The organism is Pedococcus sp. P2_E5 (genome assembly GCF_056403895.1).
Genome location: NZ_JBFUEP010000032.1, coordinates 1 through 53,091 on the forward strand (window position 1 = coordinate 1; position 53,091 = coordinate 53,091).

The window sequence follows — 53,091 nt, forward strand, 5'->3', positions numbered from 1 at the left end:
ACCTTTGCTAGCAAAGGTTGCTCGAGCGCTCAGGGAAGGCGGTCGCGCACGACGGTGTCGAGTACCGCCAGCGGGACGCTTCCGCCGTCGAGCACGGCGTTGTGGAACGCCTTGATGTCGAACCGGTCGCCCTGTCGCTCCTGCGCCTCCCGACGGATCCGCAGGACCWCCAGCCGCCCGATCATGTAGCCGCACGCCTGACCCGGCAGCACGGCATACCTGTCGATCTCCGCCTTGACCCCACCCACGCTGAGCGGGCAGTTCGCGACCATGTAGTCCACGGCCTGTTGCCTGCTCCAGCCCATCGCGTGCAGGCCGGTGTCGACGACGAGCCGGCAGGCGCGCATGGAGTCCATGGTGAGCATGCCCAGCCGCTCGAGCGGACTGGTGTAGAGGCCCATCTCGTCGGCGAGGCGCTCGGTGTAGAGCCCCCAGCCCTCGGCGTAGGCGTTGAAGATCGTGAACTTGCGGTACTTCGGCACCTCGGTCAGCTCGCCGGCGATGGCCAGCTGGAGGTGGTGACCGGGGATGCCCTCGTGGTACGACAACGCCTCGAGCTCGAAGCGTCCCCAGTGCGCCGGGTCGGCCGTGTTGATGTAGAACGTCCCGCCGCGGCTGCCGTCGTCCGCGGGTGGGAAGTAGTAGGCCGCGGCACCCACGTCGGTGGACTTCACCACGCAGTCCGCGACCGGCAGCCGGTCGAACCACTCCGGCATGACACCTCGCGCCTTGGCGAACGCCGTCTCGCAGGCGGCGACGATCTCGGAGGAGCTGGTATGCCGCAGGGCCGGGTCCTCGCGCAGCGCCCGGTAGATCGACGGCAGGTCGTCGGTGCCGACGACCTCGGGTGCGAGGGTGCGGTACTCGTCCTCGAGCGAGGCGATCTGCTGCAGCCCGATCTCGTGGATCTGTTGGGCGGTGAGGGAGGTCGTGGTGTCGCGGGCCAGCAGGCGGGCATAGGTCTGCTCACCGTCCGGGAGCCAGGACAGGCCGCACTGCTCGTCGGGTCGCATGACCGGGGTGACTTCGTCGCGCAGCACGTCGCGGAAGACCTCGAGGGCCGGCCGGACGTCGGCGGCGATCACGTCGGCAAGGCGGCCGCGCCAGGCCCCGACGTCGTAGCCGGCCGGCGGTTCGGTCGTCGAGGTGAGGAGCACGTCCTCGTCGAGCGGGCTGGCCAGCCACCGCTCGACCTGCTCGATCGCCTGCTCCACCGCGAAGGTGGCGGGAGTGCGCCCGGAGGCGACCCCTTCGCGGTGCCGCTCGGCGAAGTCGCGGATGCTCTGGCCGATACCGCGGTACTTGGAGACCATGGCGTCGGCGACCTCCGCGGTCGGCAGCGACAGCCCGGCGACGGTGACACCGAGGGCGACCTGGACCCCGAAGACGGGGTCGACGCCGAACTCTGCCAGGTGCGACTCGCCCACGTCGGCGGACGTCGTGGCGTCGAAGGCGACGACGTCCCGGGTCACCTTGTCCGGTTCGGCCAGGCCCGCGTCGGGGATGGCCCGCGCGCGTGCGGCGAACTCGCGCAGGGCCGCGACCTCGGCGTCCTCGGCACCCCGCGACCCGTCCTCGTACCGGTCGGAGAACCGGTAGTCACCCAGCATGTGCGCCCAGGTGGGCGAGGTCCGCATGCGGTAGTCGTGGAAGTCGTCCGCCAGCTGCTGCACCGAGTCCGTCATGACCCCGAACGTACCGTTCGCCCCCACCGCGCAAAACGGCGGTTGCGGGGCAATACGGGGGCTACAGCTCCCGTTTCGCCGCGCAACCGCCGTTTTGCAGTCGAGCCGGGGGGAGGGCGGTCAGAGGTACTGGCCCGTGGGGCCACTCTCACCGGGGTGCGGAGGTATGCCGGGTGCTCCGGACATGCCTTCGGCGCCCGGTCCGCCCTCGGCCGAGTGACCGGGCGGAAGGGCGCGCCGGATCTGCTGGAGCTGCTGCTGGGCCGCCATCTGCTGGGCGAACAGGGCCGTCTGGATGCCGTGGAACAGTCCCTCGAGCCACCCCACGAGCTGAGCCTGGGCGATGCGGAGCTCGGCGTCAGTGGGAGGTTCGTTCTCGTTGAAGGGCAAGGCGATCCGCTCGAGCTCGTCGATCAGCTCGGGGGCCAGGCCGTCCTCGAGCTCCTTGATCGAACGACGGTGGATCTCCGCCAGCCGGACCCGGCCGGCCTCATCGAGCGGGGCGTTGCGGACCTCTTCGAGCAGCTGCTTGATCATCGAGCCGATCCGCATGACCTTGGCCGGCTGCTCCACGAGGTCGGCGGGGTTGGTGGGTCCGTCCTCACCGTCACGGTGCGGCGCGACTCCCATGCCGTCCTGGGTCACGACGACGACGCGCTGCTGGTCGCCGTTGCCGGTCGGGTCGGTCTCGTGCTGGTGCGGCGTCTGGCTCATGTCACCCATCCTGCCCCACGCTGTCCACGGGCATCAGAGGCGTCGCTGAGGGCGCCACGCCTGGTTGTCCGCTCGGCGCACCTGGTCGGCACACCTAGTCGGCCCGGCGTGTCATCGCGGGAGCTCGTCGGATCGCCACGGCGGAGAGTAGTCCCGCGAGCAGTGGCACCCCGAGCACGACGAGGAGCAGCGGCGTCCAGGGGATCGACAGGAAGGGTCCGCTCCAGGTCTCCACACCCGTGGTCGGATCCGAGTTGTACTCCGTGGTGAGGGGGTACGTGATCGCGATCCCGGGCACGAGCCCGACCGCGATGCCCAGGATGGCCCCGATGAACCCCACCACCATCGCCTGGGACGCGGCAAAGGCGCGCCTGGTGCGACGGGTCGCGCCGACCGCCGCGAGGGTGCCGGAGTCGGCCTGCTGCTCGGCCATCGACAACGCCGTCGAGATGAGGGTGACGATGAGCAGCAGGAGCGCGGCCACGGCCATCATGATTCGCATGACCTTCTCGTCGTAGCGCTGGAACCCCCGCTCGACGTAGACGCCGCCACCGTCGCCGACCAGCTCGTCCAAGGTCGTCTGCGTCTCGGTGCTGATCGCGCCCCCGGGTTCGCGGAGCAGGGTCGAGTCCTGTTGCATGGGCCAGCCCAGCCGCGTCGCCGTCTCGGTCGCCACCAGGCCACCGGTCTGGCCCGGGAACGAGCCGTCCGTGAGGCGTTCTGCGGCCACGCCGACGACCGGCACCGAGGTGGTCGTGCGCTCGGTGACCTGGGTCGCGGCATACGTCTGGTTGTCGAGGACGAAGGTGCCGGCGACGACGGTCAGGGACGGCTTGGCGGCGAGGTCCTTGGCGGCGACGACCATCGCGCCGCGCTGGACTGCCGTGCGCTGTGCCTCGCTGAGCCCGAACCTGCGCGCGATCTCAGCCGTGGGGAGCGCGCCGATCTGGCCGTGTTCGTACCAGCCCTGGCTGCCGAGGCGCACGCAGCTCTGGTGCTCACCGGTGCTGCTCGGGAGGGTGAACGCCGCCGTGCAGCCCTCAGGCACTACGGACACGAACTCCGCAGGCTTGCTCGCCACCGTGGTGCCCGCGTTCATCATCGGGTCCTCCTTGGCTCGCGCCACGAGGAAGTGGGTCTGGACCAGGGTCGGTAGCTGCTTGAGGGCTGCTGCGGCGGACAGCCTGGTCTCGGGGTCGGCGGTGTGCACGACGCCTTCCCCGCGCTGGGCCTGCGGCTGGTAGGTCTGCATCTGCTGCTTGGTGTCGCTGGCCAGGCCGATGCTGAACGCGGTCAGCGCCACGACGCCGGCCAGGATCGCCGCCACGGTCGGGGTGGACCGGCTGCGATGCCGAGCGGCGTCGCGGATGGCGATCCGCGGGGCCACCGGGAGCCGTGCGGCGAGGGTGCCGAATCCTACGAGGATCGCCGGCACGAGGAGCAGCGTGCCCAGCACCAGCCCGATGGCGCCGACGGCGACCCGCATGTCGCCACCGCCCCGCATCTGCGCGGCCGACAGGACCACCGCACCGCCGATGACGGCGAGGACCAGGCCGACGACCGGCACGACCTTGTTGAGCCGGGGCGACACGGTCTGGCCGCGCATCACGCCGATGATGTCGAGGCGACCAAGTCGCAGCGAAGGCAGCAGCGCCGCGACGACCGCGCTGAGGACGGCGCAGGGCACGAGGATCGAGAACGCCCCCCACGGAAGGTCGGTGCCGAGCGAGGCGAAAGACGTCTCCGGGTGCGTTCGCACCCACCACCGCAGTCCGAGGGTCACGGCGGCGACCCCCAGCACCACGCCGCCGAGAGCCGAGATCACACCGAGAACGAGAGCCTGGGCGAGCACGGTGCGGCGCAGCTGTCGTGTCTCGGCACCGTTGGTCGCGGCGAGGGCCAGCGTGCGCCGCTGTCGGGCCGCGCTCACCGCGAAGGCCGGGCCGACGAGGAGCGTCGTGAGGATGAAGAGCATGACTCCGCCGATCACGGCGATCATCCGGCTGGAGTCCTGGGTGAAGCTGTTCTGGGCGCGCAGCTCGGCGGGCAACGAGCTCTCGGGCGGAGGATTCTCGAGGACCGCACGGCTGTAGACCGTCAGGCCGTACGTGTTGAGTCGCTGGACGTCCTCCCAGCTGACCGGTCCACCGCCCACCAGCACCCACGACCTCGCGGTCGCGATCCCGCTCGGCCCGGTGCCTGCGCCCTCCGGCATCGACGGGACCACGAAGTCAGGCATGCCGCCCCACTCGAGCAAGGCTGTGGCCGTGCCGACGACCTTCACCGAGCGCTCCGTGCCGCCGGCAGACAGCGTGACCGTGCCGGAGCGCGGCAGTCCCTTGCGCTCGCCTGCCGGGGTGATGACGATCTCGTCCGGCCCGGCCCCCCAGGACCCGGAGGCGAGCCGCGACTTGTCGCCGAGGTCCGCCACGCGCGGGTCGGCGACCAGCCCGGAGATGCGCACCCGGCGGTCCCCGACCACGAGTCGCATCTCGGTCTCCCCGACGGCGACGGCGGCGCCTCCACCGACCACCCGGGCGATGGCGGTGGCGTTGTCCGTCGCGGCGCCGTCGGTGGCGAAACCGGGAATCGGGGTGGCCGGGTGCTCGCTGCTCCACCCCATGCCACCTTGGTTCGGGTCAGGGCCTTGCTGGATCTTCCCGATCTCGGGACCTTGGACGAGCGCCTGACCTGATCCCATTCGGGCCGTGATGAGATCGGCCGCGTCGGCCTGCTCGGTGGCCCCCAGGGTCGCGGCGCCGGCCAGCAGCCCGACGGGGATGGCGACCATGAGGAACACCAGGATGGACCGCCCCTTGTGGCGTCGCAGGTCGCGCCTGGCCATCCGTAGGGCGACCCGCCACGAGGCGCGCCACCGGGAGGCCCGCGAGTCCGAGCCGTCGCCGTGGCCGGAACCACGCGGCACACCGACTGCGGCCTCCTTGTCCAGGAGTGTCGTCATGGCCGGCCTCAGGCGGTCGGCTCGAGGAGCGCCTCGGCCGTCTCGGGCGATCCGGTGCTGTCGACGACGACTCCGTCGCGCAGGAACACCACCCGGTCGGCCCAGGCCGCGTGCCTCGCCTCGTGGGTGACGAGGAGCCCGGCCGCGCCGGCGTCGCAGCGTTCGCGCAGGACGCGCAGCACGCCCTCGCCCGTGTGCGAGTCGAGGGCCCCGGTGGGTTCGTCCGCGAGCACCAGTCGGCGGTCGCCGACCAGCGCGCGGGCGATCGCCACCCGCTGCTGCTGGCCGCCGGACATCTTGTCGGGGTAGCGGTCGGCGAGCTCCTGCACCCCCACCATCGTGAGCGCGTCGACGGCCCTGCGGCGTGCCTTGCCGACGCGCTGGCCGTCGAGCTCGAGGGGCAGTGCGACGTTCTCGACCGCGGTGAGGGACGGGATGAGGTTGAAGTCCTGGAAGACGAACCCGACCCGCCTGCGCCGCAGCCGCGCGAGGGCGTCGGCCTTGAGGGTGCCGATGCTCTGGCCCTCGATGATCACCTGCCCACTGGTGGCTGCATCGAGCCCGCCGGCGAGGTTGAGCAGGGTGGACTTGCCGGAGCCGCTCGGGCCCATGACAGCGACCAGCTCTCCCGCGCGGACGTCGAGGCTGACGCCGGCGAGGGCGCGAACCGCGGTGCTGTCGTGGCCGTGGACTCGGGTGACATTGTCCAGGCGCAGGATCACGTCGGAGTGCGGTGGTGTGCTCGGTGCGTTGCTCATCGTCGTGTTTCCCCCTTGAGTGCGGCGCTGCTGGTGTGGGCGGCGCCGTCAGCCGTGGCGTCCGTTGTGTCAGGTGTGTCGTCCACTGCGTCAGGTATGCCGCGCGCGGACCTGTGCGGGCGGGTCGCCTCGCGCACCAGCCGGGCTTCGACGTGGTCCAGCCAGCGGACCTCCGCCTCGCCCGAGTAGAGGAGGTTCTCCAGGACGAGCAACCAGGCGAGGTCGACCTGGCTGTCACCGTCGGCAGCCGACTCGTGGTGCGTGGTGGCCCGCTGCTTGAGTCGGGTGAGGTCCTGCAGGTGGCGCAGGGTGGCGGTCCGCTGGGTCTGGACCACCCGGTTGACGTCGACGCCGTCGACCGTCACGGCCAGGGCGAGCTTGATGACCAGCTCGTCGCGGGGGGTGGTCTCACGGCTGACCGGGGACGTCCACCACTCGGCGACCTCGGCCCGCCCGGTGCGGGTGAGGCGGTAGGAGATCCGCCCCTCGGCGTCCTCCCCGATCGCCTCGACGAGCCCGTCGCGCTCCAGCCTGGCCAGGGTCGTGTAGACCTGCCCGACGTTGAGCGGCCAGGTCCCCCCGGTCCTGGCCTCGAACTCGGCACGCAACTGAGCGCCGTACATCGGCTCGGTGGCGAGCAGGGCCATGAGCCCTTGTCTGACCGACATCCGCGCCACCGTCCCCATTCCTGGTGTCCCCTACCTACCCAGTATCACCACTGGTGTGGAGATGTATACCGAGTATGTAGGGTGGTCGTCAAGCATTCCGGCCCCCGCCGCATCGGGCACTTCTGGCCACGTGTGCCGGGTCCGAGGGGATATCGGCACGCCGGATGCGGCATGGCTGGCCAGAAGTCGGAACGAATCAGTGGGCCAGCAGGACGGCGGCCAGGGCGAGGGCGCCGGGGACCGCCTGAACGACCAGGATCTTGCGACTGGCCGTGGCGGCACCGTAGATCCCGGCGACGATCACGCACAGCAGGAAGAACACCTGGAAGCCGAAGCGCAGGTCGTCGGGTCCGACGATTCCCCAGACCAGCCCGGCGGCCAGGAAGCCGTTGTAGAGCCCCTGGTTTCCCGCGAGCACCTTGGTCTGCTCGGCGAACTCCGGCGTGAGACCGAAGGCGGCCCGCCCACGAGGAGTCGTCCACAGGGCCATCTCGAGCACGACGATGTAGACGTGGATCAGGGCGACGACGGCGACCAGCACCGTGGCGACTGCGTTCATGGCCTCAGGGTGGCAGACGCGGCCGGCGCACGTGTCCGACTCGCTGGTGGGACTCGCGCCTCCAACACGCTGGGTCACGTGGTCGAGCCGGCCTCAGGTGGTCAGCAGGATCTTCCCGATGTGCCCGCTCGCCTCGAGCTCGCGGTGGGCGTCGGCTGCCTGCGCAAGGGGGTGGCGGCTGTGGATGACCGGCTTGATCCGACCGGCCGCGACGAGCGGCCAGACGTGTTCGCGCACGGCCGCGACGATGGCGGCCTTCTCGTCGGCAGGGCGCGCTCGCAGTGACGTGGCGATGACGGCGGCTCGCTTGCGCAGCAGCTGCCCGAGGTCGAGCTCCGCCTTGGTGCCGCCCTGCAGCCCGATCACGACGAGACGTCCGTTGGGGGCCAGCGCGTCGACGTTCCTGGCGAGGTACTTCGCGCCCATGTTGTCGAGGATGACGTCGGCCCCGGCCCCGGCGGTGGCGGCGCGCAGCTCCTCGACGAAGTCCTGCTCGCGGTAGTTGACGAGGATCTCGGCGCCCAGCTCGCGACAGACCTCGAGCTTGTCCGCCGAACCGGCCGTGACGGCGACCCGTGCCCCCACTTCGCGGGCCAGCTGAATCGCCATCGTCCCGATGCCTGACGATCCACCGTGCACCAGAAAGGTCTGTCCCGGAAGGAGATTCGCCGTCATGAACACGTTGGACCACACCGTGCTCACGACCTCCGGCAGGGCTGCCGCGTCGGCGAGTGAGACGCCGGTCGGCACGGGCAGGAGCTGTTCGGCGGGCACGCACACGAGCTCGGCATAGCCGCCTCCCGACAGCAGCGCGCACACCTCGTCGCCGACCCTCCAGCCGTCCACCCCGTCGTCCACACCCTCGCCGACCTCGTCGACGATGCCGCTGACCTCGAGCCCCGGGTACTCCGAAGCCCCCGGAGGCGGCGCGTAGAAGCCCATCCGCTGCATGACGTCCGCGCGGTTGACTCCCGCCGCCACCACCCGGACCCGAACCTCGCCGGGAGCAGGATGTGGGTCGGAGACGTCGGTCGGGACGAGCGCCGAAGCGTCGCCGGGCTGCGGGATGGTGATCGCCTTCACGGGTCGAGCCTATGGCGCGCCGACTCGAGGTCCTCGGTGGTGTCGACGTCCAGTGCCGCGCCCTCCGGCAGGGTGACGACGAGCGTGCGCAAGGCGTCGAGCAGCCGCATCACCGGCGTGCCCGCCGGAGAGTCCGGCAGCGCGTCCCGCAGGGCAGTCGTCCGGTATGCCGCGAGGAGGGGTTGCTGGCGGCCGTCACCGTCGCGGCCGACCACCGCCTCGACGTCGGGGGACTCCGCGAGGCGGGAGGCGAGGCTGGGAGCCGGGCCCGCGGCATACGGCATGTCGCCGCCGAGGATGACGACGACGGGGCTGTCGACCTGGGGGAGGGCGGCCGCGATGGCGGCCACCGGGCCGCCCCCGGGAGGGGACTCGCGGCACCAGGTCGCCGGTCGTCGGGTCGGCCGAGGGTCGCCCACGCACACCACCGGCCAGTCCGGCGGCAGGCCGTCGAGGACGTGGTCGAGCACCGGGCTCCCGGCGAGGTCGGCGCGGGTCTTGTCGCCCCCGAACCGCCGTCCCGCGCCGCCGCAGAGCACCACCGCCGTCACGGGTGCGCTCACCGGTGCGGGTGGGACGAAGGCCGAGGTCACTGGCCCATTGTGGGTGGTCCAGGAGGGTCCTGTGGGGGTTCCGGTGCGCGCGAGTCGGGTCTAGGTTGGCCGGATTCGACGATCTCGAAGGGAAAGATCATGACGCTCGAAAGACGCACATTTCTGAAGGGGAGCGCTGCGGTCGCGGGAGGGGCGGCGCTGGCCGGCCCGTTCGCCGGACTGGTCGCGGGGCCCGCATCGGCCATCGGGGCAGCGCCGTTCCGCGGGTTGCGCGCGACGCCGGACCTGCGTGACGACAAGGTGCGGCTGCACCTGCCCGAGGGCTTCAGCTACCGGTCGTTCCACGACACGCAGTTCCCCGTCGTGCTCGACGACGGCACCGCGCTGCCGGGCCGACACGACGGCATGGGTGCCTTCGAGGGCCCGTCCGGCAGCACGACCCTCATCCGCAACCACGAGGTAGCCGGCACCGGGCGGCGCTTCGGCCCGCTGGGGTCGTGGACCTACGACTCCGGTGCCAGCGGCGGGTGCACCCACATCGACGTCACCGGCGAGGGCGAGGTCCTGGCGTCGTACACCGCCATCAACGGGACCGCGAACAACTGCTCCGGCGGCCAGATGCCCTGGGGCGCCTGGGTGACCTGCGAGGAGACGGTCAACGGCCCGGACGTCGGTCCGGACTTCACGGGCGCCTCCAACCTGGGCTTCACCCAGAGGCACGGCTTCGTCTTCGAGGTGCCGGCTGACGGCCGCTCGGCGGCGATGCCCATCACGAAGGCCGGACGGTTCGCCCACGAGGCGGTGTCGTTCGACCCCCGCGAGGGCCGGCTCTACCTCACCGAGGACAACTTCGCGTTCCCGTCCGGCTTCTACCGCTACACGCCGGCGACCAACCCGATGGAGAGCGGGCACCTCGACAACGACGGCTACCTGCAGATGCTCGCCGTCAAGGGCCAGCCCAAGGCCCACCTCGAGGGTCACCAGGACAAGGGAGCCGTCTACGACGTCGAGTGGGTGGACATCGCCGACCCCGACCCGACGTTCCCGTACACCCCGGGCCAGCCGGCGCCGACGAAGAACGACGACGCACTGGTCTACGTCGGCGACCAGGGTCGTGCCCTGGGCGCGGCCGGGTTCTCGCGCCTCGAGGGCCAGATCTACGACAACGGGGTCGTGTACTTCACCTCGACGCAGGGCGGTGGCGACCCCGAGACCGGGCCGGAGCTCATCGCGGGGTACGGCAACGGGTTCGGACAGGTGTGGGCCTACGACACCCGCTCCGAGAAGCTCCGCCTCGTCTACCAGTCGCCGGGCAAGCAGACGTTCGACTTCCCCGACAACATCACCGTCAGCAACCGCGGCACCCTCGTCGTGTGTGAGGACAGCAACCAGGACAACTACATCCGTGGCCTCAACCAGGGCGGCCAGCTCTGGGACATCGCGCTCAACCGGGCGGCCAACGCCAACGGCACCCCGCGGTTCGACGACGAGTTCGCCGGCTCGACGTTCAGCCCGGACAAGTCGACGTTGTTCGTCAACATCCAGGCCAGCGCTGGGTTGACCTTCGCCATCTGGGGGCCCTGGCACACGATCGGCGTCTGACCTGCGCCGCCCCGTCAGCCGGCTGCGGTGGGCTGGCGGGGCGGGCACGTCGAGGTGGCGAGGTACTCGAAGTGCCACCACTCGTTGTCATAGGTGCGACAGATGCCGTATGCCGGTCCGTGCCGCTGCAGCCAGGTCGCCGCCGCTGGGGGTGGACGTCGATCGCGTAGCCCTTCACGTGCGCCGACCTCGCCGGGGAGAGCACCCACTTGGAGGCCTCCGCGGGTGAGCCGTACCTCGTCACCGCACGGTCGAACAGGATCTGCTGCCACTCGGCGCTGCGCCAGGCCGACCTGATCTCGGGTGCCAGGCCGTCGGCCCGCGCGTCGGCGAAGGCCTGGGTGAAGGCGGCTGCCGCTGCGGCCTGCATGTTCGTGGTGCCGGGGATCGGCGCCGACAGCGGCAGGCTGGTCGTCGGCGCGGGGATCCGGTCGGTGATGACGGATGCAAAGCCTTTGCCACCAACGGTCTTGGTGCCGCTGCTACTTCCACCACCCGTCCCCGAGGTCGAGCGCGCGGACGGCTCACCTGAGGTCTTCGGCTTGTCCTTCCTGGGTTTCCCCTTCGACGCGGCGAGTGGAATCGCCGGGTCTGCCGAGGCCTGCGCGGCCACGCGCGAACCTCCGGCAGGCGAGGAGTCGTCGTGCCACGCGGCATACCCGGCCGCTCCGCCGGTCACGACCACGAGGGTGGTCACGACCAGGGTGCGGCGCAGCCGTTGGCGCCGTCGTCGACCAGCCGACACGTGCGTCGTGGTCATGGACTCACCCCCTCTGCTGCGGCCCTGACGAGTCTGGCAGGCAGGGGGTGGATGTCAGCGGACCCCGCCGATCCGGGCTGACAGCGTGGCGGCGGCGCGCGACACCGCAGCGACGAGTCGACTGCGTTCCGTGTCGTCCACGCCGTCGCGCGGGAACGTCAGCGCCACACCGGCCACCGGGTGTCCGGTGTGGTCGAGCACGGCCTGCGCCACCGACGACAGCCCGACGCTGACCGAGTCGTCCTCGAGGGCGTAGCCGCGCGTGCGGACCTCCGTGAGCTCGCGCCGCAGCTCACTGACTGTGGTGGGTCCGTGCCCGTCGCGCTGCACCAGGGTGTCGCGGTGCGGGAACAGGGCGCGCACCTGGGCCGCCGGCAGCTGGGCGAGCATCGCGAGGCCGCTGGCGGTGAGCGTCGCCGGCAGCCGCACGCCGACATCGGTCACGAGCAGCGGGCGACCCGGGGCTCGTTCCTCGATGACATAGAGGACGTCCCGCCCGTGCAGCACCGCGAGGTGGGCGTTGTGCGTCGTCTGGTCGACGAGGCGACCGAGCAGCGGCCGGGCGATCCGCTGCAGCGGGGCCTGGCGCTGGTAGGCCGAGCCCAGCTCGAACGCCGCGACGCCCAGGCCGTAGCGCCGCTCCTCCTCGAGGTGGGTGACGAAACCGTGGTCGCGCAGCACCGCGAGCAGGTGGTACGTCGTGGAGCGCGGCAGGCCGAGCTCGCGCGCGATCGACCCCGCCGGGAGCGGTTCGGTGTGCCGGGCGAGGAGGGTCAGCAGCTGGAGGGTGTGCCGGGCTGCGGGTGCGTTGGCCACCGCGCCAGTGTCTCAGGTGCGAGACGACCTGGCTCCTCCCCTCGACCAACACCAGCAGGTATGCCGCGGGCGCACGGTGCGCCCGCGGCATACCTGCTGCGGTGGTGAGGACAGAAGCCCCGCGCGGTCAGGCGCGGGTGACGAGGATGCCGTCCTCGTCGGCGAACAGTCGTTGACCGGGGGCGAAGTCGACCCCGCCGAAGCTGACGACCACGTCGCGCTCGCCGACCCCGTCCTTGGCGCTCTTGCGCGGGTTGGACCCGAGGGCGAGGACGCCGAGGGGGAGGTCGCGCAGCGCCGCCACGTCGCGGACGGCGCCGTGGATGACGACACCCGACCAACCGCCCGCGACCGCGCTCGCCGCGATGAGGTCCCCCATCAGCGCCGACTCCAGCGACCCGCCACCGTCGACCACGAGGACCCGGCCGGAGCCGTCCTCCGTGAGCGTGGACTTCACGATCGCGTTGTCGCGGTGGCAGCGGATCGTCGTGATGACGCCCTCGAAGGAGGACCGGGCGCCGTAGTGACGGAACTGCACCGAGCAGGACTGGAGGTCGTCGCCGTGCTCGTCGTAGAGGTCGGCCGTGGACGGTGAGGCCATCAGTCCCTGGCCGCCTTGACCGCGAGCACCGGGGCGTCGGCCTCGAGCAGCACGGTCTGGGCGGCACTGCCCATGATGAGCTTGCCGACCGGGGTGCGACGCCGAAGCCCGATGACGATGAGCTCGGCGTTCGTCTCCTCGGCCACGCGCAGCAGCTGGTCTGCGGGATCGCGGGCCTCGACGGTTTGCGCGACCTCGTGCTCCACCCCGGACTCCTCGAGCTGCCTCTTGACGGCATCCCAGTCGGACGACGACGCAAACCTCGAGTCGACGAGGGCGTCTCCTCGGCTCACGTTGAGGACGACCAGCCGAGCTCCGCGGAGCTTGGCTTCCTCGATCGCCCGGTCGAGGGCCGCGTGACCCTCCGGACGGGGGACGAACCCCACGACGATGGCCATGGTCACTGCCCTTCCTGGTTGGCGTGCTGGTGGCCGAGCGGGGACACGTCCTGGATGTCATCGTCGCCGCCGCGCCGTGACCGCACGCGATCGATGACCACGGGGACCACGAGCAGGAGGACGACGATTCCGTAGACGATCTTGGAGAACGGCGTGTTGATCAGGCCGGACAACTCGCCGTCGCTGATCTGCAGCGCCCGTCGCAGCTGCTCCTCGGCCACCGGGCCCAGGATGATCGCGATGATGGCCGGCACGACCGGCAGGCCGAAGCGGCGCATGAAGAAACCGAGACCGCCGATGATGAGCAGCAGCCACAGGTCGAAGGTCGAGGTGTTGGCCGCGTAGGCCCCGATGCTGGCGAAGAAGAGGATGCCGGCGTAGAGGTAGGGGCGCGGGATGTTGAGCAGCCGCGCCCAGATCGTCGCGAGGGGCAGGTTCAGGGCGAGCAGGATCACGTTGCCGATGAACAGCGAGGCGATCAGGCCCCACACCAGCTCCGACTGGTCGTCGAGCAGGCGCGGTCCGGGTTGGATGCCGTAGGACTGGAACGCTCCGAGCATGACCGCCGCGGTCGCGGTGGTGGGAATGCCGAGGGTCAGCAGTGGCACCAGGCCACCGGCGGCCGAGGCGTTGTTGGTGGCCTCGGGCCCGGCCACGCCCTCGATGGCTCCGTGACCGAACTCCTCGGGGTGCTTGGTGAGCTTCTTCTCCATGGCGTACGACAGGAACGTGGGGATCTCTGCTCCACCTGCCGGGATGGCGCCGAAGGGAAAACCGATCAGGGTGCCGCGCAGCCAGGGCTTCCAGGAGCGGCGCCAGTCCTCGCGGTTCATCCGGGCACCGTCGACCTGGATGATCTCGGCGGGGTTGCGACGCAGGTGGGCGGCGATCCAGAGCGCCTCGCCGACCGCGAACAGGCCGACCGCGACCACGACGACGTCGATGCCGTCGGCAAGCTGGGGGATGCCGAGGGTCAGCCGCTGCTGGCCGGAGGTCGGGTCGATGCCGACGGTGCCGATGAGCAGCCCGATGCCGAGCGACGCGAGGCCACGGATCTTCGACGACCCCAGCACCGTGGTCACGGCGATGAAGGCCAACATCATGATGGCGAAGTAGTCGGGTGAACCGAGCTGGATCGCGAGCTTGACGATCTGGGGGGCGACGAGGGCGAGGGCCAGGGTGCCGATGGTGCCCGCGATGAACGACCCGATCGCTGCGGTGGCGAGGGCGGCTGCACCCCTGCCCTTCTTGGCCATCAGGTTGCCCTCGATGGCTGTGATGACCGACGCGCTCTCGCCTGGTGTGTTGAGCAGGATCGAGGTCGTCGAGCCGCCGTACATGCCGCCGTAGTAGATCCCCGCGAACATGATGAACGCCTGGGTGGGCTCGAGCGTGAAGGTCAGCGGCAGCAGCAGGGCGATGGTCATGGCCGGGCCGATGCCGGGAAGCACGCCGATGGCGGTGCCGAGCACCACGCCGATGACGGCGTAGAGGAGGTTCGTCGGCGTCAGCGCGGTGCCGAAGCCGTCGATGAGGGCGTTGATTCCGTCCATCAGAGGATTCCCTTGAGCAGCCCGACCGGGAGCTTGATGCCCAGGCCGAGGAAGAAGAGGTACCAGGACCCCACCGAGAGCACGATCGAGATCAGGGCCATGCGGAGGTAGTGCCGCGCACCGAGGGCGTAGGTGGTCCCGAAGAACAGGATCGCCCCTGAGATCGGCCAGCCGAGCGGGTCGATGAGCAGGGCGTTGGCGGCGAACGAGCCGACGAGCAGGCCGATCGTGCGCCAGTCGCTGCCGTGAGTGAGGTCGACGTCCTCGCCACCCTCTGCCTCACCCCGCCCACCGCGGACCAGGTCCACGGTGAGCAGGACTGCCATGAGGATGAGCAGCAGCCCGACCACGATCGGGACGGTGCGGGCATTGACGGGACCACGGGACGCGGTGTCGGTCACGCCGAGCGCGTCGACGATCGCCCAGGCGCCGAGGCCCAGCAGGAGGAGGGCCACCCCGTACTCGGAGCGGCCCCCCTTCTCTGCCGCAGTCGGGCTGCTGGACATCAGGCCAGTCCCAGTTCCTTGAGAACGCCGGCGACGCTGTCGTTCTGCGCGGTCAGGAAGGTCTTGAACTCGTCGCCGGTCTGGAAGGAGTCCGTCCAACCCTGGTCGGCCAAGGTCTTCTTCCACTGGTCGGTGGCGTGCATCTTGGTCAGCAGGTCGACATACTCCTTGGCCTTGGCGTCGGACAGTCCGGGAGGACCGACGATGCCGCGCCAGTTGGTGAACTCCATGTCGACACCGAGGCTCTTGAGGGTCGGAGCGTCCACGCCTTCCACGGGCTTGGCGCTGGTGACGGCAAGGATCTTCACGTCGCCGGACTTGGCCTGCTCGGCGACCTCGCCGATGCCGGTCGCCGCGAAGGCGACCTTCTTGCCGAGGACTCCGGTGAGCAGCTCACCGCCGCCGTCGTACGCGACGTAGTTGACGTCCTTCGGGGTGATGCCCACGGCCTTGGCGAGGAGCATCGGGGTCAGGTGGTCGGGGCCACCGGCGTTGGAGGCGCCACCCACGGGGACCTTGCCCGGGTTGGCCTTCCACGCCGCCACGAGCTTGTCGAGGGTGTCGTAGGGGGAGCCCTTCGGCACGACGATCGCCTCGGACTCCTCGATCAGCTTCGCGATCGGGACGGTGTCGTTGAGCGTGGCCTTCGACTTGTTCGTGTAGACGGCGCCCACGACCCCGAGCCCCATCTGCATGAGGATGTCGTCATGGCCCTTCTCGTTGACGAGGCGCTGCAGGCCGACGGTGCCGCCGGCACCGGCTGAGTTGAAGACCTCGATCGTCTCGCTGAGCTTGGCGTCCTGCATCGCCTTGGCCGCGAGACGAGCGGTGGTGTCGTAGCCGCTGCCGGGTGAGTTGGGCACGAGGATCCGCAGACCCTTCACGGGGCCCGAGGAGCTGCTCGTCTCGGTTGACGAGTCGTCGCCGCTCACGCCACAGGCGCTGAGGGCGAGACCGGCGACCGTGGCGGCCGCCACGACCTTGAGGGGGGTCCGTACTTGCACGGGAGACTCCTTTGTCTGAGGGGGTTCGAAGCACACCGTGCCGGGCCGCGACCTCGGTGTCACGGTTAGGTGCGCAAACTCTGTTTTGTCCTTTGTGCTCACGCGGTGCTGGTCGGACGGGGGCGCCCCAGACACAATCGACCCGTGGACGTTCGATGGCGCGCGTGGGTGGCACGTCGGCGGTGGCCCTGGCGGCGCCGCTGGACTCTCGCCAGCCGGATGCTGGCGATGCAGCTGGCCATCGTGTGCGTCGTCCTCGTCGGAGTGGCGGCAGTCTCCCTGGCCCAGTCCGACGCCCGCGCCCGCGAGACCGAGGGAAGCCGGGCCCTTGCCGTGGCGGAACGTCTCGCGGTCACCGCTGGAGTGCGGGAGGCGGCGGCATCGGGCGGCGAGGACTTCCTGGGCCAGGCCCAGTCGGTGGTGGAGTCGGGGCGCACGTTCTCGAGCTCGACGACGGTGCTGCTCGCCCTGAGGGATGGCCGGGTCATCGCCTCGAGCGACGCCCTGCCGCGAAAAGCCTCGTACCTGCAGCAGACCGACGCCTTCGGAGGGCGCTCGTGGGTCGGTGCGCAGGAGGGCACGGGAGCGGCCATGGCCATGGCCCCGATCATCAACGTCGACACCCGTGAGACCGACGGTGTGGTGGCGGTCGTGCGCGCCTATCCGTCGATCCTCGACAACTTCGAGACCGCCCTGCCCAACCTGCTGACCTACCTCGGGATCGCGAGCCTGCTCGGGGTGGTGGGCTCGCTGCTCCTCGCCGGGCGCGTCAAACGCCAGACCCTGGGGCTCGAACCACGGGAGATCGCCGGGCTGGTGGAGCAGCGCGAAGCCCTCCTGCACGGCATCAAGGAAGGCGTGCTCGCGGTCGACCTCGACCACCGCATCACCATGGTCAACGACGAAGCGGCGCACCTGCTCGGCATACCCCTCACGTCTGGTGGTCGGACGCTCTCGGAGGTGGACGACACGGGACGGGCGGACCTGATCTTCGACGAGGGGACGGAGCTGACCGACCACGTCATGCCGGTCCGCGGCCGGGTGCTCACGGTGAACCGGATGCCGGTCACCAGCCGGGGCAGGCACATCGGCTGGGTGGCCACCATGCGCGACCGCACCGAGATGCTCGAGCTCCAGCGTGAGCTCGACCTGACCAAGAGCACCACCGACACGTTGCGGGCCCAGGCCCACGAGTTCAGCAACCGGATGCACGTCGTCAGCGGTCTGATCGCGTTGGAGGAGTTCGACGGGGTGCGAAGCTACATCAGGCAGATCACCGACGACTCCACCACGCTGACGACGAATGTCGCTGCGCACGTGCAGGATCCAGCAGTTGCTGCCCTGCTCATCGCCAAGGCGAGCCAGGCCGCGGAGCGAGGGGTGGAGCTGGTGGTCGACCCCACCAGCAGCGTGCCCACGCTCGACGATGCGCTCGCGGCGGACGTCAACACCGTCATGGGAAACCTCATCGACAACGCGTTCGATGCAGCCGCCGGTGGCGCCGATCCCGTGGTGCGGGTTGCCCTGTCGCACACCGGCGAGGCCATGACGGTCACCGTGCGCGACAGCGGCCCAGGGGTCGACTCCACGATCGGCGAGATGGTCTTCACCCGGGGTTTCAGCACCAAGTCCACGACGACGGCGCAGGAGCGTGGCATCGGGCTCGCGATCGTCCGGGTGATCTGTCGCAACAGGGGCGGCGACATCGTGGTGGGCAACGACGAGGGCGCGGTCTTCGTCGCCACCCTGCCGGTCCTGATGCACCAGCGGGCGTCGTGATCAAGGTGCTGGTCGTCGATGACGACTTCATGGTGGCGCGACTGCACTCCAGCGTCGTGGCACGGCAGCCGGGTTTCGAGGTCGCGGGCATTGCCAGCACGGGCACCGACGCGCTGCGGGCGGTCGAGGTGACCCGGCCCGACCTGGTTCTGCTCGACATCTACCTCCCCGACATGACCGGGCTCGAGGTGCTGGCGCGCCTGCGCGAGGGAAGCGGCGAGGACGTCGACGTCATCGTGATCAGCGCCGCGCGCGACCTCGACACGTTGCGAACCGCCCTACGGGGCGGGGTGTTCCAGTACCTCGTCAAACCCTTCGAGATCGAGTCCCTCCAGCAACGACTCGGTGAGTATGCCGTGCACCGGGCTGAGCTCGCCGAGCTCACCGAGGCGGGTCAGGACGACGTCGACCGGGTGTTCCGCGCGAGCGGGGCGCGCGTGGTCGGGGTGTCACCCAAGGGCATCAGCCCGGAGACGACGGACCTGGTGCTCCACGCACTCGAGGCGGCCGACGAGGACGGGTTGTCGGCGACCGAGTGTGCCGAGTCGACCGGACTGTCACGCAGCAGCACCCGGCGCTACCTCGAGCACCTCGTGTCGGTCGGGACGGCGGAGATGCGTCCGAGGTACGGCGCGGCCGGGAGGCCAGAGCGTCGCTACCGGATTCGCTGACCGGATTCGCTGACCGGATTCGCCGGCCGGGTTCGCCCGGCCGGCAGCTCAGCCGGACTGGGCGAGGCGGTCGGAGATGGCGCTGAGCGCGGTGTCACGGGCCGCCAGTACGTGCGCCTGCGCCACGGCGTGGGCGCGGGCGGGGTCGCGGGCCACCAGGGCTTCGAGGATGTCCTGGTGCTCCCGCAGGGCGGCGGTCCGACGTTCCTGGGACTGGTTGGTGAAAGCGCGGTAGCGCGCCATCTGCCCGTCGACCTGGGAGTGCAGCCGGGTTGCCCACTCGTGCCCGGCGATCTCGGCGATGGCCAGGTGGAAGTCGTGCCCGGCGTTCATGGCGTCGGTCGGCAGGTCGACGAGCTTCTCGTTGCGGTCCACCAGCCGACGCAACGTGGCTGCGCCCTCGTCGTCGAGACGGGTCGCGGCCTCGGCGGCCATCAAGCCCTCCAGGGCGCCGCGCACCGAGTAGAGCTCCTCGATCTCGCGCGCGCTCAGCTGGCGCACCACCATCCCACCGGTCGGCAGCTGGTCGAGAAGGTCCTCGGCGAGCAGCAGCCGCAGCGCCTCGCGCAGGGGGGTCCGGCTCACCTGCATCCGGGTGGCCAGCTCGGGCTCATAGAGGCGCTGCCCGGGTTTCAGCTCGAGGTCGAGGATCTGACGGCGCAGCTCGGTGTAGACGAGCTGTCCGCCTGATGCCCGGCGTGGACGATCCACCATCTGGTCTCCCATCTTGCACACTTGTATACAAGTATGCTTTCCTTCACCCAGTCTTGCACAGTCCGAACCGAGGAGCGCCACGTGACACCGTCAGAGGCCGCCGTAGGCCCCGCCCCTCGTGGGGCCATCTTCGCGGCCCCGGACCTTGCCGACTTCGCGACCCGCCTCCTGCTGGCCGAGGGAGTGCCCGAACGAGACGCCGCGCTGCTGGCCGACTCCCTGGTCACTGCGGAGCTGTGGGGCCACGCCTCGCACGGCATGCTCCGCCTGCCGTGGTACCTCGCCCGACTGCGCTCCGGTGCGATGGAGAGGCTCACCGCCCCCCACGTGGCGCGCGAAAGCGGCGCCATGGTCGTCCTGGACGGGCGGCACGGCATCGGTCAGGTGATCACGCAGCGGGCGGTCGAGCTGGGGATCGAGCGCGCCCGGACCCACGGCATCAGCGGGGTCGCGGTGCGCAACTCCGGCCACTTCGGAACGGCGGCCTACTTCACCCGGCAGGCGGCCGAGGCGGGCTGCGTCGCGCTGCTCGCCACGAACGCCAGCCCCGCGATGGCCCCCTGGGGCGGGACCGCGAAGAGCATCGGCACGAACCCCTGGTCCATCGCGGCCCCGGCAGGTCGCCACGGCGTGGTCGTCATGGACCTGGCCAACACGGCGGTGGCCCGCGGCAAGGTCTACCTCGCCGCCGAGCGGGGCGACGAGATCCCGGACGGCTGGGCGGCCAGTGCCGATGGCACCCCCACGACCGACCCGGCAGCGGCGATCGCAGGGTTGATCCTGCCGATGGCCGGACCCAAGGGCTATGTCATCTCGTTCATGATGGACGTGCTGGCAGGGGTGCTCACGGGCAGCGCGTTCGGTGACGGCGTCGCGGGTCCCTACGATCCGGAGCGTCGCAGCGGCGCCGGGCACCTCCTCATCACCATCGACGTGGCCGCCGTGTCCGACCCGACCGAGTTCTCGGCCCGTATCGAGGCGTTGGTCGACCAGACGCGTGGTGGCGCGCTCGCGACCTGGGCCGACGAGATCCTGGTCCCCGGCGAGCTCGAGGACCGCAACCGGCGCCGGCTGTCCGCCGACGGCATACCCCTGGCCGACACCACGACCGAAGCCCTCGCCGCCCTGGGCCGGGAGGCGCACGTCGCCCTCCCTGTTCCCCTTGCCGCGAACCCGCTCGCCACGAACGGACCGGAGGTCCCCGCATGATCGCCCTCGTCGTCTCCCTGGACGTCGTCCCCGGCAGGCTCGACGAGTTCGTCGCGGCCATCGGCGAGAACGCCCAGCGCTCCTTCACCGACGAGCCGGGGTGCCTCTACTTCGACGTCGCCCAGGACGTCACCGACGACCACCACTTCGTCTTCTACGAGCTGTACGCCGACGACGACGCGGTGGCCGCTCATCGCGCGACGCAGCACTTCGCGGACTGGCGTGCGGCGGCGGCCCGGTGCGTGGTGCCGGGCAGCCAGGTGAACACCCTTGCCTCGCAACGGTTCCACCACTCAGGGAGCGGGCTGTGAGGATCCTCGTGCTGCCCGGCGACGGCATCGGCCCGGAGATCACCGCTGCCACGGTGGAGGTGCTGCGCGCCCTCGACGACCGGCTGGGTCTCGGGCTCGAGCTGGAGCGCCGTGACATCGGACTGACCTCGCTGGAGACGGCCGGCACGACCCTGCCGGACGACGTCCTGCACTGGGTGCCCGAGGTCGACGGCACACTCCTGGGCCCGGTCTCGCACTACGAGTACCCGGCTCGGGACCGGGGTGGCCTCAACCCCTCCGCCGAGCTGCGGACCCGGTTCGCGTTGTACGCCAACATCCGTCCGTGCCGCTCGGTGGACGGCCTGAGCGTGCTCCGCACCCCAATGGATCTGGTCATCGTGCGCGAGAACACCGAGGGCTTCTACTCGGACCGCAGCATGTATGCCGGCAGCGGCGAGTTCATGCCCGACGAGGACTCCGCGTTCTCGATCCGCAAGGTCACGGCGTCGGCGTCGCGACGGGTGGCTCGCGCGGCGTTCGAGCTGGCGCGCACCCGCCGTGGACACGTGACCGCGGTCCACAAGGCGAACGTCCTGAAGCTGTCGGACGGGCTGTTCCTGCGTGCGGTGCGGGAAGTCGCGTCCGACTTCCCCGACGTCGAGCTGCGCGAGCTCATCGTCGACGCCGCTGCCGCCAGGCTGATCCGCGACCCCGGGTCGTTCGACGTCCTCGTGACCACGAACATGTTCGGCGACATCCTCAGCGACGAGGCCTCGGAGCTGTGCGGCAGCCTCGGCCTCGGTGGGGCCGTCAATGCCGGGGACGAGATCTGCGTGGCGCAGGCCCAGCACGGGTCGGCCCCCGACATCGCCGGACAGGGCGTCGCCAACCCCACCTCGCTGATCCTGTCGGCGGGCATGCTGCTGGACTGGCACGGAATGCGCTCCGGCAGGCCGGAGCTCTGTGAGGCCGGGGGACTGCTCGACGCTGCGGTCGCCGCCACGATCGCCGACCCCGCCACCCGCACGCGCGACCTCGACGGCACCCTCGGCACTGCCGACTTCACCAGCGCCCTCATCGGCAACCTGACCCAGGAGCTCTCCCATGCCTGACCAACCCCTCGCCCCCAACCTGCTCATCCGTCCCGACCAGGTGCGGCCCTTCGACCGCGGCAACGGCGTGGTGACGATCCCGTACGTCGGGAAGTGGAACTGCGAGTCCAACCGGGTCACGACCGGGCAGACCCAGTTCCAACCTGGCACAGGACTGCCGCTGCACAGCCACAACGTCGAGGAGTCCGTCCTGGTCCTCGAGGGCGAGGCCGTCGCAGAGATCGGTGAGGAGCGGTTCGACCTCGTCGCGGGCGAGGCCACCTGGGTGCCGGCTGGCATCCCGCACCGCTTCTACAACCGCGGAGCCGGGCCGATGCGGATCTACTGGGTGTACGGCGGACGCGACGTGACCCGGACCATCACCGCGACCGGTGAGACGTTCGAGCACCTGTCCGAGAGCGACCGAGGCGGCTTGAGCACGCCATGAGCACCATCACCACCGTCAACCCCGCCGACGGACGTGTCCTCGCGGGCTACGAGGCCATGGGTCCCGACGACATCGAGAAGGCGTTGGCAGAGGGTGCGGCCGCAGCCAGCGCCWGGGGTCGGGTCGCCGTGGCGGACCGCGCGGCGCTGCTCGTCCCGCTCGCGGCCCACCTCCGCGCCGATGCCGAGCGGTATGCCGCACTGGTCACCTCCGAGATGGGCAAGCCCCTGGCCCAGGCCCGCGGAGAAGTCGAGAAGTCGGCGGTCACCGCCGACTACTACGCGAGTCACGCGGCCTCGATCCTCGCGCCCCGCCACGTCGAGATCGACTCTCCCGCAGGGGTTTCAGCCTTCGTGTCACCGGAGCCCCTCGGGCTGGTGCTGGCCGTGATGCCATGGAACTTCCCGGTCTGGCAGGTCATGCGGTTCGCCATCCCGACGCTGGCTGCTGGCAACGGGGTGCTGCTGAAGCACTCGCCCAACGTCACGGGGTCGGCCCTCGCGCTCGCGGAGGCCTTCGTCCACGCCGGCTTCCCACGTGACCTCTTCACCACCCTGGTCGTGGCCGAGGAGGACGTGCCCGCGACAGTGAGTCGGCTCATCGCGGACGACCGCATCGCGGCCGTCACCCTGACCGGCAGCAACCGCGCCGGCGAGATGGTCGGGGCGGCCGCTGGTCGCGCCTCCAAGAGGTCGGTCCTCGAGCTCGGCGGGTCGGACGCCTTCGTTGTCCTCGCCGACGCCGACGTGCCTGCCGCGGCGGCGGCTGCCGTCGGTGCCCGGTTCACCAACTCGGGCCAGAGCTGTGTCTGCGCGAAACGGTTCATCGTCGAGGAGCCGGTCGCCGAGGAGTTCACCCGGTTGTTCCTCGACGGTGTCCGGGCCCTCGTCGTCGGCGACCCCACCGACCCGGCCACGACGGTGGGGCCGCTTGCCCGGGCCGACCTGCGCGACGCCCTGCAGCGACAGGTGGACCTGTCGGTGGCCGCAGGGGCAACCCTCGCCGCCGGTGGACACAGCGTCGACGGTGCGGGCTCCTTCTACGCGCCGACCGTCCTGCTCGACGCGGGCCCGGGGATGCCGGCCTTCGACGAGGAGACCTTCGGTCCGGTCGCGGCGGTCGCGGTGGCCTCCGACGAGGCGGACGCGATCCGGCTCGCCAACGCGACGCCTTACGGACTGGGCCTCAGCGTCTGGAGCCGCTCCACGGAGCGGGCGGTAGCGGTGGCGCGACAGATCACGTCGGGCGCCGCGTTCGTCAACGCCGTCGTCGCCTCAGACCCCCGGGTCCCCTTCGGCGGCACCAAGCGCAGCGGCTACGGCCGCGAGCTGGCCGACGCGGGCATTCTCGAGTTCACCAACCAGCGCACCTACTGGGTGTCCGCCTGACCCATCGAGTCGCCTTCGCGCCTCGAAGCGCGTCATCGAGCCTTGGGCCAGGTCTGCCAGTCCTTCGCGAGGCGTGCGGCCTCGACGTCTGACCGGGCCGAGGCTGGTGCGGTGCGCACCTGCCACGACTTCCCTCTGTCGGTGCTGATGATCAGCCTGGCTCCCGGCTGTCCAGGGTCGCCGCTCGGCACGACGTAGAACGCCATCTCGCCATGGGTCCCGCCGTCGGCGAGCTGAGTCCAGTGCGTTGCCTCGAGCACGCCCAGGTCATGACTCCTCAGCGCGCCGTCGGCGCCGATCCACCGAGCTGTGCTCACGCCAGTGATGCCCCAGAACCCACCCTGCGTCGAGTGCGCCCACGAGTCGACCCCGTCGGGCAGGGCGATGGGGGTGAGTGTGGCAGCTGCGACGTCGAGCAAGCACGGGCAGCCCCGGAAGAGAGTGCTTGGCAAGGCGTCCACCCAGTTGGTGCCCGGGTCGGGCGGTGCACTCCCGCGTTCGGTGGTCACGTCGCGGATCACCCCGCCGGAGATGAGCAGCGGAGGAGTTCGGGCCCCGTCGAGGCCGAGGCCGATTCCGTGGGCGAGGAAGGCGAGCCCGTGGCCCAGATCGTCCACACCGAGCTCCTCTGCGGCCCCGGGAACTCGGTCGAGCACCTGTTGCACCCAGGCTGGCAGGACCTCCCGGTCCAGAGGGGCAAGGCTTGGAGCGGTCACGTCGAGGACACAGGGCGCAGGGATGGTCCCGCAGCTGACGATCCGCAGGCCCGGTCGTGGTTCCGGGGCGGACCCCCAGATCCTCAACCTCACAGGCTGTGCCGCCCCGGGCGAGAGGAGCAGCGACGTGTTGACCTGGGAGCACCGCAAGCACCCGGGGAGGTAGAAGACGCCGTGTCCGAGGTAGCGCGGAATGTCGCGGCTCGCGCCACCGAGCGCGAAACGCAGGCGTCGTCCTCCGGGTGCGGTGTACTCATACGCCTGGCCGCAGGTGCTGTCGCAGCGCTCCGACCCGACGACGCGCGCATCCACGCCGTCGTCGGCCTCATAGGTGTCCACGCTTGTCGGCGAGCCGATGATCTGATCGGCCGTCCAGCTCCACGGCCCGCTCCGGACCGGAGTGTTCGGCGTCTTGGCCGGTGGGTCCGGGGCACGGTCTGATTGGACGGCGGACGCCACGAGGGCAACCACCAGTGCCGCGACGGCAACCCCGGCCACGGTCGCGAACCTCGCGGCGCGTCGGCGCTGGGCGACGGCAGCGAGCTCGACGAGGTCGGGTGCCCGGACTCGGGCCGCGAACTCGACGCCGAACTCGCGCAGGTCTGTCATGACCGGTCGCGTCCGTCGGGGCAACGGCGCTGCGCCACCAGGACCATCATCGAGCCTTTGGCCAGGTCTGCCAGTCCTTCGCCAGGCGGCTGGCATCGACCTCGCCCCGGGCTGAGGCGGGTGCGGTGCGCACCTGCCACGTCTTTCCCTTGTCGGTACTGATGATCAGCCTGACGGTGGCTCGTTCAGTGCCGTCGACTGGAGGGTCGTAGTACTCGGCGGGGATGTCGTAGAAGGCCATCTCCCCCTGGGCCCCTCCGTCGGCGAGCCGGGCCCAGTGACTTGCCTCGGTCACTCCCAGGTCGTGGCTCTTCAGCACGCCGTCTGCGCCGATCCACTGGGCCGTGCGCGGGGCGTTGAGTCCCCAGAACCCACCCTGCGTCGAGTGTGCCCACGACCGGACGCCGTCCACGGGCAACTGGATCGGGGTGAGCGTCGCCGCCTCGGTGTCGAGCACGCACGGACAATCACCCAAGGCGTACACCCAGTCGGTGCCCGGCACGGGTTGTGCCGTCGGCGGCGCGAAGGTCAGTTCCCTGATCTCCTCGCCCGCGATCAGCAGGGGAGGTGTCGGGGCGCCCTCGGTGCCCAGTGCGACACCGCTGGGGAGGAAGACCAGGCCGTTGCCAACGTCTTCCACGTCCTGCAGCTTGTAGCGGGAAAGGTAGCCGGAAGGGGGACTCTTCCCGAGCGCCTGCTTCACCCAGGCCGGCAGGGTCTCGCGGTAGAGAGGCGCAAGGCTCCGGGCCGCGACGTCGAGGACGCAGGGCGCCGGGATGGTGCCGCAGTCGACGATCCGCAGGCCCGGCCGCGGCCCGGCGGGCGGACCGGAGCGCTGCAACTTCACCGGCTGCGGGGCGCCGGCCGAGAGGAGCACCGACGTGTTCACCTGAGCGCACGCGACGCACCCGGGAACGTAGAAGTCGCCGTTGCCGAGGTACTCGGGATGGGTGTCCGGGTCGTCCCGATGGCTTTTCCCACCGACCGCGAAACGCAGGCGTCGTCCGTCGGGGGCGGTGTACTCGTACGCCTGGGCGCAGGTGCTGCCGCACCGCTCCCACCTGACGAGGCGAGCACCGGTGCCGTCGTCGGCTTCGAAGGCCTCGGCGTTGCGCTCCGACGGAGAGATGATGTCAGCGGCAGTCCAGTTCTGCGCCTCGCTCCCGATGGTGGTGCTGGGCGTCCTGGCGGGAGTCTCGGCCGCACGCTCGGGGCCGCCGCCGGCCAGCACCGAGATGGTCAGCACCGCCACGACTCCCGTGGCGGCGAAAGTGGCGAACCTGACCGTGCGTCGTCGTTGGGCGACCCCAGCCAGCCCAGCCAGGTCGGGTGCCCGGACGCGGGCGGCGAACTCGACGCCGAACTCGCGCAGATCAGACATGACCGACACCTTCGGTCTCGGTCAGGCCCGGTGCCATCAGCTCACGGGCGCGGGCCAGCCTCGATTTCACGGTGCCCTCGGGGATGCCTAGCTCGTGGGCCACAGCCGTGATCGAGAGGTCGGCGATGTAGTGCAACGCCACCACTCGCCGCAGGTCGGGCTTGAGCCTTCCGAGCGCGTTGACGACGGCCACGTGGTCGGGGGTCAGCTCGACAGTCTGGGACGGGCCGGGGATGCGCGGCATGATCCTGCGCAGGACGCCACCGTGGCGCCAGCCGCCCCGGATCTCGTTGAGCGCCACCGTGCGCAGCCAGGCCTCCGGATGCTCGACCTGTGCCCAGCGAGAGCCAGCAGAGATGGCCCTCACGAAGGCTTCCTGGACGGCGTCCTCGGCGGTGGCCTGGTCGCCACAGACGGCGAAGAGCTGGGCGACGAGCCGCGCGTACGACGCGTCGAACACCTGGCTCACCGCGCTGCTGACCTCCATGCGAGCCCACCCTCCCGTGCGGTTCCACCATGGTGACACCACCTAGATGCCTCAGGTCCGAGATCGGTTCAGGGTCGGTCTCCAATCGTCTCGCATCCGAGACGGTATGCCGCCTGCGCGGGGCGCGCAGGCGGCATACCTCCGCTGCAATGGAGGCATGACCACCACTGCCACCTCAGCGCCGACGGTCACCGTCGGGACCGGGCCTGTTTCGTTCGACGACGTCGTCGCCGTCGCGCGCCACGACGCGAAGGTCGAGATCTCCCCCGACTCGTTGGCGGAGGTGCGCCGCACCCGCGCCGTGATCGAGGCGCTCGCCGACGACTCGGTCGCGCACTACGGCGTCTCCACCGGGTTCGGTGCGCTGGCGACGCGGCACATCCCGGTCGAGCTGCGGGCCCAGCTCCAGCGCTCACTGGTGCGGTCGCACGCGGCCGGCTCGGGCGCCGAGGTCGAGCGCGAGGTGGTCCGTGCGCTCATGCTGCTGCGCATCTCCACGCTCGCGACCGGGCGCACCGGCATCCGCGAGGCGACCCTGCAGACCTACGTCGCGATGCTCAACGCGGGCATCACGCCGGTCGTCCACGAGTACGGCTCGCTGGGCTGCTCGGGCGACCTCGCACCGCTGTCCCACTGCGCGCTCGCCCTCATGGGTGAAGGCGTCGTGCGTGACGCAGACGGCGAGAGGATGGCGACGGCCACGGCGTTCGCGGCCGCCGGCATCACGCCGGTCGAGCTGCGCGAGAAGGAGGGCCTGGCCCTCATCAACGGCACCGACGGCATGCTCGGCATGCTGGTGCTCGCGATCACCGACCTGCGCTCGCTGCTGAAGACGGCCGACATCTCGGCCGCGATGAGCGTCGAGGGCCAGCTCGGCACCGACGACGTCTTCGCCGCGGACCTCCACGCCCTGCGCCCGCAGCCGGGCCAGGCCCTCTCCGCCGCCAATCTGCGAAAGCTCATGCAGGACAGTGGGATCCGCGACAGCCACCGCGACCCCGAAGCCTGCACGCGGGTCCAGGACGCCTACTCGCTGCGCTGCTCACCGCAGGTGGCCGGCGCGGTCCGCGACACCGTGGAGTATGCCGCGACGGTCGCGGGCTTCGAGCTCGCCTCCGCGGTCGACAACCCCGTCGTCACGCCGGACGGCCGGGTCGAGTCCAACGGCAACTTCCACGGGGCGCCGGTGGCGTACGTCCTCGACTTCCTCGCGATCGTCGCCGCCGACCTGGCCTCGATCTCGGAGCGGCGCACCGACCGGTTCCTCGACGTCTCACGCAACCACGGGCTCAACGCCTTCCTCGCGGACGACCCCGGCGTCGACAGTGGCCACATGATCGCGCAGTACACGCAGGCCGCGATCGTCTCTGAGATGAAGCGCCTGGCTGTGCCCGCCTCGGTCGACTCGATCCCGAGCTCGGCGATGCAGGAGGACCACGTGTCGATGGGGTGGTCCGCTGCCCGCAAGCTGCGGCGCTCGGTGGACGGGCTGACGCGCGTCCTCGCCGTCGAGCTGCTCACCGCCGCCCGCGCCATCGACCTGCGCGCCCCCCTGACCCCCGCAGCCGCCACCGGGGCAGTGGTCAAGGCGCTCCGCGACGCCGGTGCCCCCGCGCCGGGCACCGACCGCTTCCTCGCCCCCGAGATCGAGGTGGCCGTCCAGCTCGTCGCGAGCGGCGCCGCCGTCGCCGCTGCAGAGTCGGTCACCGGCCCCCTCAACTGACACCCACGGCATACCCCACTCGTCGGAAAGCACTGAAGGAGAACGACATGGAAGGCGCCCGCCCCGTCCGCTCACCCCGCGGCTCGCAGCTCACCGCCCAGCACTGGGGGGCAGAGGCCCCGCTGCGCATGCTGATGAACAACCTCGACCCCGAGAACGCCGAGCGTCCCGATGACCTCGTGGTCTACGGCGGCACCGGTCGGGCCGCGCGTGACTGGAAGTCGTTCGACGCCATGGTCCGCACCCTGACCACGCTCAAGCAGGACGAGACGATGCTCGTGCAGAGCGGTCGTCCGGTCGGCGTCATGCAGACCCACGAGTGGGCCCCGCGCGTGCTCATCGCGAACTCCAACCTCGTCGGCGACTGGGCGACCTGGCCCGAGTTCCGCCGGCTCGAGCACCTCGGGCTGACGATGTACGGGCAGATGACCGCGGGCTCCTGGATCTACATCGGGACCCAGGGCATCGTGCAGGGGACCTACGAGACCTTCGCCGCGATCGCCGAGAAGCGCTTCGGCGGAACGCTCGCCGGCACCCTCACCCTCACGGGCGGTTGCGGTGGGATGGGTGGAGCTCAGCCACTCGCCGTCACCATGAACGAGGGCGCCTGCCTCATCGTCGACGTCGACGAGTCGCGGCTGCGGCGTCGGGTCGAGCACCGCTACCTAGACGAGGTCGCCTCGTCTCTCGACGAGGCGATCGACAAGGCCGTCGCCGCGAAGAACGAGCGGCGGGCGTGGTCGGTCGGTGTGGTCGGGAACGCCGCCGAGATCTTCCCCGAGCTGCTGCGTCGCGGGGTGCCGATCGACATCGTCACCGACCAGACGTCGGCGCACGACCCGCTGTCCTACCTCCCCGAGGGGATCGAGCTCGGCGACTGGCACGAGTACGCGGAGAAGAAGCCCGAAGAGTTCACCGACCGCGCCCGCGAGTCGATGGCCAAGCACGTCCAGGCGATGGTCGAGTTCCAGGACGCCGGGGCCGAGGTCTTCGACTACGGCAACTCGATCCGCGACGAAGCCCGGCAGGGCGGCTACGAGCGGGCCTTCGAGTTCCCCGGTTTCGTGCCGGCCTACATCAGGCCGCTGTTCTGCGAGGGCAAGGGCCCCTTCCGCTGGGTGGCGCTCTCGGGCGACCCCAAGGACATCGCGGCGACCGACAAGGCGGTCCTCGACCTGTTCCCCGACAACGACCGGCTGCACAAGTGGATCCGCGGGGCCCAGGACCGGATCGCGTTCCAGGGCCTGCCGGCCCGCATCTGCTGGCTCGGCCAGGGTGAGCGCGACAAGGCGGGGCTGGCGTTCAACGAGCTGGTCCGCACCGGGGAGGTGAGCGCCCCCATCGTCATCGGGCGCGACCACCTCGACACGGGTTCGGTGGCGAGCCCCTACCGCGAGACCGAAGCCATGCTCGACGGCTCCGACGCGATCGCCGACTGGCCCCTGCTCAACGCCCTGGTCAACACCTCGTCGGGTGCCTCGTGGGTCTCGATCCACCACGGGGGCGGCGTCGGCATCGGCCGTTCCCTGCACGCCGGACAGGTCTCGCTCGCGGACGGCACCGAGCTCGCGGCGCAGAAGCTGGCCCGGGTCCTCACGAACGACCCGGCGATGGGCGTCATCCGGCACGTCGACGCCGGCTACGACATCGCCGAGCGCACTGCCCGGGAGCAGGGCGTGCGGATCCCCATGCGCGAGAGCTGATCTCGCACGCACGCACGGTATGCCGGGTGGTCACCACCCGGCATACCCTCGCCTGTGTCGTCAGCCGACTTCTGGCCAGGACTCCCAGCCGGGCACGAGCCGGCTGTCCGTGTTGAGGTTGTCGACCACGTGGATCGGCACGGTGAGGATGCGCCAGGTCCGGCCGCGATCGGTGCTCACGTGGAGCCTCGCTGAGCCGTTTTGATGGAGCTCGTAGTAGGTCATGGCGGCGGTCGTCCCTCCCGCCGCGTTCCGGACCCCCTCGCCACCCTGCGCGAGGGGTATGACACGTCGGGACTCCCGGCCACTGGCATCGACCCAGACGGCCGTGAAGGTGACGGGGACAACCCCGGGGCCGCTCGTCACAAGACCCCAGAAGCCACCGACGGTGTTCCTGTCCCAGTCAGCCTCGGGAAGGTCGATCTGGCGCAATGTCCGGGTCGAGACGTCGATGGTGCACGGGCCGCTCGGGCAGTGCACCCAGCGGATGCCAGCACGGGGAGCCAACTCCGGACCCCAGGTCAGGGGGACGGCTTCCCGCATCGACTCGGACACCAGCAACGGAGTGTCAAGATCAGAAGGGGCTGCGGACCCGCCCAGAAGGGCAAAGGCGACCTCGCCGCCGCTCGTGAACCCTGCCACCGTGAAGCCGCGCGGCGTTCTCGTCCCACCCTCGGTCAGCTCGCCGAGCCAGCGCGGCAGCGAGGTGCGGCTGAAATACTCGAGCGTTCCCGCGCGGACGTCCACGATGCAGCCCAACTCGTCGCCGGGGCAGTACGAGAGGTGGCGTCCGGGGCCGGGGGGACCTGATGTCGTCGCCACTTTCAGGTCGATCACCTTCAGTGCGTTCGCGTCGACCAGGCGACTGGGGCGGCCTTCGCCGCCCCAGTCGGCGAAGTAGCCCTCGCCGACGTACACAGGGATCGCCGACCTCGTTCTGTCCGACATCGGGATGAGTACCTGACTGTCACCATTGGTCACCTTCCACACCGTGCGGCACCGTCCTCCGACGGAGGAGGCGAGGTCCAGCGGGACGGCGTCGGGCCAGTCGTTGGCGACCAGGACCCCCGAACTCGGGTGAGCGCAGACGTGGCGCGGGTCGACGACGGCGGGGTGGCCATCATCGGCGGACGCCTTGTGGCCTGCCCCGAGGCCAAAGACCTGTTCCGGCGTCAGCGCCCTGAGTGCGTCGAGACCGGCGTCGGCTGACGTTGGTGTGGTGCTTGGGCTGGGGGTGATGGCAGGGAGGGTGCGGCCTTCGGAGCCTCCAGGGAGGATGGTGGCGATGGCGGCGACGGCGATGGCTGCTGCGGCGACAACGGTCGTGGCCTGCGAGCGCCCACGACGGGTGGCAACTCGTTCGAGGTCGGCCAAGTTGGGTGGGACGATCTCTTGCTCGAGGCCGGCGGCGTAGTTCCTCAAGTCAGACATGGTCGGCCTCCTCCGTGGTGCGCAGAGCTGTGCCGAGCTGTTCGCGGGCCCGGGCTAGTCGTGACTTCACGGTGCCGACGGGCACGCCGAGCTCGGCAGCGATCGTGGTGAGGGGCTGGTCGGCCAAGTAGTGCAGGACGACGACGGTGCGCCACTCGGGCCTGAGCTCGGCGAGTGCGGCGGCGACGGCGAGCCGCTGGGGAGTCGGTTCGATGGGGGCCATGGGACCGGGGACCTTCGGCATGAGTCGGCGCAGGACCGTGTTTCGCCGCCAGCGGGTGCGTTGGGTGTTGATGGCGACGGTGCGCAGCCACGCCTCGGGGTTGGTCACCTGGTCGAAGCGGGATCCCTGCCGGATGGCCCTGACGAAGGCCTCCTGGACGGCATCCTCGGCCTCGACCTGGTTGCCACAGACAACCATCAGCTGGGCGACGAGTCGTTGGTAGGACGCGTCATACACGTTGGCCAGCTTGCTGGTCACCGCCATGGCGCCACCTCCGTCCCCTCAGGACCCAGTCTGGATCTGCTGACCCAACGACCAACAGCCCCTCCGGAAGGTTCCCGAACTGCGGCAACTTTTCTCGGCCCGCTCTTCCGCGTGGTGGACGGGCCAGTGGAGTCGTGGGATGTGGCGGCCGACCGCTAGGTCGGTTCGGTGACGTCCGCGACCTGGGCGTCGAGCGCCCGCAACACGTGGTCGGCCTGCGCCGTGGCCGCGACGCCATGGGCACCGGCCCCGATGGAGATGAGCCGACCGGACACGGTGGCATCGGCCACCACCGGCCAGGCGGTCAGCGAGCCGAACGGCGTGATAGTGCCGCGCTCGTAGCCGGTGACGTCCTTGGCGGTCGCGGCGTCGGGCATCGACATCCGGTTCACCCCGAGCAGCGCGCGAAGCTTGGGCCAGGAGATCTCTCGCCCACCCGGCACCAGGACGAACAGGTAGTCGTCCTCCGCGCGCCGCACCACGAGGGTCTTGATGATGTCGCCCGGCTCCACGCCCCGCGCCGCGGCCGCCTCCTCCAGCGAGCTGACCCGGCCGTGGCGCGTGATGGTGTGCTCGATGCCGCTCTGCTCCAGAGCTGCCGCAGCGCGCACCGCCCCATCGTCAGTCACGCGGAGAGCCTAGCCGCCGCTCCTCCTCGCCGTGCCTGTCTGTGATCCGAGACGGAATGGTGGGGGAGCCCCCACATCATCGCGTCCGCTGGTGTGGAATGGTCTGGTCGTCGGTCTGCGCCCCACCGCGGACCGCGCCAGTCCTGCCGCCGCCGCCAGAGAGGGCACCGTGAGCTTCGAGTCGATGTGGGCTGACCTCCAGCCCGTCGGACGCAGCGCCCAGTCAGGTGGCTACCGACGTTTCGCCTGGACCCGTGAGGACCACGACCTGCGCGAGTGGTTCAGCGGCGAGTGCGCCGCGCGCGGGCTCGACCTCACCGAGGACCGGATGGGCAACCAGTGGGCGTGGTGGGGTGACCCCGACGCGGCGGCCGCCCAGGGGGACAAGGGCGTCGTCACCGGGTCGCACCTCGACAGCGTCCCCGACGGCGGTGCCTTCGACGGTCCGCTGGGGGTCGTCAGCGCGCTGGCGGCCATCGACGTGTTGCGGGACAAGGGGTTCGAGCCCTCCCGGCCGATCGGCGTGGTGAACTTCGTCGACGAGGAGGGGGCCAGGTTCGGCGTGGCGTGCGCCGGCTCCCGGGTCATCACGGGAGCCATGACCGCCCGTCGGGCACGCAGCCTCACCGACGCCGAGGGCACCACCATGGCTGACGCGCTCAAGGCAGCCGGTCGTGACCCGCACCAGATCGGTCGGGATGACGACGCCATGCGCCGGATCGGCAGCTTCGTCGAGCTCCACGTCGAGCAGGGTCGTGGGCTGGTGGACTTCGAGCACCCCGTTGCCGTCGGCAGTGACATCTGGCCGCACGGCAGGTGGCGGCTCGACTTCACGGGCGAGGCCAACCACGCGGGCACCACCCGGCTCGAGGACCGCCACGACGCGATGCTCGGATATGCCGGGGCCGTTCTCGCCGCCCGCGAAGCCGCCATCACGCACGGCTGCGTCGCGACCATCGGCAAGGTCGTGGTGACACCCGGCGGGGTCAACGCCATCCCGAGCGCCGTGACCGGCTGGCTCGACGCGCGGGGCGCCAGCCCACGGGCCGTGCGCCGCGCGGTCGCCGACATCAGCTCGATGGTCGAGCAGTCGGGCGGACGGATCACCGAGGAGTCGTGGACGCCCTCCACGCCCTTCGACGCCTCGCTGAGCGCGCGGCTGGGGACCCGGCTCGGCGGCATACCCGTCCTGGGCACTGGGGCCGGGCACGACGCCGGCATCCTCGCGAACGCCGGCATCCCCACCGCCATGCTCTTCGTCCGCAACCCCACGGGCATCTCGCACTCACCGGAGGAGCACGCGGAGCTCTCCGACTGCCTCGAAGGGGTGGCGGCCCTGACCGCCGTCCTCGAGGACCTGGCGGGGGCGCAGGCGTGACCACCTCAGGCGTGACCACCTCAGGCGCGACCAGCCACTACTGGGCCGAACACGCCTGGCTCCCGACCGGACTGGCCACGGGGGTGCGGTTCGAGGTGGTCGACGGGGTCTTCGCCGGGGTGCACCGGGCCCGCCCCGAACCGGGTGACGAACGGCTGCACGGAGTGGTCCTGCCGGGCTTCGCCAACGCCCACAGCCACGCCTTCCACCGCGCCCTGCGCGGGCGCACCCACGGAGACGGCGGCAACTTCTGGACGTGGCGACAGCAGATGTATGCCGTCACGCGGCACCTCACTCCGGACACCTACCTCGCCCTGGCCCGGGCAGTGTTCGCCGAGATGGTGCTGTCCGGGATCACCGTCGTCGGGGAGTTCCACTACCTCCACCACGACGTGGGTGGCCGCCGCTACGCCGATCCCAACGCGATGGGGGAGGCGCTCATCGAGGCCGCGCGCGACGCCGGCCTGCGGCTCACCCTCCTCGACACGTGCTACCTGGCAGGCGGCCTGGCCGGGGACGGGCACCTGCCACTGGACGAGGTGCAGCGGCGGTTCAGCGACGGCGACGTCGACGCGTGGGCGACCCGCGTGGCTGCCCTGGCTCCGGACGCCACGACGCGGATCGGCGCGGCCGTCCACTCGGTGCGGGCGGTGCCGCGCGACGACCTGCGGGCCATGGCCGAGGTGACCCGCGGTCGCACCGTGCACGCCCATGTGAGCGAGCAGCCGGCCGAGAACCTCGCGACGCAGATGTTCTACAACGCCACGCCCACCGAGCTGCTCGACGACGCCGGTCTGCTCGGCGAGAGGTTCAGCGCAGTGCACGCGACGCACCTGTCCGACCGGGACATCAGTCTCCTGGGCGAGTCGGGCACGACGGCCTGTTTCTGCCCGACCACGGAGCGCGACCTCGCTGACGGCATCGGTCCCGCGAGAGCGCTGACCGCTGCGGGTGCGCGCCTGTCGCTCGGCTCGGACCAGCATGCCGTCATCGACCCGTTCGAGGAGGTGCGCGGGCTCGAGATGCACGAACGTCTCGCCAGCAACGAGCGCGGCCGGTTCACCCCCGATGAGCTGCTGAGGGCGGCAACCGCGGACGGCTACCGCAGCCTCGGCTGGCAGGACGCCGGTGTCATCGCGGAGGGGGCGGTGGCGGACTTCGTCGTGGTCCGCACCGACACGGTCAACACCGCGGGCGCCAAGGCGGGCCAGATCCTCTACTGCGCCACGAGATCCGACGTCGACCGGGTGGTGGTCGGAGGCAGCACGGTGGTGGAGGCGGGACGCCACCGGCTGGGCGACGTGGCAGCCTTGCTCGGCAAGTCGCTGTCCGACGTGAGGGAGCACCAGTGAGCAGCACCGTCGTCACCGGAATCGCCGAGCTCGTCACCTGCGACGGGTCGACTCCTGACGGGCTGGGCCTCCTCCGTGACGCCGCGGTGGTCATCGAGGACGGACACGTCGCGTGGCTGGGCCCGGCGTCGGGTGCGCCGATGACCGACGACCAGGTCGACGTGGGTGGACGGGCGGTGCTGCCCGGCTTCGTGGACTCGCACTCCCACCTGGTCTTTGCGGGGGACCGCGGGGACGAGTTCGCCGCGCGGATGGCCGGCTCGCCCTACGACGGCGGTGGCATCGGAGTCTCGGTGGCCGCCACGCGGGCTGCCTCGGACGACGAGCTGCGGGCGCTCGTCGCACTCCGGGTCGCCGAGATGCGCGCCCAGGGGACGACGACCGTCGAGATCAAGAGCGGCTACGGCCTGACCATCGAGGACGAGGCGCGGGCGCTGCGCATCGCCGGGGAGTTCACCCCGGAGACGACCTTCCTCGGTGCCCACGTGGTGCCGCGCGAGTACGCCGACGACCGCGCGACCTACCTCGAGCTCGTGACCGGGCCGATGCTGGAGGCGGCTGCCCCGCACGCGAAGTGGATCGACGTGTTCTGCGAACCGCACTCGGCCCACGCGTTCACCGAGGACGAGGCCCGGGCCGTGCTGCTCGCCGGACGCGGTGCGGGACTCGAGCTGCGGGTGCACGGCAACCAGCTGGGCCACGGACCCGGCGTCCAGCTGGCGGTCGAGCTCGGAGCGGCCAGCGTCGACCACTGCACCTACCTCTCGCACGCCGACCTCGACGCGTTGGCCGCCGCCGCGGACACCACGGTGGCGACGCTCTTGCCCGGGGTGGAGTTCTCGACGCGCTCGCCCTACCCCGATGCCGGGGCACTGCTGCGGGCCGGGGTTTCGATCGCGCTCGCGACGGACTGCAACCCGGGCACCTGCTACTCGTCGTCGATGCCGTTCGTCATCGCCCTGGCGGTGCGGGAGATGGGCCTGACGCCTGGAGAGGCCGTGCTCGCGGCGACGACGGGATCGGCGAAGGCTTTGCGGCGCAATGACATCGGACGGATCGTGGTGGGAGCGCGAGCCGACCTCACCGTCCTCGACGCGCCGTCACACGTCCACCTGTCCTACCGTGCGGGCGTCCCCATCGCCAAGGCCCTCGAACTACCCGCCTGACCATCCGTCGGGCACACCGGGCTGCAGGGGCCCCGGCGACGCACCGGCAGGTCGACCCGTCAGGCGTCGCCCTGCTGCATCGCCTTGGGGAGGTGTCCGGCTGACTTCTCGTAGTACTCGGCAGCCTTGCGGGTCGCGATCACCCGGGCAGCACCAGCCGCCAGTCCGGTCAGCGCGGCGAACGCGATGGCGTCCTTCCACGGGGTGCGTGGGTCGCGCGGGTCGACGACGGCGTCGCGGCCGGCCTTCTTCCACACGGTGGTGACCAGCTTGTTGGCGACGACACCCGCGAGTACCGCCGATCCGGTCCCCAGCACTCGCCACACCAGTGGTCCCATGTCGCACACCTCTTCCCTACCCGTTGCTCACGCGTTGCGGACCTGTCGCCCACGGCCGCGCGAAATTGCCGCTGACCTGCGGCTCCACCCTGCCACACCCAGGAGTATGGTTCGACGGGTAACGACAGGGGAGCGCGCAAGCGCTGAGAGTGCGGGAGACCGCAGACCCTCACACCTGATCCGGTTCGCACCGGCGTAGGGAGTCGAGAATCTCAGACACCTGTCGGGCGAAGTGCGCCACCACAGGTGTCTTCTCCCGGCGTGGGGTCTCCTCGAGGCATCCACCGGATTCCACGGGAGAAGAACACATGAGCACCACCAACACCCCGGCCACCTCGGCCGACACCACCACCCCGGCCAAGGCCGACCAACCCACCGCCCGCCGCGGCAGCATCCTGGCCAGCCGCCCCCTGGCCGGCTGGCGCACCGTCGACCTGCTGACCATCGCCTTCCTCGGCGCCGCCTTCGGTGTCGCCTACTGGGGCTGGGGCATCGCCTACAAGGTCCCCGCCGACGCCCTGGGTGCGGTGTTCGCTCCCCTGTCGTCGCTGATCTACGGTCCCTGGCTCATCGCCGGAGTCGTGGGAGGACTCGTCGTTCGCCGCCCCGGAGCAGCCCTGCTCTGCGAAGTGGTCGCCGCCCTCGTCTCGATGATTCCGGGCACCGCCTGGGGCATCGACACCCTCTACTCCGGGGTGCTTGAGGGCCTTGGCGCCGAGCTCATCCTGGCCGTCTTCCTGTACCGCCGGTTCGGCTGGACGGTAGCGGCCATGGCCGGCGCCCTGAGCGGAGTCTTCGAGGCCGTCTACGAGGTGCTCAAGTACTACCGCGACTGGGCGTTCGGCTGGCAGGCGCTCTACGTCGTGTGCTTCGCGATCTCGGGCGTCGTCATCGCCGGGCTCGGCGGCTGGGCGCTGACCAAGGCCTTGGCCTCGGCAGGCGGCCTCGGCGCCTTCCCCGCTGGACAGGAAGCCCGGGAGTCACGCGCTGTCTGAACACCCGGGCACGGTCCGGCCCGCTGAGCCCGTGGCGGCTCCCGCACCCGGGCACCTCGAGGTCCGAGGACTGACGTGGCGCCCGTACGGCCGTCGCGAACCGGTCATCCCCGGCCTCGACCTCGACATCCCTCCGGGACAGCGGGTCCTGCTCGTCGGCCCGAGCGGCTCCGGCAAGTCCACCCTCCTTCGTGGGCTTGCCGGGGTGCTCGAGGTCGCCGACTCGGGTGAACGCGGTGGCACCGTGCTGCTCGACGGCGCCGTTCCCGGAAAGCGGGCCGGCGACGTCGGCCTCGTCCTCCAGGAGCCGGGCGCGGGCATCGTGTCGGCCACGGTCGGCCGCGACGTCGCCTTCGGCCTCGAGAACATCGGTATGCCGCGCGCGGACATGCCCGCGCGCGTCACCGCCGCGCTCGACGCGGTGGGCCTCGACCTGCCCCAGGACACTCCGACGTACGCCCTGTCGGGTGGTGAGCAGCAGCGGCTGGCCCTGGCGGGGGCGCTCGCCCTCGAGCCCACGGTCCTGCTGCTGGACGAGCCCACCGCGATGCTCGACCCCGCGAACGCCGACTCGGTCCGCAGGACCGTCGACGAGGTGACGCGGTCCCGCCGGCTGACGACGGTCGTCGTGGAGCACCGGCTCGGTCCCTGGCTCGACGTCGTCGACCGGCTCGTCGTCCTCGACTCCAGCGGGCGGGTCGCAGCCGACGGCGAACCACTCGCCGTCCTCGCGCAGCACGGGGAGTCCCTTGCAGCCCAGGGCATCTGGGTGCCCGGATTCCCCGACCCGCAACCACGCGGCATACCCGCTGGTGTTTTCGAGACGTCGTCGACCGGTGCCAATCTGCTCACCCTGGACGCGGCCGAGGTCACCATCACCCGGTCGGTGCGGGCTCTCGACGGCTCGACCCGCACCACCGTCGCGGTGCAGGACCAGTGGTTCCAGGCTCGTGCGGGGCAGGTGCACGCGCTCGTGGGTCCGAGCGGCGCGGGCAAGTCGACCTTCCTGCTGGCGCTGGCCGGGTTGCTGCGACGGCAGGCCGGTCAGGTGCGGCTGCGGCCCGACCTCGCGGTCGACGGGGAGCGCGACCCGCACGAGCTGGGCACCCTCGACCTGGCGCGCCGCGTGGCCTGGGTGCCCCAGTGGGCGAGCTCGACGATCGTCAGCCACACGGTGCTCGACGAGGTGATGACCACCTCGCGAGCGGTCGGCCTGGTCGAGTCCGAGGCGCTCGAGCGCGCCCGGGCCCTCCTGGACCACCTGGGCCTGGCCCCCCTCGCCCAGGCCGATCCACGTCACCTCTCCGGCGGGGAGCAGCGCCGGCTCGCCATGGCGTCCGCAGTGGTCCACCAGCCGGAATTCGTCTGTGCCGACGAAGCCACAGTCGGCCAGGACCGGCTCACCTGGGGCGCGGTCATGGGCATCGTCGAGGGCTTGCGGGACGCGGGTTCGGCCATCGTCCTGACCACGCACGACGACGCCGTCATCACCCGGGCGAACGCGGTGACGACGATCGACCGGCCCGTGCAGCCACCGCCCGAGCCCGCCCGTCGACGTCCGCTGGTGGCGCGGGCCGGCCCGCTGTCGCTCATGGCGGGGGCGAGCCTCGCGATCCCGGCGGGCGTGGCCTCGCCGCGGTGGTCCACCAGCCTGGTCGTGCTCGCGGTGCAGGTCGCGCTCGCCGGGCTGGCCCTGTGGGCTCCCGGCGACGGACCAGCGCCCACTCGTCGGCTGCGCGGGGTGCTGCTGCGGCTGGGCCCCGGACTCCTGGGCGCCCYGTCCGTGGCGTGGTCGACGTGGCTGCTGGGCGGCCACGACCTCGACACCGCGTTCACCGCGGGACTGCGTGTGCTCATCATCGTGCTGCCCTCGGCGGTGCTCATCCAGCACGTCGACGCAGACGCCCTCGGCGACCACCTCGGCCAACGGCTGCGGCTGCCCGCCCGTCCCGTGGTGGCCGTGGCGGCGGCACTGCAGCGGGTGCACACCTTCGGCGAGATCTGGGCGGAGATCGCGCGGGCCCGTCGGGTGCGAGGGATCGGCGCCACGGCGCGGTCGCCCCGGTCCGTGCTGGCCGAGCTGTGGGCCCTCACCATCGGGATCCTCGTGCGATCCCTCCAGGCCGCGGCCACGCTGGCCGTCGCGATGGACGCCCGCGGGTTCGCCACGGCATACCGACGCACGTGGGCGGCCCCGGCGCCCTGGCGCGGTGCGGACTGGCTGGTCGTCGTGGCGAGCCTGCTGCCGGTGGTGGTGGCGGCCGGTTGGCGCTGACCCGCTGTCGCCCGGGTCTTGTGCGCAATGGGTGACCGGAGCAAGGTGAACCCATGAACCGTGTCAGCGACGCTGCGGGTCCCCGTTCGCCCGAGCAGATCCGCAACGTGGTGCTGGTGGGGTCGAGCGGAGCCGGCAAGACGGCCCTGTTCGACCAGTTCGTGGCGGCTCGGATCCCGGGCCGCCGCGCTCGTGAGGGGGACTCGGCGGCGACGTTGTCGCTCATGGCCGCGTCGGTCCCGAGCGGTGGCGTGACCATCAACCTGCTCGACACCCCGGGTCACCCTGACTTCATGGGCGAGGTGCGCGCCGGCCTGCGGGCCGCCGACGCGGCCGTGTTCGTCGTCTCCGCGGCCGACGGTGTGGACGAGCCCACCCGGCTGCTCTGGCGTGAGTGCGACGCCCTCGGTATGCCGCGTGCGGTCGTCATCACGCGCCTCGAGCAGGCGCGGGCGGACTTCGAGGCGACCGTGGACGCGTGCCAGCGCGCGTTCGGCGACGCCGAGCCGCTGGCCCTGCCGCTGATGGTCGACGGTTCGGTCACGGGTCTGCTCAACCTGCTGCGTCGAACGGTGACCGAGCAGCAGCCGGGAGGCGGTGAGGCCGACAGGGAGCCGAGCGTCGACGAGGGTGAGCTGATCGACGCCCAGCGTGGTGAGCTGATCGAGTCCGTGATCGAGGAGTCCGAGGACGAAGGGCTCCTCGAGCGCTATCTGGAGGGCGAGGAGATCGACACCGAGGTGATCGGCGGCGACCTGCGGACGGCGGTCGCCACGGCCCGGTTCTTCCCGATCCTGCCGACGCATGCGCCAACGGGCGTGGGGATCGAGTCGCTGATCGAGCTGTGCGAGAAGGGATTTCCCTCACCGGTGGGAGCGGCGGTGCCTACGGTCTACACGTCCGCGGGTGGGGACTTCGGTGCCGTCACCTGCGATCCGAATGGTCCGCTCGTGGCCGAGGTGGTGCGGACGACGACCGACCCGTTCGTGGGTCGGCAGTCCCTGGTCAGGGTGTTCTCCGGGACGCTGCGGCCCGACGATCCGGTGCACATCTCGGGGCACCTGCAGCACTTCGCGACCCACCTCGTCGACGAGCACGCCGACCACGACACCGACGACGAGCGCATCGGGCCGCTCGCCGCCCCCGTGGGCGACGAGACCCGACCCGTCAGCGCCGGGATCGCCGGTGACATCGTCGTGGTCTCCAAGCTCTCCGGCGCCGAGACGTCCGACACGCTGTCCCGCAAGGACAGGGCTGCGCTGGTCGAGCCGTGGGTGCTGCCGAACCCGCTGTTGCCGGTCGCGATCCACGCCCGTTCCAAGGGCGACGAGGACAAGCTGGCCACGGCCCTGCAGCGACTGGTCGCCGAGGACGTCACGATGCGGCTCGAGCACAACTCCGAGACCCACCAGCTGGTCCTCTGGGCGATGGGGCCGGCCCACGTCGACCAGCTCATCGCGATGCTGGAGTCGCGCTACCACGTGCCGGTCGAGGTGGAGCCGGTGCGGACGTCCCTGCGGGAGACCTTCGTGCGACCCACCAAGGTCCAGGGTCGACTCGTGAAGCAGTCCGGCGGTCACGGGCAGTACGCCGTGTGCCACCTCGAGATCGAGCCACTGGAGCGAGGGGCCGGGATCGAGTTCGTCGACAAGGTGGTCGGCGGCGCGGTACCCCGCAACTACATCCCCTCGGTGGAGAAGGGCGCACGCGTACAGCTGGAGAAGGGGGTGCTGGCCGGCTACCCGGTGGTGGATGTGCGGATCACCCTCGTCGACGGCAAGGCCCACTCCGTCGACTCCTCCGACATGGCCTTCCAGACCGCGGCCGGCATGGCACTGCGCGAAGCCGCCAACGACTCGACCGTCGCGATGCTCGAACCCGTCGACGAGGTGCACATCGAGGTCAGCGACGACGCCGTCGGTGGGGTACTCGCGGACCTCCGCGGACGCCGGGGGCAGGTGCACGGCACCGAACCGGCGCAGGTCGAGGGGCGCACCCTGATCCACGCCGAGGTGCCGGCGCACGAGCTGGCCCGCTACCCGGTGGACCTGCGATCGGTCTCGCACGGCACCGGCACGTTCACCCGCAGCTTCGTCCGCTACGACTACATGCCTCCGGCCCTGGCCAGGGAGGTCACGGCCGGCTGACGCTGGGGGTCTCGACCCGGCCGCGACGCACGAGGTAGCCGTGCCACAGGAGTCGTGCGGCGGTCGAGCGGTGCGGTCGCCAGCGCTCACCGAGCTCGTTGAGGGCAGCCTGGTCGGGGACGGTGTCGAGCCCGAGGGTCTCGGCGGCGGCCACCTGGAGGGCGCGGTCGCCGACGGGCCACAGGTCGGGCCGCCCGAGGCAGGCCAGCAGGTAGACGTCGGCGGTCCAGCGGCCGATGCCGGGCAGCGCCGTGAGTGCGTGACGGACCGCAGCGTCGTCGAGGTCCGCGAGTCCGTCCAGGTCCAGGTCACCCGTCTCGACCGCCGTCGCGAGGGCGCGCAGGTAGCGGTCCTTCTGGCGGGACACCCCGTCGAGGCGCAGATCCTCGGGGGTGCTGGCAAGCAGGGCGCCCGGGGTGAGATCGCCGATCCGCTCCACGACCTTCCGGTAGGCCGCGGCGGCACTGGCGAGCGAGACCTGCTGCTCGAGGATGAACAGCACCAGGCTCGGGAACCCCGTCGGCCGCAACCACAGGGCAGGGGTCCCGTGCGTCGCGACGAGCTCGGCGAGGTGGGGGTCGTCCGCCGTCAGGCCCGCCACCGTCCGCGCGAAGAGGTCGTCGTCCACGTCGCGACGCTACCCGAGAGGCGCTGAGGCCCCGAGTCACGGCACGTCTGACCCAGAGGTGGCGTCCGGCGGAAGGACACCMCCGCCGGACGCCACCCGCCAGCCGGCGGGCAGGGGACCCGCTCAGGCTGGCTCGCCCTCGACCTCACGGGCCGCGACCGTAGGGGATCGGTCGCGCCGGGATCGGGCGAGGTGGGAGGTCCCCGCAGGGACGGTGTGCTGTGGCCCGGCAGCGAGGTCGGCTGCCGCGTCGTAGGCGTACTCGGTGCGCCACAGGACGTCCGACCAGTCGTAGGCCGGGCGGACCGTCGCGTTGTGCCGCTGGATGCGAGTCCGCACATCGGCGTGCGTGCAGAGCAGTGCCAGGTGCGCAGCTAGCTCGGCGTCGCTACACGCCAGCAGCCCCTCCACGCCGTCGGCGACGAAGTCGGCGACCCCGGTCCCGGCTCGTGCGACCACGGCCAGACCGGACGCCCGGGCCTCGAGTGCTGCGATCCCGAAGGACTCGAGCGTGGCAGGCGCTGCGAACACGTCGGCTCCTGCGTAGAGGGCCCGGATCTGGTGGTGCGACAGGGCTCCGGGCGCTTCCACCCAGCCCTGCATCCCCCAGCTCGAGATCCTCCGCCGCACCTGGCCGAGGCGGGGACCGTCGCCCACCAGCACCGCGCGGACCTCGACATCGGCCGGGACGGCCGCACGCATCTGCCGCAGCGCGGCAACCAGCTGCAGCGGCCGCTTGCGACCCTTCATCCGCATGACGCTGACGACCGTGACCCGCCCACCGTGCGCTGCCGACCTGCCGGTATGCCGCGCGGCCGCCGTGGCGGGCGCCCACAGCGCCGTGTCCACGGCGTTCGGGAGGACCAGCACGCGGCGCCCTGGCAGGGCGCGGCGCAGCGGGTCGGACGCCGCCTCGCTCACGGCTGCCCACTGGATCGGCAGGTCGCCCCAACCCCGAACGGCCGAGGTCGCGCGGTACAGCGGCCACGTGCCCGTCCACATCGAGTGGACCGTCGACACGACCGGAATCCCTTGTGCAGCAGCAAATTCCGCGGTCCGCAGGGCGAGTGGTGAGATGGCCGACACATGGGAGTGGACGGTTTCCGCCTCCGATGCCAACGTCCACGCGGCGCGGACGTCACGCACGACAGTCACCCCGTTCGAGCCCACACCGGTCGGCCCCGCTGTCCGGGTGAGGACGGTGACCTGGTGCCCCTCGGCCGCCTGGCGGGCGGCGAGGTCGTGGACCATCACCTCGATGCCACCCACCGTGGGGGCGTAGGTGTCGGTGGCGTGCAGGATCCTCATCGCACCACCCGTGTCGTGCGGCTCCGGGCCACCAGCCAGCCCCCGAGCCACACCCCGCCGACGGGGATCTCGAGCAGGAAGATGAACCCCCGGTAGAGCAGCACGCCGGACGTCACAGCCAGCGGGTCACCGCCGAGGGCGACCAGCGCCGCGACCGTCCCCGCCTCGGCGGTTCCCGCGCCGCCGGGCGTGAGGACCGCCAGCGAGAGGAGGCGCTCGACGGCGAAAGCAGCCACCACGGCATACCAGGGCACGGTGGCCCCGACCACATGCAGGCACCCCCACAGCAGCGCCCCCTGGAGGAGAACGTAGGTGCCCATCCCCGCGGTCAGCTGCGGCCACGTCCTCGATGCCACGGCAAGGACCTGGCCACGCGTCTCGAGGAGAATGCGGGTGGCGCCCAGGAACCAGCGCTCGCCCCGACCGCGCAGCAGCGCGCGGAGCACCCGCACCACGGCGCCGACCGAACGGCTGGCGGACCGTTCGCTGCGCAGCGCCCCGAGGACGGCGGCCAGGGTTGCCAGCAGCAGCAGCGCGGCGACCGCTGCGGTGGTTCGCACGAAGTGGCCCGCGCCGTGGCCCGCGAGGACGAGGGCGGTGAGGGCCACGACGGGCAGGAGCAGCTTGGCGAGGACGTCCCAGATGTTCGTGACGATGGTGAACGCGGCGAAGGCGGTCTCGCGGAAGCGCCAGGCCCGGACCATCGCCAGGTTGGTCGCCACCCCGAGTGCCCCGCCCATCGGGGCGATGTTCGAGACCGCGCTCCCCGTCAGGCTCAGGGTCAGCGCACGGCGTCGGCTGAGCCCGGGGAGGGCGCCGGTGAGGACGAAGGAGTGGGCGACGAGGCCAGCCGCCCAGACCACCGCGAGGACGACGAGCTGGGGTGGCCCGACCCTGGCGAGCACGCCGCCGATCGCGGACCACCGGGCTCCGGCGAGGGCGGGGACGACCCACCCGAACATCGCGCCGATGACGACGACTGCGGCCACCGCGCGCAGCGTGGCGCGCCCGGACGGCGTGGCCCGCGGGGTCGTCGGCGCTGCCAGTGCTGCCATGACGTCCCCTCGCTAGCCGGTAACCGCTGTGGCTACCGCGACCACCATGGCGTCCCGACCCTGAGCCATTCCTGAGAGACGGGTCGTGGCCGGTTCCTCCGATGAGGTTCCTCAGGAATCGCTCAGACTCCGCGCCTGACACTGGTCACCCGAACACCGGAGGAGTTCCCCCATGAGCCACCCCGCCGCCCTGCCGTCATCGGCCGGACGCAGGCCGTCAGTCCCCTCGGTCGCGTTCCCCGGCCGGTTCGTGGCGTGTGCCGTGGCCGCCGCCTCCGCGGCGCTGGCCACCGTGGGGCTCGCCGACGGGGCTGGGGAGCGCGGCGACCTCTCGGCCCACGATCCCGCCGTCACCGAGGCGGTCGTCAGCCACCGGACCCCGGTCCTCACGGTGCTGGCCCAGGTCGTGACCGCGGTCGGCAGCGAGATCTCGATCGGCCTGCTGACCCTGGCTGTCGTCGGCTGGCTCGTGGTCCGACGGCGGGACCGGGTTGCCGCCGCCGTCGTGGGCAGCGCCACGGTGGTCGGCGCCGCGCTGACCCTCGCGCTCAAGCACGTCGTGGGCCGCGCTCGCCCCCCGGCCTCGGTGATGCTGGGCGTCTTCGACTCCGGGTACTCCTTCCCCTCCGGGCACACGGCCTTCTCCACGGTCTTCTTCGGGCTCGTCGCCGGTCTGCTGCTGAGAGGAGCCCCGAGCGCGCGCCGGCGCTGGCTCGTCCTGTCGGGGTGGGTCGCGACCAGCGCCGCCATCGGGGCGACCCGCCTCTACCTCGGCTACCACTGGCTGACCGACGTGCTGGCCGGATGGACCCTGGCCGTCTGCGTCCTGTCGGTGACCGCGGCGGCCGTCATGCTGGTCGAGAGGCGCCTGCAGGATCCGGCCCGACCGGGCCCCCAGCCCTACGCTGAAGGCCCGCGGTCCACCGACACTCGATCCACCGACACTCGATCGACCAACAGAGGGGCGAGGTTCGATGCGCGTCTTGCTCGTTGAGGACGAGGTGGCCCTGGCCGAGACGGTGCGCCGCGGCCTGACCAACGAGGGCTTCGTCGTCGACGTGGCGCACGACGGCGTCACCGGTCAGTGGATGGCGACCGAGAACCCCTACGACGTGATCGTGCTCGACATCATGCTGCCGGGGCGCAACGGCTACGACGTCCTGCGCAACATCCGCTCCCTGAAGATCTGGGCGCCGACCCTGATGCTCACCGCCAAGGACGGGGAGTACGACCAGACCGACGCCTTCGAGCTCGGCGCCGACGACTACCTCACCAAGCCGTTCAGCTTCGTGGTCCTCGTCGCCCGGCTGCGCGCGCTCGTGCGCCGTGGCGCCCCCGCCCGACCCGTCACGCTGACCGTGGGCGACCTCGAGCTGGACCCCACCAAGCGCACGGTATGCCGTGCCGGTCACCAGATCTCGTTGACGGCGCGCGAGTTCGCGGTGCTGCACTACCTGATGCGCCACCCCGAAGCGGTGCTGTCGAAGGCGGAGATCCTCGAGAACGTCTGGGACCCGGCCTTCGACGGGAGCGAGAACATCGTCGAGGTCTACGTGGGCTACCTGCGCAGGAAGATCGACTCGGCCTTCGGGGTGACGTCGGTCGAGACCGTGCGCGGCATGGGGTACCGGCTCATGCCGGTCACGTCGTCGGGCCGGGGTCCCGGGGCAGCCTGATCTCGAACCGGCACCGACCTGTCGGGGAGACGCCTGCCTGCACCGTGCCGCCGTGGGCCTCCACGACCGTGCGGACGATCGCCAGCCCGAGACCGCTGCCACCACGGTCGCGCTCACGCGCCTGCTCGAGCCGGGCGAAGCGGTCGAACACCCGCTGCCGCTCGGCCTCGGGGATCGGGGGGCCGTCGTTGTCCACCGTCACCACCACGTCGCCGTCGACCACCTCCACGCCCAGGTCGACGCCACCCGTGGTGTGCCGCGCGGCGTTGTCGACGAGGTTGCGGATGGCCTGGCTGAGTCGTGCCGGGTCGCCGGTCACGCGGGCAGCCGCGATCGACGCGGTGACCGGGAACTCCACGGTGGCGCGCAGCCGCCGCACCTCGACGTCCACCAGGTCGTCGACGTCGACCTCCCGCAACGACAGGGGGAGCCCGTCGTCGGCCTTCGCCAGCGTCAGCAGGTCGTCGACGAGCCGCTGCATGCGCAGCGCCTCGGACGCGATGACCTCGTCGCGGGCCGGATCGGGGGTCGTGGCGCGGTTGGCGACGTCGATGGCGGCGATGATCGTGGCCAGCGGGCTGCGCAGCTCGTGCGAGGCATCGCTGACGAACCGCCGTGTCGTGGCGTCCGCCTGCTCCAACCGGTCGAGCATGAGGTTCATGGTCTCGGCGAGCCGGGCGATCTCGTCCCCGGAGGGCGGCACGGTGAGGTGACCGCGACCGCGGACCCGCGTGATGCGGGCGACCTCGCTGCGGATCCGCTCCACCGGCTGCAGGGCCTGCCTCAGGATGCGCCAGATGAGGAACAGCAGCAGCACGAGCATGGCGGTCGCCCCGACGGCCAGCAGGCCGGTCGCGATCTGCACGGTGTTGGTGGCGACATCGAGCGGAGCGCCGACGACCACCACGAACTCGGCGCCGCCGGGATCCCGGACGCCCTGCGCCACGATGGCGTGCGGCTCGCCCGTCTCTCCCGGTATGCCGGTCACCTGGTCGACCGCGACGCTGCCGGGAGCGGGGCGCAGCTTCGTGATCGGTGCCCGCTGGGCCACCTCGGAAGAGGCCACGACGCCGCCGTGGCGCTCGATGATCTGCAGGATCGAGCCCTGGCCCGGGATCTGCTGGAGGGCGGCCCGGGCCGGCGCCTCCCCGTCGCCCACGACCGCCGCCACCTGGGCCGCCTGGACGCGGGCGGCATCCTGGGCCGAGCTGTACAGGATGCGGTCGAGGGTCAGCGCGAACGCGGTCAGGCCCAGCACCAGCACCACGACCGCGACCGCGGCTGCGACGACGAGGACTCGTCGCTGCAGCGACCAGGACCGCCAACGCTTCACGTCGGTCCCCCTCGTGGGCAGCTGCCGGGCGCACACCGCGGCGGGTCGGGTCATGCGGACCGGACTCTACCTGCGGGACCTCGCAGTCACCTGAAGAGGCGCTGAGCAGCAAGCGCTCCCGAACGCCAGAATCCTCGGAACAGAAAAGTTCCTCGTCTCGGGAACACTCACGCGCCGCACGAAGTTGAGTCGGGTGAACGCAAGTTTGGCGCCTCGATTTGCCACACGGCATACCGGCTCCTAACTTGAGTGCAGGCAACTCAACCCAGCACCAACCCAGACACAGGAGATTCACCATGGCACGTGCGGTCGGCATCGACCTCGGTACCACCAACTCGGCTGTCGCCGTCCTCGAGGGCGGGGAGCCGACGATCATCGCCAACGCGGAGGGCGGTCGCACGACCCCGTCCGTCGTGGCGTTCTCCAAGGGCGGTGAGGTCCTGGTCGGCGAGATCGCCAAGCGCCAGGCCGTCACCAACGTCGACCGGACGATCCGTTCCGTCAAGCGCCACATCGGCCGCGACTGGGAGTCCCCGGAGATCGACGGCAAGACCTACACGGCGCAGGAGATCAGCGCCCGCATCCTCCAGAAGCTCAAGCGCGACGCCGAGTCCTACCTCGGTGAGGTCGTGACCGACGCGGTCATCACCGTCCCCGCGTACTTCGACGACCACGAGCGCCAGGCCACCAAGGAGGCCGGTGAGATCGCGGGCCTCAACGTCCTGCGCATCATCAACGAGCCCACGGCCGCGGCCCTCGCGTACGGCCTCGACAAGGGCAAGGAGGACGAGCTCATCCTCGTCTTCGACCTCGGTGGTGGCACCTTCGACGTGTCCCTCCTCGAGGTCGGCAAGGACCCCGACGACGGCTTCTCGACGATCCAGGTCCGCGCGACCAGCGGTGACAACCAGCTCGGCGGCGACGACTGGGACGAGCGCATCGTCAACCACCTCCTGACCACCGTGAAGAACACCTCCGGCGTGGACCTGTCCAAGGACAAGATCGCCATGCAGCGCCTGCGTGACGCGGCGGAGCAGGCCAAGAAGGAGCTCTCCTCCTCGACCAGCACCAACGTGTCGATGCAGTACCTCTCGATGTCCGAGAACGGCCCGATCCACCTCGAGGAGACGATCAGCCGCGCCCAGTTCGAGCAGCTGACCAAGGACCTGCTCGACCGGACCCGCCAGCCGTTCCAGAACGTCATCAAGGACGCCGGCATCGCGCTGGCCGACATCGACCACGTGGTCCTCGTCGGCGGCTCGACCCGCATGCCCGCCGTGAGCACGCTCGTCAAGGAGCTCACCGGTGGCAAGGAGCCCAACAAGGGCGTCAACCCCGACGAGGTCGTCGCCGTCGGTGCGAGCCTGCAGGCCGGTGTCCTCAAGGGTGAGCGCAAGGACGTCCTGCTCATCGACGTCACGCCGCTCTCGCTCGGCATCGAGACCAAGGGTGGCCTGTTCACCAAGCTCATCGAGCGCAACACGGCGATCCCGACCAAGCGCTCCGAGGTGTTCTCCACGGCGGAGGACAACCAGCCGAGCGTGCTCATCCAGGTCTTCCAGGGCGAGCGTGAGATCGCGCAGCACAACAAGCAGCTCGGCACCTTCGAGCTGACCGGCATCGCCCCGGCCCCCCGTGGCGTGCCGCAGGTGGAGGTCACCTTCGACATCGACGCCAACGGCATCGTCAACGTGTCCGCCAAGGACCGCGGCACCGGCGTCGAGCAGAAGATCACGATCTCCGGCGGCTCGGCCCTCGCCAAGGAGGACATCGAGCGGATGATCAAGGAGGCCGAGGCGCACGCCGAGGAGGACAAGAAGCGTCGTGAGGAGACCGAGGCCCGCAACACCGCGGAGAACCTCGTCTACTCCACCGAGAAGTTCCTCGGTGACAACGCCGACAAGCTCCCGGCCGACGGCCGCGGCGACGTCGACACCGCGCTCGCGGACCTCAAGGAGGCCCTCAAGCCGGAGTCGGGCGCCACGCCCGAGGACATCTCGGCGAAGACCTCGAAGCTCTCCGAGGAGTCGCAGAAGCTCGGCACCGCGATGTATGCCGCGGCCGCCGAGTCCGAGCAGGCCGGCACCTCCGGTGACGGTTCAGCTTCCGAGGGCGCCGATGGCGCCGGCTCCGCCGGCGAGGGTGCGTCCGACGACGACGTCGTGGACGCCGAGGTCGTCGAGGACGACGAGACCGACGGGGACAAGAAGTGACCGAGCAGCACCAGCCTGCTGAGGGTGCCGAGGAGGTGGTGGGCGCCGACGAGTCGGTCGAGCCCACCACCGCCGAGGCGGCCCCCCTCCAGGGCGACATCCTCGACGACAGCGATGCCGGCGAGGGCGGCTACGAGCGCGTGCCCGCCGAAGGCGAGATCCCGGCGGCTGCCGGCCCGTCGGCCGACGAGGCGGCGGCCGACACCTCGGCCGCGGACCTCCACCCGGACACGTTCCTGGCGGCGGAACGCCTGAGCGACCTCCAGCGGCTGCAGGCCGAGTACGTCAACTACAAGCGTCGCGTCGACCGCGACCGGGCCGTCGTGCAGGAGCGCGCCGCCCAGTCGGTGATCGAGGCGCTGCTGCCGGTGCTCGACGACATCCACGCGGCGCGGGAGCACGGCGACCTCACCGAGGGGCCGTTCTCCGCCATCGCCGACAAGCTCGAGTCCACCCTCACCAAGTTCGGGCTGCAGCGCTACGGCGCGATCGGCGAGGAGTTCGACCCCACCCTGCACGAGGCGCTCATGCACACCGCCTGGCCGCAGGACGGCTCCGTCGAGCCGACCGGTTCGACCACCGTCGTGCAGGTTCTGCAGCCCGGCTACCGCGCCGGCGAGCAGATCCTGCGTGCGGCGCGCGTCGCCGTGGCCGATCCTGAGTAGGCACAGGATCATCCAGGGCACGACGCAGCTGAGAGGAGGGTGCCGACATGGCTAGCCAGGACTGGTTCGAGAAGGACTTCTACGCGATCCTCGGTGTCCCCAAGGATGCTGACGACGCAGCCATCAAGAAGGCCTACCGCAAGCTCGCCCGCAAGCACCACCCCGACCAGAACGCGGGGGACGCTGCGGCCGAGCAGCGCTTCAAGGACATCGGCGAGGCCAACTCGGTCCTGTCGGACGCCGAGAAGCGCCGCGAGTACGACGCGGTCCGGCAGATGGCACACGGTGGCGCCCGGTTCACCGCGGGCGGTCCGGGCGGCGGCGCCGGGGGCTTCGACGACGTGTTCTCGGCGATGTTCGGGGGCGGCGGCGCGGGGCGCGGCGGTGGCAGCAGGGTGCGGTACTCCACCGGTGGCGGTGGAGGTGAGCCCAACCTCGAGGACCTGCTCGGGGGGATGTTCGGGGCAGGTGCCGGCCCGGCATACGGAGGGGCTGGGTTCCGCGCGCCGCAGGGACCGCGCAAGGGCGCGGACCTGACTGCTCGCACGAGTCTGTCCTTCCGCGATGCGGTGGAGGGTGCGACGGTCACGCTGAGCACCAACGGGGCCGGCCAGATCACCACCCGAATCCCCGCTGGGGTCAAGGACGGTCAGAAGATCCGGCTCCGCGGCAAGGGCCAGCCGGGGGAGAGGGGGGCAACGCCGGGCGACCTCATCCTCACCATCACCGTGGACAAGCACCCCGTGTTCGGCCGCGACGGGGACAACCTGACCATCGACCTGCCGGTGACCTTTGCCGAGGCGACCCTGGGGGCCACCGTCTCGGTGCCGACCCTCGACGGGTCGGCCGTCAAGGTGCGGGTGGCCCCTGGCACCCCCAGTGGCCGGGTGCTGCGCCTCAAGGGGCGGGGCGTGCCCCTGAAGGACAAGCCGGGCGACCTCATGGTCCGCGTCACCGTGGTGGTGCCGCAACGACTGTCGGACGAGGCGAAGACCGCCGTCGAGACGCTGCAGTCGCTGGATGAGGGCTTCGATCCCAGGGCCGAGCTCTTCGCGAACGCGAGGGCGTGACCTGCGATGACTGAGGCGCGATGACAGAGCTGCGAGGCTTCTCCCCGGACGACGATGCCCCCATCTTCGTGATCTCCGTCGCGGCCACGTTGGCCGGCATGCACGCCCAGACGCTGCGCCAGTACGACCGGCTCGGGCTGGTCAGTCCGTCGCGGACCCGCGGCGGCGGCCGTCGCTACTCCGGTCGTGACGTCGCCATGCTCCGCGAGGTGCAGCGGCTGTCGCAGGAAGAGGGCGTGAGCCTCGCCGGCATCCAGCGGATCCTGGAGCTCGAGAACCAGGTGGCGGCGTTGCGCGGCCGCGTGCTCGAGCTCTCCGACGAGCTGGAGCGGGCGCGCCTGGCTGCGGGGATCCGCCCCGCCTCGCGGGTCTTCGCCGTCGGCCCCACCGGTGACGTCATCGCCGTGCGCGCGGGCCAGCGACCCCGCCTGCAACGGTCTCAGGCGCTGGTCGTCTGGCGCCCCACGTCGCACTGACGACAACCCTGGGCGAGAGCCCTCACCCGGGGCTGGGGGTTGAGGGCTGTGGGTG

Annotated in this window: 49 protein-coding genes and 1 riboswitch; of the genes, 22 read left to right on the plus strand and 27 right to left on the minus strand. The window is 71.1% G+C overall.

Going from position 1 to position 53,091, the window contains the following annotated elements; all coding sequences use genetic code 11:
• Positions 1-29 precede the first annotated feature (29 nt).
• The 8 genes from AC1DVZ_RS12275 to mobA all read right to left on the minus strand — a co-directional run bounded on the left by AC1DVZ_RS12275 (position 30) and on the right by mobA (position 9,022).
• Positions 30-1,685 (minus strand): DUF885 domain-containing protein, encoded by a 1,656-nt coding sequence (locus AC1DVZ_RS12275; protein WP_477618478.1) that lies wholly within the window; start codon positions 1,683-1,685, stop codon positions 30-32.
• Positions 1,686-1,805: 120 nt separating this feature from the next.
• Complete coding sequence (locus AC1DVZ_RS12280) at positions 1,806-2,399, minus strand: bacterial proteasome activator family protein (protein WP_477618479.1); 594 nt, start codon at positions 2,397-2,399, stop codon at positions 1,806-1,808.
• A 94-nt stretch (positions 2,400-2,493) separates the two neighbouring features.
• Positions 2,494-5,361: an ABC transporter permease gene (locus AC1DVZ_RS12285; RefSeq protein ID WP_477618480.1), complete on the minus strand. Its 2,868-nt coding sequence runs from the start codon at positions 5,359-5,361 to the stop codon at positions 2,494-2,496.
• 8 nt (positions 5,362-5,369) lie between these two features.
• Positions 5,370-6,119: an ABC transporter ATP-binding protein gene (locus AC1DVZ_RS12290; RefSeq protein WP_477618481.1), complete on the minus strand. Its 750-nt coding sequence runs from the start codon at positions 6,117-6,119 to the stop codon at positions 5,370-5,372.
• Positions 6,116-6,787 (minus strand): PadR family transcriptional regulator, encoded by a 672-nt coding sequence (locus tag AC1DVZ_RS12295; RefSeq protein WP_477618482.1) that lies wholly within the window; start codon positions 6,785-6,787, stop codon positions 6,116-6,118. The genes AC1DVZ_RS12290 and AC1DVZ_RS12295 overlap by 4 nt, the downstream gene beginning before the upstream one ends.
• A 196-nt stretch (positions 6,788-6,983) precedes the next feature.
• Entirely contained in the window at positions 6,984-7,346 is a 363-nt protein-coding gene (locus AC1DVZ_RS12300; protein WP_477618483.1) for a DUF1304 domain-containing protein, read from the minus strand.
• A gap of 93 nt (positions 7,347-7,439) precedes the next feature.
• Positions 7,440-8,429 carry an NAD(P)H-quinone oxidoreductase gene (locus tag AC1DVZ_RS12305; RefSeq protein ID WP_477618484.1) on the minus strand — a complete coding sequence of 330 codons (990 nt, stop codon included), beginning with the start codon at positions 8,427-8,429 and terminating at the stop codon, positions 7,440-7,442.
• Positions 8,426-9,022 carry a molybdenum cofactor guanylyltransferase gene (gene mobA, locus AC1DVZ_RS12310; protein WP_477618485.1) on the minus strand — a complete coding sequence of 199 codons (597 nt, stop codon included), beginning with the start codon at positions 9,020-9,022 and terminating at the stop codon, positions 8,426-8,428. The genes AC1DVZ_RS12305 and mobA overlap by 4 nt, the downstream gene beginning before the upstream one ends.
• Before the next feature lie 99 nt (positions 9,023-9,121).
• On the opposite strand from mobA, the gene AC1DVZ_RS12315 reads away from it, so the two are divergent.
• Positions 9,122-10,585, plus strand: a complete 1,464-nt coding sequence (locus tag AC1DVZ_RS12315) for a PhoX family protein (RefSeq protein ID WP_477618486.1) — start codon at positions 9,122-9,124, stop codon at positions 10,583-10,585.
• On the opposite strand, the gene AC1DVZ_RS12320 is transcribed toward AC1DVZ_RS12315, so the two are convergent.
• The 7 genes from AC1DVZ_RS12320 to AC1DVZ_RS12350 all read right to left on the minus strand — a co-directional run bounded on the left by AC1DVZ_RS12320 (position 10,518) and on the right by AC1DVZ_RS12350 (position 16,223).
• A complete protein-coding gene (locus AC1DVZ_RS12320; protein ID WP_477618487.1) occupies positions 10,518-11,345 on the minus strand; it encodes a D-alanyl-D-alanine carboxypeptidase family protein in 828 nt (275 codons plus the stop codon). The two genes, AC1DVZ_RS12315 and AC1DVZ_RS12320, sit on opposite strands and share 68 nt — an antisense overlap.
• Positions 11,346-11,399: 54 nt before the next feature.
• Positions 11,400-12,161, minus strand: a complete 762-nt coding sequence (locus tag AC1DVZ_RS12325; protein ID WP_477618488.1) for an IclR family transcriptional regulator — start codon at positions 12,159-12,161, stop codon at positions 11,400-11,402.
• Positions 12,162-12,288: 127 nt separating this feature from the next.
• Positions 12,289-12,762 (minus strand): ribonuclease E activity regulator RraA, encoded by a 474-nt coding sequence (gene rraA, locus AC1DVZ_RS12330; RefSeq protein ID WP_477618489.1) that lies wholly within the window; start codon positions 12,760-12,762, stop codon positions 12,289-12,291.
• Positions 12,762-13,160: a universal stress protein gene (locus AC1DVZ_RS12335; RefSeq protein ID WP_477618490.1), complete on the minus strand. Its 399-nt coding sequence runs from the start codon at positions 13,158-13,160 to the stop codon at positions 12,762-12,764. Before AC1DVZ_RS12335 ends, rraA begins: the two co-directional genes overlap by 1 nt.
• Positions 13,161-13,162: 2 nt before the next feature.
• Positions 13,163-14,713 (minus strand): tripartite tricarboxylate transporter permease, encoded by a 1,551-nt coding sequence (locus tag AC1DVZ_RS12340; protein WP_477618491.1) that lies wholly within the window; start codon positions 14,711-14,713, stop codon positions 13,163-13,165.
• A complete protein-coding gene (locus tag AC1DVZ_RS12345; RefSeq protein WP_477618492.1) occupies positions 14,713-15,219 on the minus strand; it encodes a tripartite tricarboxylate transporter TctB family protein in 507 nt (168 codons plus the stop codon). The genes AC1DVZ_RS12340 and AC1DVZ_RS12345 overlap by 1 nt, the downstream gene beginning before the upstream one ends.
• A complete protein-coding gene (locus tag AC1DVZ_RS12350) occupies positions 15,219-16,223 on the minus strand; it encodes a Bug family tripartite tricarboxylate transporter substrate binding protein (protein WP_477618493.1) in 1,005 nt (334 codons plus the stop codon). Before AC1DVZ_RS12350 ends, AC1DVZ_RS12345 begins: the two co-directional genes overlap by 1 nt.
• A 144-nt stretch (positions 16,224-16,367) precedes the next feature.
• Between AC1DVZ_RS12350 and AC1DVZ_RS12355 the strand changes: the two genes are divergently transcribed.
• Positions 16,368-18,002 (plus strand): sensor histidine kinase, encoded by a 1,635-nt coding sequence (locus AC1DVZ_RS12355; RefSeq protein WP_477618494.1) that lies wholly within the window; start codon positions 16,368-16,370, stop codon positions 18,000-18,002.
• A complete protein-coding gene (locus tag AC1DVZ_RS12360; RefSeq protein WP_477618495.1) occupies positions 17,999-18,673 on the plus strand; it encodes a response regulator transcription factor in 675 nt (224 codons plus the stop codon). Before AC1DVZ_RS12355 ends, AC1DVZ_RS12360 begins: the two co-directional genes overlap by 4 nt.
• Positions 18,674-18,721: 48 nt before the next feature.
• Here the strand turns inward: AC1DVZ_RS12360 and AC1DVZ_RS12365 are convergent, their stop codons facing one another.
• Positions 18,722-19,387, minus strand: coding sequence for a GntR family transcriptional regulator (locus AC1DVZ_RS12365; RefSeq protein WP_477618496.1), 666 nt, complete (start codon positions 19,385-19,387; stop codon positions 18,722-18,724).
• Positions 19,388-19,420: 33 nt separating this feature from the next.
• Here AC1DVZ_RS12365 and AC1DVZ_RS12370 point away from each other — a divergent pair, with 33 nt between their 5' ends.
• The 5 genes from AC1DVZ_RS12370 to AC1DVZ_RS12390 are packed head-to-tail and all read left to right on the plus strand — an operon-like array spanning position 19,421 to position 23,795.
• On the plus strand, positions 19,421-20,596 hold the full coding sequence (locus AC1DVZ_RS12370) for an Ldh family oxidoreductase (RefSeq protein WP_477618497.1): 1,176 nt from the start codon (positions 19,421-19,423) through the stop codon (positions 20,594-20,596).
• Complete coding sequence (locus AC1DVZ_RS12375) at positions 20,593-20,907, plus strand: putative quinol monooxygenase (protein WP_477618498.1); 315 nt, start codon at positions 20,593-20,595, stop codon at positions 20,905-20,907. Before AC1DVZ_RS12370 ends, AC1DVZ_RS12375 begins: the two co-directional genes overlap by 4 nt.
• Positions 20,904-21,980, plus strand: a complete 1,077-nt coding sequence (locus AC1DVZ_RS12380; RefSeq protein WP_477618499.1) for an isocitrate/isopropylmalate dehydrogenase family protein — start codon at positions 20,904-20,906, stop codon at positions 21,978-21,980. The genes AC1DVZ_RS12375 and AC1DVZ_RS12380 overlap by 4 nt, the downstream gene beginning before the upstream one ends.
• Positions 21,973-22,407 (plus strand): cupin domain-containing protein, encoded by a 435-nt coding sequence (locus AC1DVZ_RS12385; RefSeq protein WP_477618500.1) that lies wholly within the window; start codon positions 21,973-21,975, stop codon positions 22,405-22,407. The genes AC1DVZ_RS12380 and AC1DVZ_RS12385 overlap by 8 nt, the downstream gene beginning before the upstream one ends.
• Complete coding sequence (locus AC1DVZ_RS12390) at positions 22,404-23,795, plus strand: aldehyde dehydrogenase family protein (RefSeq protein WP_477618501.1); 1,392 nt, start codon at positions 22,404-22,406, stop codon at positions 23,793-23,795. The genes AC1DVZ_RS12385 and AC1DVZ_RS12390 overlap by 4 nt, the downstream gene beginning before the upstream one ends.
• Positions 23,796-23,827: 32 nt before the next feature.
• Here AC1DVZ_RS12390 and AC1DVZ_RS12395 read toward each other — a convergent pair whose 3' ends face one another.
• From AC1DVZ_RS12395 to AC1DVZ_RS12405, 3 genes are read right to left on the minus strand one after another with little or no spacing between them, the layout of a single operon-like run.
• On the minus strand, positions 23,828-25,120 hold the full coding sequence (locus AC1DVZ_RS12395) for a hypothetical protein (protein WP_477618502.1): 1,293 nt from the start codon (positions 25,118-25,120) through the stop codon (positions 23,828-23,830).
• 46 nt (positions 25,121-25,166) lie between these two features.
• On the minus strand, positions 25,167-26,501 hold the full coding sequence (locus AC1DVZ_RS12400; protein WP_477618503.1) for a hypothetical protein: 1,335 nt from the start codon (positions 26,499-26,501) through the stop codon (positions 25,167-25,169).
• The gene (locus tag AC1DVZ_RS12405; protein WP_477618504.1) at positions 26,494-26,988 is read right to left on the minus strand and encodes an RNA polymerase sigma factor; all 495 of its coding nucleotides are present in this window, start codon (positions 26,986-26,988) and stop codon (positions 26,494-26,496) included. The genes AC1DVZ_RS12400 and AC1DVZ_RS12405 overlap by 8 nt, the downstream gene beginning before the upstream one ends.
• 157 nt (positions 26,989-27,145) lie before the next feature.
• On the opposite strand from AC1DVZ_RS12405, the gene hutH reads away from it, so the two are divergent.
• Together hutH and hutU are read left to right on the plus strand one after the other, a co-directional pair.
• Positions 27,146-28,711 carry a histidine ammonia-lyase gene (gene hutH, locus AC1DVZ_RS12410; RefSeq protein ID WP_477618505.1) on the plus strand — a complete coding sequence of 522 codons (1,566 nt, stop codon included), beginning with the start codon at positions 27,146-27,148 and terminating at the stop codon, positions 28,709-28,711.
• Between the two features lie 47 nt (positions 28,712-28,758).
• Complete coding sequence (hutU, locus tag AC1DVZ_RS12415; RefSeq protein WP_477618506.1) at positions 28,759-30,414, plus strand: urocanate hydratase; 1,656 nt, start codon at positions 28,759-28,761, stop codon at positions 30,412-30,414.
• A gap of 60 nt (positions 30,415-30,474) precedes the next feature.
• Here the strand turns inward: hutU and AC1DVZ_RS12420 are convergent, their stop codons facing one another.
• The 3 genes from AC1DVZ_RS12420 to AC1DVZ_RS12430 all read right to left on the minus strand — a co-directional run bounded on the left by AC1DVZ_RS12420 (position 30,475) and on the right by AC1DVZ_RS12430 (position 32,961).
• Positions 30,475-31,845, minus strand: coding sequence for a hypothetical protein (locus AC1DVZ_RS12420; RefSeq protein ID WP_477618507.1), 1,371 nt, complete (start codon positions 31,843-31,845; stop codon positions 30,475-30,477).
• Positions 31,838-32,332, minus strand: a complete 495-nt coding sequence (locus AC1DVZ_RS12425; RefSeq protein WP_477618508.1) for an RNA polymerase sigma factor — start codon at positions 32,330-32,332, stop codon at positions 31,838-31,840. Before AC1DVZ_RS12425 ends, AC1DVZ_RS12420 begins: the two co-directional genes overlap by 8 nt.
• A gap of 155 nt (positions 32,333-32,487) precedes the next feature.
• Positions 32,488-32,961 carry an aminoacyl-tRNA deacylase gene (locus AC1DVZ_RS12430; protein ID WP_477618509.1) on the minus strand — a complete coding sequence of 158 codons (474 nt, stop codon included), beginning with the start codon at positions 32,959-32,961 and terminating at the stop codon, positions 32,488-32,490.
• 169 nt (positions 32,962-33,130) lie between these two features.
• Here AC1DVZ_RS12430 and AC1DVZ_RS12435 point away from each other — a divergent pair, with 169 nt between their 5' ends.
• Genes AC1DVZ_RS12435 through hutI form a run of 3 tightly spaced genes read left to right on the plus strand, consistent with a single transcriptional unit; the run spans position 33,131 to position 36,857 of the window.
• Positions 33,131-34,339: an allantoate amidohydrolase gene (locus AC1DVZ_RS12435; protein ID WP_477618510.1), complete on the plus strand. Its 1,209-nt coding sequence runs from the start codon at positions 33,131-33,133 to the stop codon at positions 34,337-34,339.
• Complete coding sequence (locus tag AC1DVZ_RS12440; protein WP_477618511.1) at positions 34,336-35,691, plus strand: formimidoylglutamate deiminase; 1,356 nt, start codon at positions 34,336-34,338, stop codon at positions 35,689-35,691. Before AC1DVZ_RS12435 ends, AC1DVZ_RS12440 begins: the two co-directional genes overlap by 4 nt.
• Positions 35,688-36,857 carry an imidazolonepropionase gene (gene hutI / locus AC1DVZ_RS12445; RefSeq protein ID WP_477618512.1) on the plus strand — a complete coding sequence of 390 codons (1,170 nt, stop codon included), beginning with the start codon at positions 35,688-35,690 and terminating at the stop codon, positions 36,855-36,857. Before AC1DVZ_RS12440 ends, hutI begins: the two co-directional genes overlap by 4 nt.
• A gap of 59 nt (positions 36,858-36,916) precedes the next feature.
• On the opposite strand, the gene AC1DVZ_RS12450 is transcribed toward hutI, so the two are convergent.
• Positions 36,917-37,195, minus strand: a complete 279-nt coding sequence (locus AC1DVZ_RS12450) for a DUF4235 domain-containing protein (RefSeq protein WP_477618513.1) — start codon at positions 37,193-37,195, stop codon at positions 36,917-36,919.
• A 116-nt stretch (positions 37,196-37,311) separates the two neighbouring features.
• Positions 37,312-37,414: riboswitch (TPP riboswitch) on the plus strand.
• A gap of 89 nt (positions 37,415-37,503) precedes the next feature.
• Here AC1DVZ_RS12450 and AC1DVZ_RS12455 point away from each other — a divergent pair.
• The 3 genes from AC1DVZ_RS12455 to AC1DVZ_RS12465 are packed head-to-tail and all read left to right on the plus strand — an operon-like array spanning position 37,504 to position 42,612.
• On the plus strand, positions 37,504-38,190 hold the full coding sequence (locus tag AC1DVZ_RS12455; RefSeq protein WP_477618514.1) for an ECF transporter S component: 687 nt from the start codon (positions 37,504-37,506) through the stop codon (positions 38,188-38,190).
• 31 nt (positions 38,191-38,221) lie between these two features.
• Positions 38,222-40,465 (plus strand): ATP-binding cassette domain-containing protein, encoded by a 2,244-nt coding sequence (locus AC1DVZ_RS12460; RefSeq protein WP_477618515.1) that lies wholly within the window; start codon positions 38,222-38,224, stop codon positions 40,463-40,465.
• 53 nt (positions 40,466-40,518) lie between these two features.
• Positions 40,519-42,612, plus strand: coding sequence for an elongation factor G-like protein EF-G2 (locus AC1DVZ_RS12465; protein WP_477618516.1), 2,094 nt, complete (start codon positions 40,519-40,521; stop codon positions 42,610-42,612).
• Here AC1DVZ_RS12465 and AC1DVZ_RS12470 read toward each other — a convergent pair.
• From AC1DVZ_RS12470 to AC1DVZ_RS12480, 3 genes are all read right to left on the minus strand, one after another.
• Entirely contained in the window at positions 42,599-43,240 is a 642-nt protein-coding gene (locus tag AC1DVZ_RS12470; RefSeq protein ID WP_477618517.1) for a DNA-3-methyladenine glycosylase family protein, read from the minus strand. The genes AC1DVZ_RS12465 and AC1DVZ_RS12470 overlap by 14 nt on opposite strands.
• 123 nt (positions 43,241-43,363) lie before the next feature.
• On the minus strand, positions 43,364-44,548 hold the full coding sequence (locus AC1DVZ_RS12475) for a glycosyltransferase family 4 protein (RefSeq protein ID WP_477618518.1): 1,185 nt from the start codon (positions 44,546-44,548) through the stop codon (positions 43,364-43,366).
• Positions 44,545-45,603, minus strand: coding sequence for a lysylphosphatidylglycerol synthase domain-containing protein (locus AC1DVZ_RS12480; RefSeq protein WP_477618519.1), 1,059 nt, complete (start codon positions 45,601-45,603; stop codon positions 44,545-44,547). Before AC1DVZ_RS12480 ends, AC1DVZ_RS12475 begins: the two co-directional genes overlap by 4 nt.
• 172 nt (positions 45,604-45,775) lie before the next feature.
• Between AC1DVZ_RS12480 and AC1DVZ_RS12485 the strand changes: the two genes are divergently transcribed.
• Together AC1DVZ_RS12485 and AC1DVZ_RS12490 are read left to right on the plus strand one after the other, a co-directional pair.
• Complete coding sequence (locus AC1DVZ_RS12485; RefSeq protein WP_477618520.1) at positions 45,776-46,597, plus strand: phosphatase PAP2 family protein; 822 nt, start codon at positions 45,776-45,778, stop codon at positions 46,595-46,597.
• Positions 46,578-47,279 (plus strand): response regulator transcription factor, encoded by a 702-nt coding sequence (locus AC1DVZ_RS12490; protein ID WP_477618521.1) that lies wholly within the window; start codon positions 46,578-46,580, stop codon positions 47,277-47,279. The genes AC1DVZ_RS12485 and AC1DVZ_RS12490 overlap by 20 nt, the downstream gene beginning before the upstream one ends.
• Here the strand turns inward: AC1DVZ_RS12490 and AC1DVZ_RS12495 are convergent.
• Positions 47,245-48,666, minus strand: a complete 1,422-nt coding sequence (locus AC1DVZ_RS12495; protein ID WP_477618522.1) for a sensor histidine kinase — start codon at positions 48,664-48,666, stop codon at positions 47,245-47,247. The two genes, AC1DVZ_RS12490 and AC1DVZ_RS12495, sit on opposite strands and share 35 nt — an antisense overlap.
• Before the next feature lie 242 nt (positions 48,667-48,908).
• Between AC1DVZ_RS12495 and dnaK the strand changes: the two genes are divergently transcribed.
• The 4 genes from dnaK to AC1DVZ_RS12515 are packed head-to-tail and all read left to right on the plus strand — an operon-like array spanning position 48,909 to position 53,036.
• On the plus strand, positions 48,909-50,825 hold the full coding sequence (gene dnaK / locus AC1DVZ_RS12500) for a molecular chaperone DnaK (protein WP_477618523.1): 1,917 nt from the start codon (positions 48,909-48,911) through the stop codon (positions 50,823-50,825).
• Positions 50,822-51,490, plus strand: a complete 669-nt coding sequence (grpE, locus tag AC1DVZ_RS12505) for a nucleotide exchange factor GrpE (RefSeq protein ID WP_477618524.1) — start codon at positions 50,822-50,824, stop codon at positions 51,488-51,490. Before dnaK ends, grpE begins: the two co-directional genes overlap by 4 nt.
• Before the next feature lie 47 nt (positions 51,491-51,537).
• Positions 51,538-52,560: a DnaJ C-terminal domain-containing protein gene (locus AC1DVZ_RS12510; protein WP_477618525.1), complete on the plus strand. Its 1,023-nt coding sequence runs from the start codon at positions 51,538-51,540 to the stop codon at positions 52,558-52,560.
• Between the two features lie 20 nt (positions 52,561-52,580).
• Positions 52,581-53,036 carry a heat shock protein transcriptional repressor HspR gene (locus tag AC1DVZ_RS12515; RefSeq protein WP_477618526.1) on the plus strand — a complete coding sequence of 152 codons (456 nt, stop codon included), beginning with the start codon at positions 52,581-52,583 and terminating at the stop codon, positions 53,034-53,036.
• The last annotated feature ends 55 nt before the right edge of the window (positions 53,037-53,091 follow it).

Bases quoted from the DNA above. Each gene is read 5' to 3' on its own strand.
- AC1DVZ_RS12280 (WP_477618479.1), bottom strand. From the start codon at position 2,399: ATGAGCCAGACGCCGCACCAGCACGAGACCGACCCGACCGGCAACGGC.
- AC1DVZ_RS12285 (WP_477618480.1), bottom strand. From the start codon at position 5,361: ATGACGACACTCCTGGACAAGGAGGCCGCAGTCGGTGTGCCGCGTGGT.
- AC1DVZ_RS12290 (WP_477618481.1), bottom strand. From the start codon at position 6,119: ATGAGCAACGCACCGAGCACACCACCGCACTCCGACGTGATCCTGCGC.
- AC1DVZ_RS12295 (WP_477618482.1), bottom strand. From the start codon at position 6,787: ATGTCGGTCAGACAAGGGCTCATGGCCCTGCTCGCCACCGAGCCGATG.
- AC1DVZ_RS12300 (WP_477618483.1), bottom strand. From the start codon at position 7,346: ATGAACGCAGTCGCCACGGTGCTGGTCGCCGTCGTCGCCCTGATCCAC.
- AC1DVZ_RS12315 (WP_477618486.1), top strand. From the start codon at position 9,122: ATGACGCTCGAAAGACGCACATTTCTGAAGGGGAGCGCTGCGGTCGCG.
- AC1DVZ_RS12320 (WP_477618487.1), bottom strand. From the start codon at position 11,345: ATGACCACGACGCACGTGTCGGCTGGTCGACGACGGCGCCAACGGCTG.
- rraA (WP_477618489.1), bottom strand. From the start codon at position 12,762: ATGGCCTCACCGTCCACGGCCGACCTCTACGACGAGCACGGCGACGAC.
- AC1DVZ_RS12335 (WP_477618490.1), bottom strand. From the start codon at position 13,160: ATGGCCATCGTCGTGGGGTTCGTCCCCCGTCCGGAGGGTCACGCGGCC.
- AC1DVZ_RS12340 (WP_477618491.1), bottom strand. From the start codon at position 14,713: ATGGACGGAATCAACGCCCTCATCGACGGCTTCGGCACCGCGCTGACG.
- AC1DVZ_RS12345 (WP_477618492.1), bottom strand. From the start codon at position 15,219: ATGTCCAGCAGCCCGACTGCGGCAGAGAAGGGGGGCCGCTCCGAGTAC.
- AC1DVZ_RS12365 (WP_477618496.1), bottom strand. From the start codon at position 19,387: ATGGTGGATCGTCCACGCCGGGCATCAGGCGGACAGCTCGTCTACACC.
- AC1DVZ_RS12370 (WP_477618497.1), top strand. From the start codon at position 19,421: ATGCTTTCCTTCACCCAGTCTTGCACAGTCCGAACCGAGGAGCGCCAC.
- AC1DVZ_RS12375 (WP_477618498.1), top strand. From the start codon at position 20,593: ATGATCGCCCTCGTCGTCTCCCTGGACGTCGTCCCCGGCAGGCTCGAC.
- AC1DVZ_RS12385 (WP_477618500.1), top strand. From the start codon at position 21,973: ATGCCTGACCAACCCCTCGCCCCCAACCTGCTCATCCGTCCCGACCAG.
- AC1DVZ_RS12395 (WP_477618502.1), bottom strand. From the start codon at position 25,120: ATGACAGACCTGCGCGAGTTCGGCGTCGAGTTCGCGGCCCGAGTCCGG.
- AC1DVZ_RS12400 (WP_477618503.1), bottom strand. From the start codon at position 26,501: ATGTCTGATCTGCGCGAGTTCGGCGTCGAGTTCGCCGCCCGCGTCCGG.
- AC1DVZ_RS12405 (WP_477618504.1), bottom strand. From the start codon at position 26,988: ATGGAGGTCAGCAGCGCGGTGAGCCAGGTGTTCGACGCGTCGTACGCG.
- hutH (WP_477618505.1), top strand. From the start codon at position 27,146: ATGACCACCACTGCCACCTCAGCGCCGACGGTCACCGTCGGGACCGGG.
- hutU (WP_477618506.1), top strand. From the start codon at position 28,759: ATGGAAGGCGCCCGCCCCGTCCGCTCACCCCGCGGCTCGCAGCTCACC.
- AC1DVZ_RS12420 (WP_477618507.1), bottom strand. From the start codon at position 31,845: ATGTCTGACTTGAGGAACTACGCCGCCGGCCTCGAGCAAGAGATCGTC.
- AC1DVZ_RS12425 (WP_477618508.1), bottom strand. From the start codon at position 32,332: ATGGCGGTGACCAGCAAGCTGGCCAACGTGTATGACGCGTCCTACCAA.
- AC1DVZ_RS12450 (WP_477618513.1), bottom strand. From the start codon at position 37,195: ATGGGACCACTGGTGTGGCGAGTGCTGGGGACCGGATCGGCGGTACTC.
- AC1DVZ_RS12455 (WP_477618514.1), top strand. From the start codon at position 37,504: ATGAGCACCACCAACACCCCGGCCACCTCGGCCGACACCACCACCCCG.
- AC1DVZ_RS12465 (WP_477618516.1), top strand. From the start codon at position 40,519: ATGAACCGTGTCAGCGACGCTGCGGGTCCCCGTTCGCCCGAGCAGATC.
- AC1DVZ_RS12475 (WP_477618518.1), bottom strand. From the start codon at position 44,548: ATGAGGATCCTGCACGCCACCGACACCTACGCCCCCACGGTGGGTGGC.
- AC1DVZ_RS12480 (WP_477618519.1), bottom strand. From the start codon at position 45,603: ATGGCAGCACTGGCAGCGCCGACGACCCCGCGGGCCACGCCGTCCGGG.
- AC1DVZ_RS12485 (WP_477618520.1), top strand. From the start codon at position 45,776: ATGAGCCACCCCGCCGCCCTGCCGTCATCGGCCGGACGCAGGCCGTCA.
- AC1DVZ_RS12490 (WP_477618521.1), top strand. From the start codon at position 46,578: ATGCGCGTCTTGCTCGTTGAGGACGAGGTGGCCCTGGCCGAGACGGTG.
- AC1DVZ_RS12495 (WP_477618522.1), bottom strand. From the start codon at position 48,666: ATGACCCGACCCGCCGCGGTGTGCGCCCGGCAGCTGCCCACGAGGGGG.
- dnaK (WP_477618523.1), top strand. From the start codon at position 48,909: ATGGCACGTGCGGTCGGCATCGACCTCGGTACCACCAACTCGGCTGTC.
- AC1DVZ_RS12510 (WP_477618525.1), top strand. From the start codon at position 51,538: ATGGCTAGCCAGGACTGGTTCGAGAAGGACTTCTACGCGATCCTCGGT.
- AC1DVZ_RS12515 (WP_477618526.1), top strand. From the start codon at position 52,581: ATGACAGAGCTGCGAGGCTTCTCCCCGGACGACGATGCCCCCATCTTC.